This is a genomic window from Kitasatospora sp. NPDC048722 (assembly GCF_040650235.1).
In the GTDB taxonomy this organism is placed as follows: Bacteria; Actinomycetota; Actinomycetes; order Streptomycetales; family Streptomycetaceae; genus Kitasatospora.
Genome location: NZ_JBEZGX010000055.1, coordinates 1 through 55,636 on the forward strand (window position 1 = coordinate 1; position 55,636 = coordinate 55,636).

At 72.9% G+C, this 55,636-nt stretch carries 53 protein-coding genes and 3 pseudogenes; 27 read left to right on the forward strand and 29 right to left on the reverse strand.

The features are described from left to right. Positions 1-149: 149 nt before the first annotated feature. Both AB0C76_RS31580 and AB0C76_RS31585 read right to left on the reverse strand, forming a co-directional pair. Positions 150-776, reverse strand: coding sequence for a hypothetical protein (locus tag AB0C76_RS31580; RefSeq protein ID WP_359972157.1), 627 nt, complete (start codon positions 774-776; stop codon positions 150-152). Positions 777-986: 210 nt separating this feature from the next. Then, entirely contained in the window at positions 987-2,555 is a 1,569-nt protein-coding gene (locus AB0C76_RS31585; RefSeq protein WP_359972159.1) for an oleate hydratase, read from the reverse strand. Between AB0C76_RS31585 and AB0C76_RS31590 the strand changes: the two genes are divergently transcribed. The 5 genes and pseudogenes from AB0C76_RS31590 to AB0C76_RS31610 form a co-directional block, all read left to right on the forward strand. After that, positions 2,524-3,393 (forward strand): universal stress protein, encoded by an 870-nt coding sequence (locus tag AB0C76_RS31590; RefSeq protein WP_359972161.1) that lies wholly within the window; start codon positions 2,524-2,526, stop codon positions 3,391-3,393. The genes AB0C76_RS31585 and AB0C76_RS31590 overlap by 32 nt on opposite strands. Positions 3,394-4,061: 668 nt before the next feature. Continuing rightward, positions 4,062-4,412 (forward strand): hypothetical protein, encoded by a 351-nt coding sequence (locus AB0C76_RS31595; RefSeq protein ID WP_359972163.1) that lies wholly within the window; start codon positions 4,062-4,064, stop codon positions 4,410-4,412. A gap of 288 nt (positions 4,413-4,700) precedes the next feature. After that, positions 4,701-5,303 (forward strand): hypothetical protein, encoded by a 603-nt coding sequence (locus tag AB0C76_RS31600; RefSeq protein WP_359972165.1) that lies wholly within the window; start codon positions 4,701-4,703, stop codon positions 5,301-5,303. Between the two features lie 375 nt (positions 5,304-5,678). Further along, a pseudogene (locus tag AB0C76_RS31605) lies at positions 5,679-5,867 on the forward strand (transposase); the annotation flags it as partial. Positions 5,868-5,944: 77 nt separating this feature from the next. Beyond that, a pseudogene (locus tag AB0C76_RS31610) lies at positions 5,945-6,744 on the forward strand (transposase family protein); the annotation flags it as partial. Positions 6,745-6,826: 82 nt separating this feature from the next. On the opposite strand, the gene AB0C76_RS31615 reads toward AB0C76_RS31610, so the two are convergent. Further along, complete coding sequence (locus tag AB0C76_RS31615) at positions 6,827-7,168, reverse strand: Arm DNA-binding domain-containing protein (RefSeq protein ID WP_359972167.1); 342 nt, start codon at positions 7,166-7,168, stop codon at positions 6,827-6,829. Positions 7,169-7,511: 343 nt separating this feature from the next. Beyond that, positions 7,512-7,835, reverse strand: a complete 324-nt coding sequence (locus AB0C76_RS31620; protein WP_359972169.1) for a transposase — start codon at positions 7,833-7,835, stop codon at positions 7,512-7,514. Positions 7,836-8,299: 464 nt separating this feature from the next. Here AB0C76_RS31620 and AB0C76_RS31625 point away from each other — a divergent pair, with 464 nt between their 5' ends. Continuing rightward, on the forward strand, positions 8,300-8,509 hold the full coding sequence (locus AB0C76_RS31625) for a DUF6243 family protein (protein ID WP_063352004.1): 210 nt from the start codon (positions 8,300-8,302) through the stop codon (positions 8,507-8,509). A gap of 905 nt (positions 8,510-9,414) precedes the next feature. Here AB0C76_RS31625 and AB0C76_RS31630 read toward each other — a convergent pair. After that, positions 9,415-10,218, reverse strand: a complete 804-nt coding sequence (locus tag AB0C76_RS31630) for an exodeoxyribonuclease III (protein ID WP_359972171.1) — start codon at positions 10,216-10,218, stop codon at positions 9,415-9,417. Between the two features lie 291 nt (positions 10,219-10,509). On the opposite strand from AB0C76_RS31630, the gene AB0C76_RS31635 reads away from it, so the two are divergent. Beyond that, a complete protein-coding gene (locus tag AB0C76_RS31635) occupies positions 10,510-11,289 on the forward strand; it encodes a GntR family transcriptional regulator (RefSeq protein WP_359972173.1) in 780 nt (259 codons plus the stop codon). Between the two features lie 113 nt (positions 11,290-11,402). On the opposite strand, the gene AB0C76_RS31640 is transcribed toward AB0C76_RS31635, so the two are convergent. The 3 genes from AB0C76_RS31640 to AB0C76_RS31650 all read right to left on the reverse strand — a co-directional run bounded on the left by AB0C76_RS31640 (position 11,403) and on the right by AB0C76_RS31650 (position 14,815). Then, positions 11,403-12,569 (reverse strand): ROK family protein, encoded by a 1,167-nt coding sequence (locus AB0C76_RS31640; RefSeq protein WP_359972175.1) that lies wholly within the window; start codon positions 12,567-12,569, stop codon positions 11,403-11,405. Between the two features lie 290 nt (positions 12,570-12,859). Next, positions 12,860-13,240 carry a hypothetical protein gene (locus tag AB0C76_RS31645; protein WP_359972177.1) on the reverse strand — a complete coding sequence of 127 codons (381 nt, stop codon included), beginning with the start codon at positions 13,238-13,240 and terminating at the stop codon, positions 12,860-12,862. A gap of 21 nt (positions 13,241-13,261) precedes the next feature. After that, entirely contained in the window at positions 13,262-14,815 is a 1,554-nt protein-coding gene (locus AB0C76_RS31650) for a hypothetical protein (RefSeq protein ID WP_359972179.1), read from the reverse strand. 291 nt (positions 14,816-15,106) lie between these two features. Between AB0C76_RS31650 and paaK the strand changes: the two genes are divergently transcribed. Then, positions 15,107-16,456 carry a phenylacetate--CoA ligase PaaK gene (paaK, locus tag AB0C76_RS31655; protein ID WP_359972181.1) on the forward strand — a complete coding sequence of 450 codons (1,350 nt, stop codon included), beginning with the start codon at positions 15,107-15,109 and terminating at the stop codon, positions 16,454-16,456. 92 nt (positions 16,457-16,548) lie between these two features. Here the strand turns inward: paaK and AB0C76_RS31660 are convergent, their stop codons facing one another. Both AB0C76_RS31660 and AB0C76_RS31665 read right to left on the reverse strand, forming a co-directional pair. Next, positions 16,549-17,361, reverse strand: a complete 813-nt coding sequence (locus tag AB0C76_RS31660; RefSeq protein WP_359972183.1) for a hypothetical protein — start codon at positions 17,359-17,361, stop codon at positions 16,549-16,551. Between the two features lies 1 nt (position 17,362). Continuing rightward, positions 17,363-18,118, reverse strand: coding sequence for a hypothetical protein (locus tag AB0C76_RS31665; protein ID WP_359972184.1), 756 nt, complete (start codon positions 18,116-18,118; stop codon positions 17,363-17,365). Between the two features lie 136 nt (positions 18,119-18,254). On the opposite strand from AB0C76_RS31665, the gene AB0C76_RS31670 reads away from it, so the two are divergent. From AB0C76_RS31670 to AB0C76_RS31705, 8 genes are all read left to right on the forward strand, one after another. Next, positions 18,255-18,932 carry a response regulator transcription factor gene (locus AB0C76_RS31670; RefSeq protein ID WP_359972186.1) on the forward strand — a complete coding sequence of 226 codons (678 nt, stop codon included), beginning with the start codon at positions 18,255-18,257 and terminating at the stop codon, positions 18,930-18,932. 1 nt (position 18,933) lies between these two features. Beyond that, entirely contained in the window at positions 18,934-20,352 is a 1,419-nt protein-coding gene (locus AB0C76_RS31675; RefSeq protein ID WP_359972188.1) for a HAMP domain-containing sensor histidine kinase, read from the forward strand. A 283-nt stretch (positions 20,353-20,635) separates the two neighbouring features. Beyond that, a complete protein-coding gene (locus AB0C76_RS31680) occupies positions 20,636-21,760 on the forward strand; it encodes a substrate-binding domain-containing protein (RefSeq protein ID WP_359972189.1) in 1,125 nt (374 codons plus the stop codon). 65 nt (positions 21,761-21,825) lie between these two features. Then, positions 21,826-22,614: an ATP-binding cassette domain-containing protein gene (locus tag AB0C76_RS31685; RefSeq protein WP_359972191.1), complete on the forward strand. Its 789-nt coding sequence runs from the start codon at positions 21,826-21,828 to the stop codon at positions 22,612-22,614. A 71-nt stretch (positions 22,615-22,685) separates the two neighbouring features. Next, on the forward strand, positions 22,686-23,954 hold the full coding sequence (locus tag AB0C76_RS31690) for a sugar ABC transporter permease (RefSeq protein WP_359972255.1): 1,269 nt from the start codon (positions 22,686-22,688) through the stop codon (positions 23,952-23,954). 31 nt (positions 23,955-23,985) lie between these two features. Further along, positions 23,986-24,660 (forward strand): 50S ribosomal protein L11 methyltransferase, encoded by a 675-nt coding sequence (locus tag AB0C76_RS31695; protein WP_359972193.1) that lies wholly within the window; start codon positions 23,986-23,988, stop codon positions 24,658-24,660. Positions 24,661-24,729: 69 nt separating this feature from the next. Continuing rightward, a complete protein-coding gene (locus AB0C76_RS31700; protein WP_359972195.1) occupies positions 24,730-25,167 on the forward strand; it encodes a GNAT family N-acetyltransferase in 438 nt (145 codons plus the stop codon). Positions 25,168-25,201: 34 nt separating this feature from the next. Continuing rightward, a complete protein-coding gene (locus AB0C76_RS31705) occupies positions 25,202-25,927 on the forward strand; it encodes an SMI1/KNR4 family protein (RefSeq protein ID WP_359972197.1) in 726 nt (241 codons plus the stop codon). Positions 25,928-26,012: 85 nt separating this feature from the next. Here the strand turns inward: AB0C76_RS31705 and AB0C76_RS31710 are convergent, their stop codons facing one another. Further along, the gene (locus AB0C76_RS31710) at positions 26,013-27,461 is read right to left on the reverse strand and encodes an aminopeptidase P family protein (RefSeq protein WP_359972199.1); all 1,449 of its coding nucleotides are present in this window, start codon (positions 27,459-27,461) and stop codon (positions 26,013-26,015) included. A gap of 75 nt (positions 27,462-27,536) precedes the next feature. On the opposite strand from AB0C76_RS31710, the gene AB0C76_RS31715 reads away from it, so the two are divergent. Continuing rightward, a complete protein-coding gene (locus tag AB0C76_RS31715; protein WP_359972201.1) occupies positions 27,537-28,139 on the forward strand; it encodes an XRE family transcriptional regulator in 603 nt (200 codons plus the stop codon). 152 nt (positions 28,140-28,291) lie between these two features. Here AB0C76_RS31715 and AB0C76_RS31720 read toward each other — a convergent pair whose 3' ends face one another. The 9 genes from AB0C76_RS31720 to AB0C76_RS31760 all read right to left on the reverse strand — a co-directional run bounded on the left by AB0C76_RS31720 (position 28,292) and on the right by AB0C76_RS31760 (position 37,667). Then, on the reverse strand, positions 28,292-29,242 hold the full coding sequence (locus AB0C76_RS31720; protein ID WP_359972203.1) for a DMT family transporter: 951 nt from the start codon (positions 29,240-29,242) through the stop codon (positions 28,292-28,294). After that, positions 29,242-30,774 carry an acyl-CoA dehydrogenase family protein gene (locus AB0C76_RS31725; protein ID WP_359972205.1) on the reverse strand — a complete coding sequence of 511 codons (1,533 nt, stop codon included), beginning with the start codon at positions 30,772-30,774 and terminating at the stop codon, positions 29,242-29,244. Before AB0C76_RS31725 ends, AB0C76_RS31720 begins: the two co-directional genes overlap by 1 nt. Positions 30,775-30,817: 43 nt before the next feature. Then, complete coding sequence (locus tag AB0C76_RS31730) at positions 30,818-31,198, reverse strand: thioesterase family protein (protein WP_359972207.1); 381 nt, start codon at positions 31,196-31,198, stop codon at positions 30,818-30,820. Between the two features lie 177 nt (positions 31,199-31,375). Continuing rightward, complete coding sequence (locus AB0C76_RS31735) at positions 31,376-32,896, reverse strand: glycosyltransferase family 39 protein (protein ID WP_359972257.1); 1,521 nt, start codon at positions 32,894-32,896, stop codon at positions 31,376-31,378. 106 nt (positions 32,897-33,002) lie between these two features. Then, on the reverse strand, positions 33,003-34,319 hold the full coding sequence (locus AB0C76_RS31740; protein WP_359972259.1) for an MFS transporter: 1,317 nt from the start codon (positions 34,317-34,319) through the stop codon (positions 33,003-33,005). A 90-nt stretch (positions 34,320-34,409) separates the two neighbouring features. Beyond that, positions 34,410-35,198 (reverse strand): glycerophosphodiester phosphodiesterase, encoded by a 789-nt coding sequence (locus AB0C76_RS31745; protein WP_359972209.1) that lies wholly within the window; start codon positions 35,196-35,198, stop codon positions 34,410-34,412. A gap of 186 nt (positions 35,199-35,384) precedes the next feature. After that, positions 35,385-36,008, reverse strand: a complete 624-nt coding sequence (locus tag AB0C76_RS31750; protein WP_359972211.1) for an LURP-one-related family protein — start codon at positions 36,006-36,008, stop codon at positions 35,385-35,387. 177 nt (positions 36,009-36,185) lie between these two features. Beyond that, positions 36,186-36,875, reverse strand: a complete 690-nt coding sequence (locus tag AB0C76_RS31755; protein WP_359972213.1) for a phosphonatase-like hydrolase — start codon at positions 36,873-36,875, stop codon at positions 36,186-36,188. 6 nt (positions 36,876-36,881) lie between these two features. Then, positions 36,882-37,667, reverse strand: coding sequence for a GntR family transcriptional regulator (locus tag AB0C76_RS31760; RefSeq protein ID WP_359972215.1), 786 nt, complete (start codon positions 37,665-37,667; stop codon positions 36,882-36,884). Between the two features lie 163 nt (positions 37,668-37,830). Between AB0C76_RS31760 and AB0C76_RS31765 the strand changes: the two genes are divergently transcribed. Together AB0C76_RS31765 and AB0C76_RS31770 are read left to right on the forward strand one after the other, a co-directional pair. After that, on the forward strand, positions 37,831-39,015 hold the full coding sequence (locus tag AB0C76_RS31765; RefSeq protein ID WP_359972217.1) for a TIGR03364 family FAD-dependent oxidoreductase: 1,185 nt from the start codon (positions 37,831-37,833) through the stop codon (positions 39,013-39,015). A 103-nt stretch (positions 39,016-39,118) separates the two neighbouring features. Beyond that, positions 39,119-39,505: a hypothetical protein gene (locus AB0C76_RS31770; RefSeq protein WP_359972219.1), complete on the forward strand. Its 387-nt coding sequence runs from the start codon at positions 39,119-39,121 to the stop codon at positions 39,503-39,505. Between the two features lie 46 nt (positions 39,506-39,551). On the opposite strand, the gene AB0C76_RS31775 is transcribed toward AB0C76_RS31770, so the two are convergent. Then, positions 39,552-39,782: a hypothetical protein gene (locus AB0C76_RS31775; protein ID WP_359972221.1), complete on the reverse strand. Its 231-nt coding sequence runs from the start codon at positions 39,780-39,782 to the stop codon at positions 39,552-39,554. On the opposite strand from AB0C76_RS31775, the pseudogene AB0C76_RS31780 reads away from it, so the two are divergent. Further along, a pseudogene (locus tag AB0C76_RS31780) lies at positions 39,766-40,002 on the forward strand (RNA-guided endonuclease TnpB family protein); the annotation flags it as partial. The gene AB0C76_RS31775 and the pseudogene AB0C76_RS31780 overlap by 17 nt on opposite strands. Here the strand turns inward: AB0C76_RS31780 and AB0C76_RS31785 are convergent. Continuing rightward, positions 39,988-40,233: a hypothetical protein gene (locus AB0C76_RS31785; RefSeq protein WP_359972223.1), complete on the reverse strand. Its 246-nt coding sequence runs from the start codon at positions 40,231-40,233 to the stop codon at positions 39,988-39,990. The pseudogene AB0C76_RS31780 and the gene AB0C76_RS31785 overlap by 15 nt on opposite strands. A 535-nt stretch (positions 40,234-40,768) precedes the next feature. Here AB0C76_RS31785 and AB0C76_RS31790 point away from each other — a divergent pair. From AB0C76_RS31790 to AB0C76_RS31805, 4 genes are read left to right on the forward strand one after another with little or no spacing between them, the layout of a single operon-like run. After that, complete coding sequence (locus AB0C76_RS31790) at positions 40,769-40,882, forward strand: lasso RiPP family leader peptide-containing protein (protein WP_359972225.1); 114 nt, start codon at positions 40,769-40,771, stop codon at positions 40,880-40,882. Between the two features lie 11 nt (positions 40,883-40,893). Next, a complete protein-coding gene (locus AB0C76_RS31795; protein ID WP_359972227.1) occupies positions 40,894-42,711 on the forward strand; it encodes an asparagine synthase-related protein in 1,818 nt (605 codons plus the stop codon). Between the two features lie 29 nt (positions 42,712-42,740). Further along, positions 42,741-42,998, forward strand: a complete 258-nt coding sequence (locus tag AB0C76_RS31800; RefSeq protein ID WP_359972228.1) for a lasso peptide biosynthesis PqqD family chaperone — start codon at positions 42,741-42,743, stop codon at positions 42,996-42,998. 34 nt (positions 42,999-43,032) lie between these two features. Further along, positions 43,033-43,449: a lasso peptide biosynthesis B2 protein gene (locus tag AB0C76_RS31805; RefSeq protein ID WP_359972230.1), complete on the forward strand. Its 417-nt coding sequence runs from the start codon at positions 43,033-43,035 to the stop codon at positions 43,447-43,449. 252 nt (positions 43,450-43,701) lie between these two features. Here AB0C76_RS31805 and AB0C76_RS31810 read toward each other — a convergent pair whose 3' ends face one another. The 4 genes from AB0C76_RS31810 to AB0C76_RS31825 all read right to left on the reverse strand — a co-directional run bounded on the left by AB0C76_RS31810 (position 43,702) and on the right by AB0C76_RS31825 (position 46,945). Further along, positions 43,702-44,631: a DJ-1/PfpI family protein gene (locus AB0C76_RS31810; protein ID WP_359972232.1), complete on the reverse strand. Its 930-nt coding sequence runs from the start codon at positions 44,629-44,631 to the stop codon at positions 43,702-43,704. Continuing rightward, positions 44,628-45,212: an isochorismatase family protein gene (locus AB0C76_RS31815; protein ID WP_359972234.1), complete on the reverse strand. Its 585-nt coding sequence runs from the start codon at positions 45,210-45,212 to the stop codon at positions 44,628-44,630. Before AB0C76_RS31815 ends, AB0C76_RS31810 begins: the two co-directional genes overlap by 4 nt. Positions 45,213-45,344: 132 nt before the next feature. Next, on the reverse strand, positions 45,345-45,905 hold the full coding sequence (locus tag AB0C76_RS31820; protein WP_359972236.1) for a GNAT family N-acetyltransferase: 561 nt from the start codon (positions 45,903-45,905) through the stop codon (positions 45,345-45,347). Positions 45,906-45,997: 92 nt separating this feature from the next. Next, complete coding sequence (locus AB0C76_RS31825; protein WP_359972238.1) at positions 45,998-46,945, reverse strand: hypothetical protein; 948 nt, start codon at positions 46,943-46,945, stop codon at positions 45,998-46,000. 302 nt (positions 46,946-47,247) lie between these two features. Here AB0C76_RS31825 and AB0C76_RS31830 point away from each other — a divergent pair, with 302 nt between their 5' ends. Further along, on the forward strand, positions 47,248-47,775 hold the full coding sequence (locus tag AB0C76_RS31830; protein WP_359972261.1) for an NUDIX hydrolase family protein: 528 nt from the start codon (positions 47,248-47,250) through the stop codon (positions 47,773-47,775). Positions 47,776-48,002: 227 nt separating this feature from the next. Here the strand turns inward: AB0C76_RS31830 and AB0C76_RS31835 are convergent, their stop codons facing one another. Further along, positions 48,003-48,362: a DUF4937 domain-containing protein gene (locus tag AB0C76_RS31835; protein WP_359972239.1), complete on the reverse strand. Its 360-nt coding sequence runs from the start codon at positions 48,360-48,362 to the stop codon at positions 48,003-48,005. Between the two features lie 145 nt (positions 48,363-48,507). Between AB0C76_RS31835 and AB0C76_RS31840 the strand changes: the two genes are divergently transcribed. Next, entirely contained in the window at positions 48,508-50,358 is a 1,851-nt protein-coding gene (locus AB0C76_RS31840; protein WP_359972241.1) for a DUF1003 domain-containing protein, read from the forward strand. Here AB0C76_RS31840 and AB0C76_RS31845 read toward each other — a convergent pair. Further along, a complete protein-coding gene (locus AB0C76_RS31845; RefSeq protein ID WP_359972243.1) occupies positions 50,355-50,993 on the reverse strand; it encodes a TMEM175 family protein in 639 nt (212 codons plus the stop codon). The genes AB0C76_RS31840 and AB0C76_RS31845 overlap by 4 nt on opposite strands. Positions 50,994-51,208: 215 nt before the next feature. Between AB0C76_RS31845 and AB0C76_RS31850 the strand changes: the two genes are divergently transcribed. Beyond that, positions 51,209-54,199, forward strand: coding sequence for an acyltransferase domain-containing protein (locus tag AB0C76_RS31850; RefSeq protein ID WP_359972244.1), 2,991 nt, complete (start codon positions 51,209-51,211; stop codon positions 54,197-54,199). A gap of 15 nt (positions 54,200-54,214) precedes the next feature. Here AB0C76_RS31850 and AB0C76_RS31855 read toward each other — a convergent pair whose 3' ends face one another. Next, positions 54,215-55,531, reverse strand: a complete 1,317-nt coding sequence (locus AB0C76_RS31855) for a PQQ-binding-like beta-propeller repeat protein (RefSeq protein ID WP_359972246.1) — start codon at positions 55,529-55,531, stop codon at positions 54,215-54,217. Positions 55,532-55,636 lie beyond the last annotated feature (105 nt).

The following is a 55,636-nucleotide window of genomic DNA, read 5'->3' on the forward strand; positions in this document are numbered from 1 at the left end:
TCCGCCCCGTGGACGGCGCCGCGTTCGTCTCCGATGTTCAGATCGGGCAGCAGCCCGAGCGGCGGAGGCAGGTGAGGACGGGCGAGCATGAACGCCGACTCATGCAGCGAGGCCTTGGCGCACGGTGCTTCAGGGACAGCGGTGGTGTCTCAGCGGAGCCACGCGTGCTCGCGGACGACCGGGAGGGAGGCCCAGCGGCGCCCCAGCCCCCAGGCGTCGCCGGCGCCGACGGCGGCCAGCGCGAGGAGCAGCAGCGCGTAGACGACGTGGTAGTCGACGACGGGGTTACTGGAGCCGCTGGCGGCGCCGTTCGCCAAGTGCCGGGCGGGCGGCCACTCGGCGGCCCACATCAGGGCCAGGAGCAGGACGCCGCCACCGGCGGCGACGCGCATTCCGACGCCGCCGACGAAGGCGAGGCCGATGCCGAGCAGGCCGAGCATGAACAGCCAGTCGGCCCAGGCCTGGCCGGCCCACTGGTGGAAGGTGGACTGGAGCGGGCCGGCCGAGACGTGGCTGAGGAAGCCCTTTGTCGGGGAGCCGCCGTTGAGCCAGGATCCGGCCTCTCTGGTGGCGTAGCCGAGGCCGAACGTCTTGTCGAGGAAGGCCCAGAGGAAGACGAAGCCGACAGTGATCCTGGCGCCCGCGATTGCGAGCCGTGCCCCGCTGGTCAGGACGATGGCGTTCGGTGTCTCTTGGGTGTGCCGGGCCGCGACCGGTCGCCGGTGCGTGGCGAGACGGTGGGTGAACCGGGGGAGGTGCGGGTGGTGGACGGCCATGGCGAGCTCTCCTTGTCGATTTCGCGGTGGATCGGTCGTCTTGCGGCGCTGGGACAGGACGGTCGGCCGGCCTTTGAGGCGCCGGGCTCCGAGGCGCCGGGCTCCGAGGCGCCGGGCTCCGAGGCGCCGGGCTCCGAGGCGCCGGGCCGGGTCGTGCGGGTGGAGCGGGGAGGCGGGCGGTGCCCGCCTCCCGGGGGCGAGCCGGTCGGGCTACTTCCGGTGCATGGTGTGCAGCGCCTGGGCCAGGACGTGCGGGTCGTGGTGGCCCTTGTAGACGGCCGGGGGCTGCCGGTCGAGGTCGAGCAGTTGCGTGACGGCGGTCCAGGCGGTGCGCACGGAGTACTCGACGGTGAAGACGACGTCGTCGGGGACCTCGGCGTACTGGCCGATGAATGCGAGGTTGGTGGAGCCCTTCGGGACCACCTGCGGCCGGTCGCCGTGGCCGCGCGCCAGGAACTGGCTGGTGATGTACGGCATCAGACAGGGGACGACGGTCGAGGTCCCGGCGATCCGTTCGACGGTGCCGGGGTCAACGGCCAGGTGCTGGAGGACCTCCTGGAGGATCTCCGCGCCGCTGCACTCCCGCATCGGCTTCTTGACGAAGGTGCCGGGCTTGTCGGGGAAGAGGCCGTAGCCCCACCACACGGATACGTCCTCGGGCTGCTGTTGGTAGACCGGCTGGCGGTTGACGACGACGGTGAGCAGCCACGGGGAGTCGGTGAGGGTGAGCAGGCCGCCGCGGCCGGTCGGTCGGCCGGTGAACTTCTCCATCCAGTCGAGGAAGGCGGGGTCCTTCGCGGTGACGGTGAAGGACTCCCAGGTGGATTCGTCCGGGTGGTGGTCGAAGACGGCGGGGTTGCCGAAGTCGTCGCGGCCGCGGGCGAGCCGGTGCCACAGCAGGAAGGAGTCGGGGCTCAGGGAGGTGTCCGGGTTCGCCGGCGGGGCGGTGTGGGAGCCGAGGACGGAGTCGGCGGTCATCGATCCGTTGGTGACGAAGACGAGATCGTCCTCGTCGACCGGGATGTCGTCCTGCGCGCCGGTGAAGTGGATGCGTTCGACGCTCGTGCCGCGCCCGTGCCGGAAGGCCAGGTCAGCGACCCGGTGGCCGGTGTGGAGATGGACGCCCTGCTCCAGGAGCCAGGCGGTGAGCGGTCGGACGATCGAGTCGTACTGGTTGTAGCGGGTCCGGTGGATCCCGGACATCGTCTCGAACTCCGGGAAGAGGTGCACGAACCGCTTGAGGTAGCGCCGGAACTCGATGGCGCTGTGCCAGGGTTCGAAGGCGAAGGTCGTGCACCACATGTACCAGAAGTCGGTGGTGAAGAACCCTTGGTCGAAGCAGTCCGTGATGCGCTTGCCGTCCAGCAGCCGTTCGGGCGTGGCCAGGCACTTGACCAGTTCGAGCCGGTGGCGTTCGGAGAAGCCCATCGTGTGTCCGTCGCGGATCTCGCCGCCTGCGCCCACCAGGCGGGCGGTGTCATCCCAGGGGGACTCCTCGTGTGAGTCGAGGATGTCCTGGGTGGCCGACTTCGACGGGTCGTCCAGTGAGGGGATGCCGGACAGCAGGTCGTACGTGCAGCGGAACTGTGCCTCGAACATTCGGCCGCCGCGCATCGTGTACCCCGCCTCGGGCGTGCCGCCCGCGTCCAGGCTGCCGCCGATCTCGTCCTGGCCCTCGTAGAGGTGGATGTCGACGCCGGCGAAACCCGCGTCCCGGATGAGGAACGCTGCTGCGGACAGGGCGGCTATGCCGCCGCCGACCAGGTGGGCCTTACGCATCGGATGTCTCCTCAACTATCGTGCACCGAACCGTCATCGGCTGGATGACCAGCGATCCCGGCCGTTGGTGCCGGGCGATCGAGTCCATCGATCGGGGGTGTGGACGACAGCTTGCTGCCGGGCCGGCCGGCGGGTCGTTGGGCCGTTGGTCACCGGTGGCGGAACGACGGTCCCGGTGGCGTCCCGGGTGCGCGGGACCGGCGGACCGGGACCTTCGGGCCGTCGTGCCCGTGCCCGGGCCAGTGGTCGTCGGCGTCGGCCGCTCCGGGCCAGCCGCGAAGCCGTGAGCTGGGCGACGGACGAGGCCGTCCGCACCGGCCGGGCGCTGCGGCTGATCCACGTCCTGGCGTGGCCGCAGACCGATCCGGACGAGGACACCCCGCACCTGCTGGACGATCACGTGCGGATCGGGGGCGACATCGTCCTGGCACAGTCACGCAAGCTCGTCGAGGAGCGGCACCCCAGCCTGGAGACCGAGCCCCGTATGGCCGACGGGCCGCGGGCGCGCGGGCTGCTGGAGCAGGCCGCGGACGCCTCGCTCCTGGTCGTCGGAGCCAAGCGCAGGCCGGTTGTCGAGCAGGTGCTCACACTCCCGCCGATCGGCGTCCCGCTCAGCTCCCACGCCCCCTGCCCGGTGGCGGTCGTCCGCGAGACGGCGGACGCCGCCGCGAACGCCCAGGCTGCTGGTCGTCGTCGGAGTGGACGGATCGTCGGGCTCTTTGGAGGCTCTGGAACTCGCCTTCGCGCACGCCGGGGCACAGGGGGTCGTGCTGCGCGTGGTCCAGGCCCGCCGGTCCCGGCCGGGGTGGACCTCCGCCGCGCGCTGCGGAGGCTGTAGGCCGGGCTGAGGTCGAACTGCTGTTTGCAACTGGCGAGTTACGCAAGCGCGATCCGTGTGTCGAGGTCGAACACGAGGTGGTGTTCGGGCACCCGTGGGAGCGCTTCTGGGTGAGGCCGCCCGGGCCCTGTGCCTCGTCGTCGGCTCGCGAGGCCTCGGCGGCTTCCAGAGGCTGCTCCTCGGATCGGTGAGCCACGCCCCCTGCCAGCCGAACTCGAAGCACGAGTACCGAAGCTGGAGCGCGCTGGCAGCTCGGCGTAGATCGCGAAGCGGACGAGCAACTGGCGGCCGTCATCGACAGATTCGACGGGCCGCTTCCGTGCGGGGGATGGGCTACGGCGCTAGCCTCTACCGTCGGCTGCTGGTAGCACCGCCGTGGATGCCCTCGACCACGAGTGGGCCACCCTGACACTCCGGAGTGGCCACCCTCCGGGCCACCGGATTGGCTGCCTCCGATGCCGTCGACCACGTCCTCGGCTACAGCTCTCCCCAACAAGCCGAAGATAAGCAATAAGTTGGTCGAGCGTCGGGCACCGTAGTCATCGAGGAGTTGGCCACGATCAAGCCCGGATCTGCCGAATCATCCAACCGAGGAGTCCTGGGCTGGCAGGATGGCCGGACCGGTAGTTGACGCCGGTGCTGGACGAGGAGCATGTGTGGGACCGCATGTGATCAACGATCGCTTCCTGCTGGTGGGAGACAGCGCGCGCAGCGGCGGTCTGTCGACGGTTCGCAAGGCCGTCGACACGGCAAATAGCGACAGTGACAGGCAGTTCGCGGCGATCAAGTTACTCAAGCGGCGCGACGACGAAATCATCAAGGTCTTCCTGGAACGGGAGACCGCCGCACTCAAAGCTGTCGAGCACCCTCATATCGTGCGGATGCTGGAGTCGGGCTGGGACCCGGTTCTGGAGCGGTACTACATCGCCCTGGAGTGGGTGGAGCGCAGCCTGAAGGACGATCTACAGGCTCGTCGGCTGGGACGCCTACTTCGAGAAGATCGTGTCACCACCTTGTAACAGTCAGCGATGATCAAGGAGCGGCGCAGGATCGGGCCCACCGGCCGGGACCGCGCGGCGAAACCCCGGACGGGCATCGCTCCGGGTGAGAGGTTCGCCTGTTCGGCTCAGCGAGGATGACGGCCAGGAGACGGCGCCCGGAGACCTTCCTAGCGTTGGACCCCGGGAGGCTGCATCCCCGCGGAGCCCGGCCGAGGACCTCTCGCCCGTCGGCCACCGCTCACGCCGAACCCGGCAGTCGACTTCCACCGTGACCACGCAGGGTCCGGGTCGAAGGAGATGAAGGACATGAACACCACGCGCACCGCCCGCACGCCCGCGACACCCGCACTGAACGGGTGCCGGACATCACGCCGCCGCCTTCGGGCACGGATCGGGCTCGCCGCGACCGCCACGGCCCTGTCGCTGCTGCCGATCGCCCCGTCCACCGCCAGCGCGGCACCCCACCTCCCGCTCACACAGATCGTGCGGGAGGCCAAGGTGAAGGCGCAGCAGGAGCACCCCGGCTCGCAGTTCTACGACGCGGACGCCGTCCTGTTGACACCCACGACCAACCCCAATGACGTCCAGGCCTGGTGGATCCGCTTCCGAGCCATGGGCTCGGAGCCGTCCTTCGAGTACAAGTACTCGACCACCGGTCAGTACCAGAGCACGCAGCCGTGGAGCGTCCCGATCGGGATCCAGGCCATCTCCCCGTTCACCATGACGGAGGTCCAGGCCCACGATCTGGCCGTCAAGGCCGGGCACACCGGCGCGTTCAAGCCCCTGTACCTCAATGAGCCCGTCGTGCAGAACCCGCATCCCACCTACTACTTCTGCATTCCCAGCGAGGGCAGGACGGTGGCGGTGGACACCGTGACGGGCCACGTCACCACGCCGTGGTCGTGCTAGTGACCACGGTGTGAGCCCTGTTCGGTGGCCGTCACCCGGCGGGGGTGACGGCCACCGGCGGCTGGCGACCCTTGCCCTCCGCCCGCTCGGTGCCGCCGACCGGGCGGGCGATATGGGTCGCTAGCCTGGAGCGCGAAGGGCCGGCTGCCGCCGGTCAGCCGGGCCCGGGTACGAGCGGGGGCCGTGCCGGTTCGGCCGGTCGCCGCGGATCCGCGCTGGCCGTTGCGGCCAGCATGCTCTGTGTCGCCGGCATCGCCCCGGTGGCGCTGTCCGGGACCGCCCACGCGCAGGGCACCGGCACGGTCTCGGGCCCCACCACCACCTGTACGTTCGCCTTGACCGTCACCGTACCTGCGCCGCCGACAGATCCCCGCCCGCATCGCCCGCCGCGGGATCGAGACCTCCAGCCGTCTCGGCCGGCACCGCTGGGTGATCGAGCGCACCGTTGCGTGGCTCGGCGGCTTCCGCCGACTTCACCGTCGCTACGAGCGAAAGGCCGACCACTTCGCCGCCTTCGCCAGCATCGCAGCAGCCCTCATCTGCACCCGACGCCTCTCCAAATGAGATCTCCTCCTCCGACCTGGTGCGTGATCGCGGCGGCGATGTGACCAGCAGTGGTGCGGGCGGCATCATTTGACGATGTGACGATCAAGTTGAACCATGCGGTCCTTGGCCATCGGGTGCTGACTGGAATCTCGCGGCGGCACCTGGCGGATTTGGTCGTCGAACTGGCCACTCCGTGGCGGGTCGTTGTCGAGGGCCGGCGCGACGTTGCCCGTGGCGGAGCGCGGCAACGCGCGGCGGGCGCGGGTGCCAGGCATCAGCTCGTGTTCGTCGACCGGGTGACCGCCACGCTCATTCACCTGCGGCACGACCTGCCGCACGCCGTCCTGGGCCTGCTGTTCGGTGTCGACCGCTCCACGATCAGTCGTGCAATCGGCGAGGTCAGGGTCCTGCTCGCCAAGCGCGGTTTCGCGGTGCCCGACCGTCCCGGGGTCCGATTGCGAACCCTGGCGGACGGCTTCGCCTACGCCCAGGCCGAGGGCGTCGTACTGCGCTGGACGCCACCGAGGTCCAGGTCCGCCGCCCGACATCGCACCGCGGCGGACGTCGGGCCTTCGTGTCCGGCAAGAAGAAGCAGAACACGATGAAGGCCACCGTCGTCGCCGACGCGAAGGGCCGCACCCTGTGGGCCGGTAACCTCCGCCCCGGACGCATGCACGACGCCACAGCGATACGAAGCGAGGGCATCGACGACCTCTTCCGGCAGTTCCCGAGAGTTCAAGTACTGTTCGATGATGGCTACTTGGGTCTGCGGCGCGACCATCCGGGCAAGGCCGTCACGCCTCCGAGGAATCCGAACAAGATCGCCGCACCGGAAGTCCACGAGGCCCGTGAGCAAGCCCGCCACGAGCACTCGTCTCAACGCATTTCCGTCGAGCTCACAAGCGCTGCGCGACAAGCGGCCGGGACCTACATTAGCGCGGGCCGGCTCGTCGCCCAGGAAGAAGCGGACCGAGCCGTCACCGGGCTGCGCGCCCGAGATCACGGTTCCAAATCCCTTGCTGCGCAATTCCCCCCTCATCGCCGAGAAATGGCACCCGCACCTGAACGGGGAGCTGTCCCCGCAGCAGGTCACTGCCCGCTCGGGGAAAGATCCACTCCCGCAGGTATTCCGCCACAGTGGCACGACGCTCCTCGTACGCCCCGTTCAGCCCACCCTCCAGGACCGCCGCCAGCTCCTGCGCGGCCTCGGCCTCCGTCGCGAACCCGCCACGGTGCCGGGTGCGCCGTCTGCCGTCCTCCGGCGCCAGGTCGACGCAGTACGTCCACGACCCGTGCTCCGTATCCTTCAGCAACCGCACATACCAGGCACCCAACTGCTTCCCGTGCCTGTCCTTGTACCCGCACCGCCGGTACACCCTGCCCCGCTACGCACGCTGTCCCGTGTGCTTCTCCTTCTTGAACGTGGTGACCCTGGTCCAAGGCTTGCCGTTCGGCCGGGCGTGGCGGCAGAGCGTGCGGGGCTGTGCGCGAGGCACGTCAGAACCAGCCGGCGAGGACACGCTCAAGACGACACACCGTCCGGAAGATCACCAACCGTATCTGGTGGGTAGTCGACCCTGATCCGCCCGGGCTGGCGAGTGGCAGCGAAGGGTGTCCCGGCCGGCCACTGAAGTTGAATTCGTGATGTCGGTCTGAGGGTGGTCAGCCGTCCATGATCAGGCCGGTGGTGGCGAGGCACCCGTCGATGAGGTGGGGGCGGTACTGGATCTGCTTCAGGCTGCGCCTGACGGCTCGGGCCAGCTGGTCGAGGTTCGCGGCGGCGAGGTTGCCGATGGTGCGCTTGACCAGCGACCAGATGCCCTCCTGCGGGTTGAGGTCCGGTGCATACGAGGGGAGCTGGAAGACGGTCAGCCAGTCCTTGCTCGCCTGGACGAACTCCTGCATCGGCGGCATCAGGTGGGCACGCAGGTTGTCCCATTCAGCAGCAGGCGGTGTGGGATCCCAGATTCGGTGTCCTCTCCCCATGGGCGATATACACCGCGCGGCCAAGAGGACACGGGAACGGAAATCGGCAGGTGAATCGCCGCTGCCCGAGCCAAGGGTTGTCCCGCAACGGCGGGACGCAAGTGAGATGACCTCTCATGCCATCAGTGTGCTCGCGACCACTGGCAGCGCCCCCGCGGCCCGGCAACGCCCATCTGGACACGGCGGGCGGCGACGACCGGCGGGTGCTGGCGGTGCTGGGATTCCGAAGGAACCGGTCGGCCCCGGGCGCTCGCCGAAGGCCCGGCTGACGCGGGAGCGGCGAAGAGGTTGGTGTTCAGGGCCGACGGAACCGGGTAACGTCTTTGCCATGTTCTTCCAGACGCCGACTTACGAGTGAGCGCGTGATGGGCCCCTGCTGACGTCCTTCGACGTCGCCGCCCGTCCCCCACCGATGAATCCGTAGATCACTTCACTTCACTTCACCACCGGGAGAACCCACGACCGTGAGCAAGAACATCAACAACCCCGTGGGCATGGGCGGCGGCCAGCGCAAGAGGCAGTCCCGCGCCGAACGGCAGAACAACGGTCCGCACCGCAACCTCGACCGCCAGGGTGCAGCCGACCAGAAGGCGGAGCTGGTGCGCAAGATGCGCGAGAAGGCAGGAACGGCTGAGGGTGCCGGGCAGGCGGGCGGCGACACCGTACAGGGCTGACGCACCGCCGCCGCAGCGCGGCACCGCACGGGGCAGGGCTCGGACCGCGACGCGCGGTCCTAGCCCTGCTGCCGTACCGGGCGCGGCCGGTCCCGCTCAGCTCTTGGCCGACCACCCGCGTCTCAGCTCAGCTGACCACCCGGGGCAGCCGCAGAATCGGCAGCCCTGTCACTGCCACCACCCCGAGCTGCACCAGCAGCTCAGCACGTTCCCGTGCCCAGCCCGGGCAACACCGCAGCCGGCGGCGGCAGAGGATGTGGACACGGCCGCAGGACAATACTGGTGGACACCTCGGAGGGACAACCGCGAAACCCGCTGGCCAGAACGACTCCGGCGGACAGGCCGATGCGGAACCCACCGGCGGGCCCTGCTGAAGGGTCGACAGATTGTCGTCACCCGCAGTGACCGGGGCCCTGGGGACCATTTGGGGACCAGTTTGGGGCCACGACTGGTGAGCGCCCGTGGGCGATAACAGATATCTATGCACGAACTTGAACCCGGTTGGGCATCGAGCGGGTTCGAGCTCTGTCGACCGTGGATCTTCAGATGAGTCTTAACTTCCCTTGTTTTCAGTGCAGTTGAGATGCAAGAAAGCCGAGGCCTTGAGGTCTCGGCTGCCGAGAATAGTTGAACCCCTTGACTGGGGGGTCAAGGGGTTGCGGGCGGTGGCCGTATCTAGAGGGATGTTCGGGTCTGGATCGTCGGGGGAGCTGATCTGGGGCGGGCAGGTGCTTCGCTTGTGGAAGCAGGGTCACGTGAATCGCTTTGCTGAAAAATCCACTCCGGGAGTGCCGTGCGACTTCCTTCGCCGCTGGCGTATTTGCTACCGAGAGGAAGCCCCGACGTGTGGAATGCCCCGCGTCGGGGCCGCCTCTTGATTTTGTCGAACTACCAGTTTCTGCTGCCTAGTTGTCCAGATCGAACACTGCCGTGACCGGTGCGTGGTCGGACCACCGCTCGGCGTGGGTGGCGGCGCGTTCGACGTAGGCCTCGACGGCCTTGGCGGCGAGGGCGGGGGTAGCGACCTGGAGGTCGATCCTCCAGCCCGAGTCGTTGTCGAAGGCGCGGCCTCGGTAGGACCACCAGGAGTAGGGGCCTGTGCGGTCGGGGTGGAGGGCGCGGACGACGTCGACGTAGCCGGCCTCGTCGTAGACGCGGGAGAGCCAGGCGCGCTCCTCGGGGAGGAAGCCGGCGGACTTCTGGTTGGCCTTCCAGTTCTTGAGGTCCTCGGGCCGGTGCGCGATGTTCCAGTCGCCGCAGACGACGACCTCGCGGCCGTCGGCGGCGGCGCGGGTGCGCAGGGCGGTGAGGTGGACGAGGAATTCCGCCATGAAGCGTTCCTTTTCGTCCTGGCGCTCGGTGCCGACCTCACCGGAGGGGAGGTAGAGGCTCGCGACGGTGAGGCCCGGGAGGTCGATTTCCACATACCTGCCCGAATTGTCGAATTCCTCCGACCCGAATCCGATCGCCGTCCGCTGGGGCTCCGCACGGGACAGGATGGCGACGCCCGCCCGGCCCTTGGCGACGGACGGGGCCCAGACCGCGTGCCAGCCGTCCAGGTCCCGAAGTTCGACGGGCAGCTGGCCGGGCTCGGAGCGCACCTCCTGCAGGCAGATGACGTCCGCCTCGGTGGCGGCCAGCCACTCGATGAAGCCCTTCTTGGCGGCGGCCCGGATTCCGTTCACGTTCACACTCGTCACCACGATCACCCGGGCAGCCTACCGAGTGGATGCGCACGGCCCGCGCCGTGACGCGCGTCCGCGGGGGAATGACGTGAACGCGGCATGAAGTCCCGCGACAGTCGCACCAAGCCGTGCCATTGGTCTTGACCATCTCCGCGAGATGCCCCTAGGGTCGCTTACTGCAAGGACCTTTAATAAAGAAGGACGGATAAAGGCCCGCTCTCCCACCTGCCGCAACAGCGGACAGCGGGCCCGCGATCCGCCCCTCTTCTCAGCCCTCCACTCCGGCAGGGCGGACTCGACAGGGTGGAGGACACGGTGGGGACGACAGGGCAGCTCACGTCGGTACCGGAACCGAAGTACTGGCACCTGCGCACGGTGCTGCTCCGCGCCATCGACTCGGAGTTCTCCACCGGCCAGGTGCTGCCCAACGAGCGCGAGCTCGCCGCCCGCTTCGGCGTCGCCCGCGCGACGCTGCGCCAGGCGCTCGACCAGCTGGAGCTGGAGGGCCGCCTGGTCCGCCGCCGCGGCATCGGCACCCTGATCGCCGCTCCGCGCGTCGGCGTGCCGGTCAACCGGCAGGAGGAGGGGTGGCCCGGTGCCGGGCGCAGCCAGGCCTGGCGCACGGTGGACTGCACCACCGCCCCGGCCTCCCCGCAGCTCGCGAAGCACCTGGGCGTCGCCGAGGGCGCCACCGTGCACACCGTGCGCCGGGTCCGGCTGGTCGAGGGCCGGGCGGTGGCCACCGAGTCGCTGCACGTGCCCGCCTCCGCGCTGCCGCACCTGCCGGGCTTCCGCGCCGAGAGCGACCGCGCCCGTTCGGTGCTGCGCCAGCTGGAGCGCCTGGAGGTCGACGGGGAGTCCCGCGCGGTCGAGCTGGGGGTCGCCGAGGCCGACGAGGCCGTCCTGCTGGAGCGCCCGCCCGGTTCGCCGGTGCTGGTGATGACCACCCAGTACGCGTCGGCGGGGCGCCTGGTGGCGCTGGCCGTCGCGACCTACCGCGCCGACACCTGCAAGCTCACCTTCGGCGAGGCCGGTCTCGTCGAGGTCACCCCGGTCGCCGCCGCTCCCTCCTCCGAGGTGCGCACCGCCTCCTGAGCCGCCGCGGCTCCCTGGACCACATCGCACCCACCCTCAGACCGAGGCCCGGACGCCCGCAGGCGTCCGGGCCTCGGTCGTCCGTCCGCCCGCAGGTGCCGGAGCGGCGGGTGTCAGACCCGGGGCGGGTCGACGGCGAAGAGCTGCTCCTCGACGTGGTCCAGGGCCACGCGCAGGGCGCCCATCGCGACGACCTCCGAGCCGAGCGCTGCCAGGGCCACCTCGGGCGCGCGGAGTGTGAACTCGGCGAGCCGCTCGCGCAGCGGTTCCAGGACGCCGTCGAGCCCGGCGGCCCACCCGCCGACCACGACCAGGCGCGGGTCGATCGCGAGGACGAGGGCGGCGACGGACTGCACGAGGCGGGTCAGGAAGCGGTCCATGGCGACCTTGGCCACCTCGTCGCCCTCGCGCGCGAGCCGCAGGACGCGGGCGACGGCCGCCTCGTCGAGCGGGTTGAGGGGCTTGCCGGTGGTGGACAGGAGCCGCTCGGGAGTGACCTCCTGGCCCAGCAGGTGCAGCGCGCCGATCTCGCCGGCGGCGCCGCCGTACCCGCGGTGCAGGCGGCCGTTGATGAGCGAGCCGGCCCCGGGGCTGAGGCCGGCCATGACGAAGACGACGTCGTCGGCGCCGACCGCCGCGCCCTGCCAGTGCTCGGCGATCGCGGCGAGGTTGGCGTCGTTCTCGATCAGCACGGGGCAGCGGAAGGAGCGGCGCAGCCGCACGCCGAGGTCGAGGCCCGTCCAGCCGGGCATCGCGGTGCCGAGCCGGATGGTGCCCTCACGGTCGACGATGCCGGGGGTGCCGATGCCGACGGCCCACAGGTTGTCGCGTGAGATGCCGGCCTTGCGCAGCACCTCGGCGACGGCGGTGCGGACGGCGGCGAGCCGGTCCTCGGCCTCCAGGGTCTCGTCGACGGGCTTGAAGTGACTGCCCAGCACCTCACCGGTGAGGTCGGCGAGGATGACGCGGACGTCGTGCACGCCGATCTCGACGCCGAGGATGTGCCCGGCCTCGGCGCGGAAGCGGAACCAGCGGGCGGGTCGGCCGCGGCGGCCGGTGCCCGGCTGGCCGTCCTCCTTGGGCTGGTCGACCTCGGCGACGAGCCCGGTGTCGACGAGTCCCTCGATGACGCCCTCGACGGTGGGCCGGGAGAGCCCGGTCTCGCCGACGAGCTGAGTGAGGGTCACGGCGTGGCCGGCCCGCAACGCCCGGAGCGTGACCGCCGCGTTGATCCGCCGCAGCAGTGAGGAGTCCCCGCCGGTGAGCCGATCCGCCAACACGATGCCCTTCGCCGTTCGCGCGACTGCCCTGGCGCGCGGTGTCGAGTCCGCGGGGACCGCCAACGCCCCGCGGGGTTCCGCCGCCCGGATCCGAGCCGCCGACGGCGGGAGGAGCCGCCTGCATCACGGCCGGGAGGCCTGGGCCCGTCTCCGAACTCCCGCGTGCCGGGTGGTGACGAGCCCAGGCGGATGGTACCCGCGCCCGGTGTCGGCGAGCGAGGATCCCCGCAGCTCATCCCCGCTTCGGTATCGAAATGGTACGCATCGGGTGGCGGTGCGTGACCCGGGCTTCACCGCTCGGCCACGAAACGCTCACCGAGGGGCCGCCGGGGCCGCCGGGGCCGCCGGGGCCTTCGAGGTCCGTGGGCCCACGCGGTCCGGTCGTGGGCGCGGCCGAGCGAGCCGACGCTTCGCCAGGCGCCGATGGACAGGGCGGAGAACGCGGAGCCGATCGAGCCGGCGGAGGCGAACGAGCCGATCGAGCCGGCGGAGGCGAACGAGCCGACCGAGCCGATGGACAGGAAGGAGCCCACCGAGCCGATCGACAGGATCGACCCGACCGAGCCGATCGAGAGCAGCGAGCCGAGCGAGCCGAGAGAGGCGACCGAGGCGACCGAGGTGGTCGAGGCGATCGACACGAGCGAGTCCGTGTGCCGGGAGGACCGTGCCATGTCCTTGATCGTAGCGGCGGCTCAGGGCACGCGGGCGACGAACAGGTGCTGGCCGAGCAGGCCCATCGGGTGCCCGTCCTCGGGCAGGGCGAGGACGGTCGCGCAGCCCGCCGCCGACAGCGCCGCGCGCCACTCCTCGGCGGGCGCGGGCGCGGGCGCCGGAGCCGGAGCGGCGAGGGCGCCGGGCTCGGCGGTGACGAGGACGTCGAGCTGTTCGTCCGTCGCCGCGACGAGCAGCAGTCGGCCGCCGGGCGCCAGCAGGCGGACGAGCTCGGCGACGGTGGCGTCCGGGGCGCCGGCGCCGGTGGCGACGACGACGTCGAAGCGGCCGCCGTCGGGCAGCGGGTGGTGGTCGACGACCTGGCGGGGGCGGGCGGACAGGGCGCGGGCGATCGCGGTGTCGGTGCCGTCGCCGTCGCTGAGCTCCAGGACCCGCAGCGGAGCGGGCCCGTCGTGCGCCTCGGCCATGCCGCGGACGAGCGAGCCGAGCGCGGCGCCGAAGTACCCGCGGGCGGCGGTCCAGCGCAGCGGGGGGACGGCCGGGCGGGGCGGCTCCTGGCCGGTGATCCGGCGGGGCAGGCGCAGGGCGGCGCGCCGGACCCGGTCGAGGACGGCGGCCTGGCCGAGCCCGTCGGCCCAGGCGTCGGCGGCCGGGCGCCAGGTCTCGCGGACCTCGGCGGCGGCGAGCGGCGGCGCGCCGAAGTAGCGGTCGTCGTGCCGGGCTATCAGGCCGTGCCGGGCAAGGGCGTCGAGCCAGCACACGACCTGGGGGCGGTGGACGGGGGTGACGGCGACGGAGTCGAGGACCTCGGCCTCGGTGTGCCCGGTGGCGGGGTCGGTGAGGGCGCCGTACTGCTGGAGGGTCAGCAGGAGCGAGCCGAGGACGGCGTGGTCCAGGTGCGCTCCGAAGTCGCGGACCTGCTCGGCGGTGATGCCGATGGCGTGCTTCCAGGCGGCGGTCGCGGCGGTGGCGACGGCGGCGCGCAGCCGGTGCTCGGCGGTCTCGGCGTCGCTGTGCGGCTCGCGCAGGTGGGCGACGACGGCGCCGAGCGCGTCGACGGCGGCGTAGACGTCGTCCTGCCGGGGCTCGGGGCCGACGTGCAGGACGAGGCGCAGGGCGGAGAGGTCGTGGGCGGCGAGGCCGGGCACGCGGGCGAGGCGCCAGAGCAGGTCGGAGGGCAGCGTGAGGTGGGTGGTGCCGGTGGCGGCGAGGGCGGCGAGCTGCTCCTCGGGGCGCTGGTCGGAGTCGGCGCAGTGGACGGTGCCGCCGGCCACCAGGGTGGCGAGGGCGAGCTCGACGGCGAGGTCGGTCGCCGGGAGGAGCAGGGTGTGCCGGATGGGCGCCGGGCCGAGGACGCCCGCCCAGTGCCGAAGCCGCTGCTCGATGGCGCGGGCGGTGCTCGCAGGCAGCGCGGAGTGTGCGGCGACCTTCGCGGCGACGGCTCCGGGCAGTCCGCCCGGCGGCGAGACGCCGAGCAGCAGGCCGATGCCGCTGATCGAGCGGCCGCCGGCGACGACGGCGGGTCGGTCGCCGAGTTCGCGCAGCGCGCTGACCAGGGCGGGGGACGTGGGCAAGGTGATCACTCCGGGTGGCAGGGGAAGCCGGACCACTGAACCATGCGGGGGAGCCGGTCGTAGCCGCATCTGGGTAAAAATTCGTAATGATTGTCATATCGGCTCGTCAACTCGACCCCGGGAATCTCGCCGTGAGCGGGCCGGAACCGTGCAATCCGGATGGGCTCCCTGGAGTCGGCCCGATGTCTTGACACCCGCGGCGCGTCCTGGATTACTGGGCCTGGGGCCGCCCGGCCGAACGATCGGTCGGGGGGGCCGCGGGGGGGCCGGCCGACCTGCGAAGGAGCGACGATGACCAGCAGCGCGCCCGAAGAAGCCGGGGCCGGAGGGCCGAGGCGCCTCGGCGAGCCCGTCCCGCCCGGGCTGCTGGACGCCGGCGAGCGGATGACCGTCGGCGAACTGCGCGCCCACCAGCTCGACCGCCTCCGGGTCACCCTGCGGCACGCGTACGACAACGTCGAGCTGTACCGCCGGAAGTTCGACGCCGCCGGGGTCGGGCCCGGGGACTGCCGCAGCCTGGCGGACCTCGCCCGCTTCCCGTTCACCACCAAGGCCGACCTGCGCGAGGGGTACCCGTTCGGTCTGTTCGCCGTCCCGATGGAGCAGGTCCGCCGGATCCACGCCTCCAGCGGCACCACCGGGCGCCCGACCGTCGTCGGCTACACCGAGAACGACCTGTCGATGTGGGCGGACGTCGTCGCCCGCTCGATCCGCGCGGCCGGCGGCCGGGCCGGGCACAAGGTGCACATCGCGTACGGCTACGGGCTGTTCACCGGCGGGCTCGGCGCGCACTACGGCGCCGAGCGGGCGGGCTGCACGGTGATCCCGGCGTCCGGTGGCATGACGGCGCGCCAGGTGCAGATCATCCAGGACTTCCGGCCCGAGATCATCATGGTCACCCCTTCCTACATGCTCACGCTCCTCGACGAGTTCGAGAAGCAGGGGATCGACCCGCGCACCACGTCGCTGCGGATCGGGATCTTCGGGGCGGAGCCGTGGACGGAGGAGATGCGGCGCGAGATCGAGGACCGGCTCGACCTGCACGCCGTCGACGTCTACGGGCTGTCCGAGGTGATCGGGCCCGGCGTCGCGCAGGAGTGCGTGGAGACCAAGGACGGCCTGCACGTCTGGGAGGACCACTTCTACCCGGAGATCGTCGACCCGTTCACCGACGAGGTGCTGGGGGAGGGGGAGAGTGGCGAGCTGGTGTTCACCTCGCTCACCAAGGAGGCGCTGCCCGTCATCCGCTACCGCACCCGCGACCTCAGCCGGCTGCTGCCCGGCACCGCGCGGCCGGCGTTCCGGCGGATGGAGAAGGTCACCGGGCGCAGCGACGACATGATCATCCTGCGCGGGGTGAACGTCTTCCCGACCCAGATCGAGGAGATCCTGCTGCGCACCCCGGGCGTCGCGCCGCACTTCCAGCTGCGGCTGGGCCGGCAGGGGCGGCTGGACGTGATGGCGGTGCGGGTCGAGGCGCGGCCGGACGCGTCCGCCGAGGTGCGGGCCGCGGCGGAAGCGGCGATCGTCCGGGCGGTGAAGGACGGCGTGGGTGTGACGGTCACGGCCGAGGTGGTCGAGCCGTACACGCTGGAGCGCTCGGTCGGGAAGATCAGGAGAGTCGTCGACGAGCGCGGGTGAGACCCGCGGCCACCGGGCAGGACGCGGCGGAGGCGGACGGCAGTCCGGGGGGTGTGCCGTACGCCTCCGCGGCGTCTACAGCAATGTAGACGTCAGTCGGCGGGGCGTCCAGCCCGCGCCCGGCGCGTCCTCGCCCGCGTCGCGCGGGCGGACAGGGCGAGGGCCAGCGCCATCGCGACGGCCAGCGCCACGCTCACCTGACCGGTGCCCAGGTTCAGGCCGCCCCGCTCGTGGCTCACGCCCGCCCAGTCCGCGAACGAGGCGCCGAGCGGGCGGGTGAGCACGTACGCCCACCAGAAGCCCGCCACCGGGCCCACCCAGCGGGCCTTCGCGGCCACCGCGGGGACGGCGATCAGCACGGCGAAACCGACGCCCGCCACCAGGTAGCCGAGCTTCAGCGTCGCCGCCGTCAGGTCGCCCACGGCGGTGCCCAGGGCGAAGGTCAGCAGCACGGCCGCCCAGTAGAAGAGCTCCCGGCGCAGCCCGGTGACCCGGTCGATCGCCAGCGAGCCCTCCACCCGGTGCCACAGCACGAACAGCGCCGCCAGCGCCGCCGCCAGCGAGCCCGCCGACAGCGCGTACGGCACGCCGAGCGCGACGTGCGCCACGTCGGCGACCATCGTGCCGAAGACGCTCACCATGACCACGACGGCCCAGTACACGCCGGGCACGCAGCGGCGCAGCCGCAGCTGGACCACGATGGCCACCACGAACAGCAGGCCGGCGCCGCCCACGGCCGGGACCGGACCCGCGGTGCGGGCGAGGAAGTCGGACAGCACCTCGCCCAGGCCGGTGGTGAGGACCTTCACCAGCCAGAACCAGCCGTCCACCGGCGGGACCTTGTTCGCCCCGGCGGCCCGGCCGGACCGTTCCTCCGGCCGGGTCAGCGTCGAGTGCTGGGCCACGTCAGCGTCCCGGGGCCGCGACGACGGTGTTGCCGGTCAGCTCGCCGCTCGCGCCGTCCACCGTCACCCGGTGCCGGACGCCGTCCTGGCCGAGGACGACGACGCACCACGCGGTGGTGCCGCCCTGCGCGGTGACGCGCTGCAGCGACTCGGCCCGGCCGCCGGGGACGGCCCCCTGCGCCTTCTCCAGCGCGGCGGAGGCGGCGACCGACGGGAGCGGGGCCGGGGCGGCGCCGGCGCGGCCGTCCTGGCCCTCGCCGTCCTGGCCCTCGCCGTCCTGGCCCTCGCCGTTCCGGCCTTCGCCGTTCTGGCCGTCGGTGCCCTGCTCGCCGCCGTGGTGGCGGTGGCCCTGGGCACCGTGCCCGCCGTGGCCGCCCTTGCGGGCCTCGCCGCCGTGCCCGCCCTGGGGGCCCTGGCCACCGGAGCCGTCCTCCGACCAGTTCATCGCCCGCTCGTGATCACGGCCGTGCCCGCCGTGCCCGTCGTGCACGACGGTCAGCGCCACCCCGCCCGCGGCGCCGACCAGCGCGACCACGGCCACCCCGGCGGCTATCCGGCGCTCCTGCCCGGCCGCCCAGGCACGCACGCGCGCCACTCGGCGCCGCTTGGCCGGCAGCTGCGGGACCTCCTCGGCGCCGGTGTGCGGTCCCGGCTCGGGGCCGAACTTCGAACTCGCGGGGCCGAGCTCAGGACCGGAGTCCGGGCCGGAGTCCGGGCCCTGCGGGAACGGGGTGCTGGACGACGGGGAGTCGGTCATCGGGCGCTCTCCTTGCGTGGCGTGCTCCGCGCGCCCGGAACCGCCCGGGCCGCGCGGGGCGATCATGGCGGACCGTTCCTGAACCTGCGCTTAAGGCCGCCGAAGATCGCCACGGACCACCTGGCACCCTGAACGGATGCACATTCTCGTCGTCGAGGACGAACACCGGATGGCCACCGCCCTGCGCCGCGGCCTGGAGGCGGACGGCCACACCGTCGACACCGCCCACAACGGGCCCGAAGGCCTCGCCCTCGCCGACCGCCACCCCTACGACGTGATCCTGCTCGACATCATGCTGCCCGGCCTCAACGGCTACCGGGTCTGCGCCCGCCTCCGCGCGAACGGGTGCCGCGCCGGGATCCTCATGCTCACGGCCAAGGACGGCGAGTGGGACGAGGCCGAGGCCCTCGACACCGGCGCCGACGACTACCTGTCCAAGCCGTTCTCCTTCGTCGTGCTGCTCGCCCGCCTGCGCGCCCTGCACCGGCGCATCGACCAGCAGCGGCCCCGCCTTCACACGCTCGGCGACCTCGTCGTCGACGCCAACGCCCGCACCTGCACCCGGGCCGGCACCCCCACCCACCTCACCGCTCGCGAGTTCGCCATCCTGGAGCACCTCGCCGCCCGCGCCGGGACGGTCGTCTCCAAGCGCGAGATCCTCGACCACGTCTGGGACGCCGACCACGACGCCGACCCCAGCGTCGTCGAGGTCCACATCCACGCGCTGCGCCGCAAGATCGACGCCCCCTTCGGCCGTGCCGCCCTGCAGACCATGCGCGGCGCCGGCTACCGCCTCGACCCGGCCGGCGGCTGAAGTGCCCCGCCGGAAGCGGCCGTTCGTCCCGCGCTCCGTCCGCCGCCTCGTCCCGTGCTCCGTCCGCCGCCTCGTCCCGCGCACCGTCCGCGCCCGGGCCACCGCCGCGGCCGGCACGGTCCTCGGCGCGGCCCTCGCCGTCGCCAGCGCCGGGCTGCTCGCGGTCCTGCACGCCGACCTCGTCGCCTCCGCGGCCTCGGCCACCCGCCAGCAGGCCGAGACCGTCGCCCAGCTCGCCGCGCAGGGTCGGCTCACCCCCGTCCTGCACACCGGCCACGGCACCGACTTCCTCCAGGTCGTCGACGCCCGCGGCACCGTCCTCGCCGCCAGCCCCAACCTGGCCGGCCGCCCCGCGATCACCGCCGGCGGACGCACCGGCTCGCACACCACCGACGACGTCGACCCGCTCCTCGACCACCACCGCCAGCGTGTCACCGCCGTCACCGGCGACACCCCCGCCGGGCCCGTCACCGTCTACGCGGGCGCCTCGCTGCGCGCCGCCGACGAGGCCCTCGACATCACCCAGGCCGGGCTCGCCGTCGCCGGCCCGCTGCTGCTGCTCACCGGCGTCGTCGTCACCTGGAAGGTCACCGGGAACGCACTGCGCCCGGTCGAGGCGATCCGCGCCGAGGTCGACGCCATCACCGGGCAGGACCTGCACCGCCGGGTGCCCGAGCCCGGCACCGCCGACGAGATCGCCCGGCTCGCCGCCACCATGAACGCGATGCTCGACCGGCTGGAGGCCTCCGGACGGCGCCAGCGCCAGTTCATCGCCGACGCCTCGCACGAACTGCGCAGCCCGCTCGCCGTGCTGCGCACCCAGCTGGAGGTCGCCGACACCCACCCGGACCCGGCAGTGCGGGCCGAGCTGGTGCACGGCGCGCTCCAGGACACCGACCGGCTGCAGAGCCTCGCCACCGACCTGCTGCTCCTCGCGCGCCTGGACGCGGGCGGCGCCGACGACCGGCCCCGTCAGCGCGTCGACCTCACCGCGCTGGTCGCCGACACCGTGCTCGGCCGCCGGCCCGGCCCGCACCGGCGCACCACCGACCTCACCCCGGGCATCGCCGTGGACGGCATCCCGCTGTGGCTCGGACGGCTGCTCACCAACCTGCTCGACAACGCCGAGCGGCACGCGGGCGGCGTCGTCCACGTGCGGCTGGGTGCGGACCGCGCCCGCGGGGTGGCCGTCCTGGACGTCGAGGACGACGGCCCGGGCATCCCGGCCGCCGACCGCGAGCGGGTCTTCGAGCGCTTCACCCGCCTCGACGACGCCCGCAGCCGCGACGAGGGCGGCAGCGGCCTCGGCCTGCCGATCGCCCGCGACATCGCCCGCCACCACGGCGGCACGCTGGCCGTCGCCCCGACCGCCGCGGGCACCCGTCTGACGGCGGAGCTGCCGCTGACCGGGGAACGCTAGGGCGTCTCCTTCGGGGCAGGCCGGGTGAGTCGACGCCAGGGCACGCACCTCGCCGCGTTGTCGTCGGTCGCCGACGTCCGCCTCCGGCCGGCAGGCGCCCCCCTCCTCCGCCCTTCTATGCACGCCGACGTCCTGCGATGCAGGCACCCCGACGTCGCAGTCCTCCGACCCGACCCGAAAGACATACCCCGGGCACCCGTTCGGCGCACCTGCGGTCGTGGGGACGGCCCGAGCTTCCCAGACTCGGAGAACAGGGGGTGGACTCAACCGGAGAGGCAACCCCATGAGCATCAGGCTTCGCCGCGTCCTCGCGGTGACCGCAGTGGTATCCCTCGGCCTCGGCGCGGCGTCCTGCGGCAGCGCCAAGCAGTCGTCGTCCGGGGGCGGTTCCTCCGGCGGCGCCAGTGCGAGCGGCACCGCAGCGGTCGGCGCGGTGAAGATCGGCCTGCTGCTGCCGGAGAGCAAGACCACCCGCTACGAGCAGTTCGACCGCCCCATGATCGAGGCGAAGATCAAGCAGCTGGCGCCGGACGCCCAGATCGACTACTACAACGCCAACCAGGACGCGACGCTCCAGCAGACCCAGGTGGACACCGCCCTCACCAAGGGCGACAAGGTGCTGATCCTGGACGCGGTGGACGCCAAGTCGATCCAGTCCTCCGTCCAGAAGGCCCACGACGCGGGCGTCAAGGTGCTCGCGTACGACCGCCTCGCCCAGGGGCCCGTCGACGCGTACGTGTCGTTCGACAACCACAAGGTCGGCGAACTCCAGGGTCAGGCCCTGGTGGCGGCGGTCGGCAGCAAGGCGAACGCCGGCTCGATCATCATGATCAACGGATCGCCCACCGACCCCAACGCCGCCGACTTCAAGGCGGGCGCGCACAGCGCGATCGACGGCAAGCTGAAGATCGGCAAGGAGTACGACACGCCCCAGTGGGACCCGAACACCGCCAACCAGGAGGCGGCCGCCGGGATCACCGCGATCGGCGCGAACAACGTCGTCGGCGTCTACTCCGCCAACGACGGCATGGCCGCAGGCATCGCGACCGCGCTCAAGGCGGCCGGCCTGAGCGTCCCCCTCACCGGCCAGGACGCCCAGCTCGACGCCATCCAGCGGATCCTGGTCGGCACCCAGACCATGACGATCTACAAGCCGTTCAAGCCGGAGACCGACATCGCCGGCCAGATGGCGGTCGCGCTCGCCGGCGGCGGGACGCCGGAGCCCAGCATCGCGCCGACCACCGCCACCAACGGCAGCGGCCACAAGACCCTGGCCAACCTGATCACTCCGGTCGTGGTCAACAAGGACAACGTCAAGACCACGGTCGTCCAGGACGGTCTCTACACCGTCGCCCAGATCTGCACGCCGGACTACGCCGCCGCCTGCCAGTCGGCCGGCCTGGAGTAGACCGGCTCCCGAGCGGTCCCGACACGAATACGCCCCGCCCCCGGACCGGGGGCGGGGCAAGGGAGTTGGTCACTGTGGCAGGTGAGACCGTACTGGCCCTGCGCGGGGTCTCCAAGCGGTTCGGCGCCGTCCAGGCGCTCACCGACATCGAACTGGAGGTGCATGCCGGCGAGGTGCTCGCGCTGGTCGGCGACAACGGCGCCGGCAAGTCCACCCTGGTCAAGTCGATCGCCGGGGTCCACCAGCCGGACGACGGCGCCATCGAGTGGCAGGGCCGGCCGGTGAGCATCCACCGCCCGCAGGACGCCCAGCAACTGGGCATCGCCACGGTCTACCAGGACCTCGCGCTGTGCGACAACCTCGACGTGGTCGGCAACCTCTTCCTCGGCCGCGAGATCCGGCGGTTCACCGTCCTCGACGAGGTCGCGATGGAGAAGCGCTCGCGGACGCTGCTCGACACCCTCTCCATCCGCATCCCGAGCGTACGGATCCCGGTCGCCTCCCTCTCCGGCGGTCAGCGCCAGGTCGTCGCGATCGCCCGCGCGCTGATCGGCTCGCCCAGGGTCGTCATGCTCGACGAACCCACCGCCGCCCTCGGCGTCGAGCAGACCGCGCAGGTCCTCGACCTGGTCGAGCGGCTGCGCGACCAAGGCCTCGGGGTGATCCTCATCAGCCACAACATGGCCGACGTGATGGCCGTCGCGGACACCGTCGCGGTGCTGCGCCTGGGCCGCAACAACGGCGTCTTCGACAAGCGCTACACCAATCAGGAACAGATCATCTCGGCCATCACCGGTGCCACGGACAACGCCGTGACGCGCCGGAGGGCCCGTGGCGAGGAGGGTTCCCAGTGAGCGAGAACATTCCCGGGAGTCCGCAGGGCGGTGAGCCCGCACACCACCACGCCCCGCTGCCCGAGGAGAGCATGCCCAAGGGCGGCGTCAACGCGCCCGTTCCGGTGGCCCCCGAGGCGATCCCGGCCGTCGACCCGCGGCTGATCGTGCGCCAGGAGGGCATCAAGGGCTACTTCAGCGAGTTCCGCCGCCGGCTGAGCAGCGGCGAACTCGGCTCGCTGCCCGTGGTACTGGCGCTGATCGTGATCTGGGCGGTGTTCGGCAGCCTCAACAGCAGCTTCCTGTCCGCCCAGAACCTCTCCAACCTCTCGCAGCAGATCGTCGGCACCGGCATGATCGCGATCGGCGTGGTCTTCGTGCTGCTGCTCGGCGAGATCGACCTGTCGGTCGGCTCGGTCAGCGGCCTGTGCGCGGCGATCTACGCGGTCCTCAGCGTCACCGACGGCGTCAACCAGTGGGTCGCGCTGTTCACCGCGATCGCCGGTGGCGCGGTCGTCGGCGCGATCCAGGGCATCTTCTTCGCCAAGGTCGGCGTCCCGGCCTTCGTCGTCACCCTGGCCGGCAACCTCGGCTGGAACGGCCTGATGCTCCAGGTGCTGGGCGCCACCGGAACCGTCAACCTGCCGGGCACGGACATCGTCTCCCGGCTCTACAGCACCATCTTCAGCCAGCAGGTCGTCGCCTACGGCGTCGCGACGGTCGGCGTCGTGCTCTTCCTGGGCGCCTCGCTGGTCGACGCACGCCGGCGCCAGGCCGCGGGCGTGCCGTCCCGGCCGGTCGCCGACATCGTGCTGCGCACCGTCCTGCTGGCAATCATCTCCTTCGTCGCCGCCTACACCCTCAACCAGTACAAGGGCCTGCCGCTCGCGCTGCTGATCTTCCTGATCTTCATCGTGGTGCTGGACTTCGTGCTGCGCCGCACCTCCTACGGCCGCCAGGTGTTCGCGCTCGGCGGCAACATCGAGGGAGCCCGGCGGGCCGGCATCAACGTGTCCTGGATCCGGATCAGCGTCTTCACCATCTGCTCCACCATGGCGGCCGTCGGCGGCCTCTTCCTGGCCGCGCAGATCCAGTCGGCCAGCCAGACCTCCGGCGGCGGCAACCTGCTGATGAACGCGATCGCGGCGGCCGTCATCGGCGGCACCAGCCTCTTCGGCGGACGCGGCACGACCTGGTCGGCACTGCTGGGTGCGCTGGTGATCGCCTCGATCCAGTCCGGGATGAACATCGAGGGCCTCAGCAACGCGATCCAGTTCATGATCACCGGCGCGGTGCTGCTCGCCGCCGTCGTGGTCGACTCGCTCGCGCGGCGCACCCAGAAGGCCGCCGGACGCGCATGACGGGTCCCTCGCGGGCCCTATGCTGCGGGACATGCCGAGTGAGCTGCGCCTCCACCGACCGAACACCGACCTCGCGTTCATCCTCCGTGAGACGGAGCTGACGCCCGTCCCGTTCGTCCCCGAGATCCGCCTGCACATGGCGGACGACGCGATCGCGCTCTGGGAGACCACCGAGGAGGCGCGCGGCAAGGCGGGGCTGCCGCCGCCGTTCTGGGCGTTCGCGTGGGCGGGCGGCGTCGCCGTCACCCGGTACGTGCTCGACCACCCCGAACTCGTCGCCGGGTGCAGCGTGCTCGACGTCGCCGCCGGGTCGGGCGTGGTGGGCGTCGCCGCCGCGCTGAGCGGGGCCGCGTCGGTGCGGGCCGCCGAGATCGACGCCTACGCGGTCGCCGCGATCGGGCTCAACGCCGAGGCCAACGGCGTCCGGGTCGAGGGCGCCCTGGTGGACCTGGTCGACGGCGACGGCGCCCCGGCGGACGTCGTCCTCGCCGGGGACGTCTTCTACGAACGGGCCATGGCCGCCCGGTTCCTCCCCTTCCTGGAACGGGCCGCCGCGCGCGGCGCCACCGTCATCGTCGGCGACCCGGGCCGCGCCTACCTGCCCCGCGAGCGGTTCACCGCGCTGGCCGCGTACGAGGTGCCGGTCGTCGCCGACCTGGAGGACACGTCCGTCAAGACGACGACGGTGTGGCGGCTCGAGCGGTAGCGGGCGCCGGCTCTCCCACGTCGTGGAATTCCCGGTGGCGGGGCGATCGGTCCTGCTAGACACGGTCGCATGACCGACGACATCGCCCTGCGCACCGCCACCCCCGCCGAGATACCCGCGCTGCTCGCGCTCTGGGCCGCCGCGGCCAAGGGCACCAGCATCTCGGACGACGAGGCCGGCGTGGCCGCCCTGCTCGCGCGCGACCCGCACTGCCTCGTCGTCGCCACCCCGGCCGACGACCCGGGCACCCTGCTCGGCACCGTCATCGCCGGCTGGGACGGCTGGCGCGCCCACCTGTACCGCCTCGCCGTCGACCCCGCCCACCGCCGCCGGGGCATCGGCGCCGCCCTGCTGGCCGCCGCCGAGGAGCGCCTGGCCGCGCTCGGCGCCCGCCGGATCGACGCGATGGTCCTGGACGAGAACGAGCTCGGCCACCGCACCTGGAAGGCCGCCGGCTACGCCCCCGAACCGCAGTGGAGCCGCTGGGTCAAGCCCCTGGCCGGCTGACGTCGCTGTTCAGCGGCTCGGTTAGGGTGCGCTCATGGACGACACGGCCCGCTGGGACTGGGACGGGATCCGCGAGCGCACCCTCGCGTTGCGCGCGCGGCGGGGAAGGGCGCATCTGGCGCCGCCGCTGAGCGAGGAACAGGTGGCGGAGGCGGAAGAGCAGTTCGGCATCACGTTCCCGGCGGACTACCGCGCGTTCCTGACGACCGTCAGCGCCGGGACGGACCGGCCGCGACAGCTGTGCAGGGGCGAGAGCGGGTGGCACTGGGCGGGGGACCGGCAGACCAGGCCGGCCCTGCTGGCCGAGCCCTTCCCGGACCACGACGCCGCGCTGGCGGCCTCCGACGACTTCTGGGACAACCCGCTGCGCGAGGAGGACTTCGAGGATCCGGCCGCGTTCCGGGCCGCACTCGCCGCGTGGAACGACGAGGCCGAAGCGATCGAGGACGCCCGCACCGCCGGGGCCGTCTGCCTGACGGAGCACGGCTGCGGCTTCGCGACCTGGCTCGTCGTCACCGGACCGCACCGCGGCACCATGTGGTTCGACGGCCGCGCCACGTGTGACCGGCTCAACCCGCTCCTCACCGACGCGGGTCGCCCGGCGACCTTCGCCGAGTGGTACGTCGACTACCTGGCGCACGAGGAGCCCCACGCCACCCACGAGGAGTGGTCGGCCGCCCTCGACCGCTGGAACCGGGGCGAGGACACCCCGATCTGGCTCCGTTGGTTCGACGACTGGCGGGAGCATGTGCGCCGATGAGGTGGCGGGTGTTCGGGCGGGAGCTCGGGGACGGCCGCTGCGAGGACCGGAGTCGGCCGGTCGGCTCCGGTCCTCGGATGGCGGGTCAGGCGCGCAGGGTGGCGAGCCACGCCTCGACGGCGGCGGCCTCGCGGGGGAGCGCGGCGGAGAGGTTCTCGTTGCCGTCCTCGGTGACGAGGATGTCGTCCTCGATGCGCACGCCGATGCCGCGGTACTCGGCGGGGACGGTCAGGTCGTCCTCCTGGAAGTAGATACCCGGCTCGACGGTGAGCACCATGCCCGGCTTGAGCGGGCCGTCGACGTGGTCCTCGGTGCGGGAGTGGGCGCAGTCGTGGACGTCCATGCCGAGCATGTGGCCGGTGCCGGCCAGGGTGAAGCGGCGGTGCAGGCCCAGCTCGTAGACCTTGTCGGCGGTGAGGTCGCCGAACAGGCCCCAGGAGGTGAGGTGTTCGGCGAGCACCCGCTGGGCGGCGTGGTGGAAGTCGCGGAACATGCCGCCGGGCCGCACCGCGGCGATGCCGGCCTCCTGCGCCGCGTACACGGCGTCGTAGACCTTCCGCTGGAGTGCGTCGAAGCGGCCGTTGACGGGGAGGGTGCGGGTGATGTCGGCGGTGTAGAGCTCGTCGGTCTCCACGCCCGCGTCGAGGAGCAGGAGTTCGCCCGGCTTCGCGCGGCCGTCGTTGCGCACCCAGTGCATGGTGGTGGCGTGCGGGCCGGCGGCGGCGATGGTGCCGTAGCCGACGTCGTTGCCCTCGACCCGGGCGCGGACGAAGAACGTGCCCTCGATCAGGCGCTCGGCGGTCTCGGTGTCGGTGCCGAGCACCCGGACGACGTCCTCGAAGCCGCGCGCGGTGGCCGCGCACGCGAAGCGCAGCTCGGCGATCTCGAACTCGTCCTTCACCAGGCGCAGTCCGGACAGGAAGACCCGGAACTCCTCGTCCCGCTCGGCGGTGGCGCCGTCGCGCAGCGCCTCCTCCACCCCGGCGTCGTGGCCGCGCAGGACGCGGACCGGGCCGGTGACGGCGCTCAGGTCGGCCCGGACGGCGCGCACGTCGCGGCAGGGCAGGCCCAGCAGGCGCTCGTTCTCGGTGAGGCTGTTGCGGCGGCCGTCCCACAGCTCGCCGTGGTTGTCGAGCCAGAACTCGCCGTTGCCGCGGTCGGAGCGGTCGCGGACGTAGAGCGTGGCGTCGCCGGCGGGGGAGAGGACGAGCACGCCGTCCTGGGACTGGTCGCCGGTGAGGTAGACGTAGTCGGAGGACGGGCGGAACGGGTAGTCCGTGTCGTTGGCGCGGACCTTGGGGTTGCCGGCCGGCACGACCAGCGTCTCGCCGGGGAAGGCGGCGGCCAGTTCGGCGCGGCGGCGGGCGGTGTGCGCGGCCTGCGCGATCGGCGCGAGGTCGCCGCGCTCGGTGTCGGCCCAGCCGTGGCGCATGTTCTCGGCGAGTTCGTCCGTGACGCCGCGGGTCAGGCCGTTCTTGCGGTACTTGATGGTGTCGGCCGGCCGGGACTCGGTGGGCTGGGCGGGCTCGGTCATGTGCCGTCTCCAGGGCTGGGTAAGGGTGCGGGCGCGTCCCGTACGGTATACCGAACGAAGTGCGGAGAGAAGAGGATGAGAGTGGCCGACTCCGAGGGATCCGTCCGGGGCGTGCTCGCCGCCAACCTGAAGCGCGTGCGCGCGGCGCGCGGCCTCTCCCTGTCCGAACTGTCGCGGCGGGCGGGGATCGGCAAGGCGACGCTCTCCCAGCTGGAGTCCGGCACCGGCAACCCGACCCTGGAGACGGTGTTCGGGCTGGCCCGGGTGCTGGGCGTGCCGATCTCCGACCTCGTCGACGGCGCGCCGGGCGGCGGCGTCACGGTGGTCCGCGCGGCCGACGTCGAGCCGCTCAGCGGGGTCGGCGTCGACCTGCGGCCGCTGCGCCGGATCGAGGCCGGGGACTCGGTGTTCGAGGTGTACGACCAGCGGGTCAGGCCCGGCGGCACGCAGGACTCGGCCGGGCACGCGGGCACCGAGCACACCGTCGTCCAGACGGGTCGGCTCGGGGTCCGGGTCAACGGGTGCGAGGTCGAGCTGGGGCCGGGGGACTACGTCGGCTTCGACGCCTCGCTGCCGCACGCGTACACCGCGTTGGACGGGGAGGCGGTGCGCTCGGTGCTGCTCCTGCACTTCCGGGCGGACCAGCGGCTGCACGTGGCGGACGCGCTGGAGCACTGATCCGACCAGCTTGATCGGTTCGTTCGGTGAAGCGAACGCCCGGGCCGGTGAAGCGGCCCGGGCGGCCCAGGCTCCCCGGAGGTGGGGCAGGAAACGCGGCGGGCCGGGGGCGTCCCACGGCCGTACGACCGTCGGACGCCCCCGGCCCGCGCTCAGGAGCGGTCCGCCGCCGCCACCTCGGTGCCGACCGGTGCCCCCGGAGCGGGGGCCGGGGCAGGGGCCCGGCTGCTCCGGTTGAACAGGACGATCGAGGCCACGATGACCGCGAACCCGACGACCTCCGAGAGGGTCGGCCGCTGGCCGAGCATCGGCCAGGCGATCAGCCCCGCGGCGATCGGCACCCCGTAGAAGTACGACGCCACCCGGTCCGCGCTCTCCGAGCGCATCAGCACGAACAGCAGGCTGAGCGCGCCGATCGAGACGCCGACCGACATCCACAGTTCCGACAGGACCAGGTCCCTGGTCCAGTGGACGACACCGGTCTCGAAGACCAGCGCGCCGACGAGCATGACGACGGCCGACGAGCCGGACTGGAGGAAGCCGTTGACCAGCGGATGCGTGCCGGGGTTCTTCATCTGGTAGTAGAACTGCCCGGTGGACAGCCCCACCAGCCCGAGGAAGTCGAAGGCGACATTGGTCAGGGTGAGCCCGGACGACGACGCCAGTCCCTGGTAGACGGTCAGGGCCACCCCGGCCAGTCCTCCGGCGAGTGCCAGTACCGACAGCGGTCTGACCTTCCGGGCGGTCGCGACGGAGACCATCAGCCAGACCAGGATCGGCTGGAGCGCGATGATCAGCGCGGACACCGCGGGGGTCATGCCGTAGTACAGCGCGTAGAAGACGCCGGTGGAGAACACCCCTTGCAGCAGGATGCCGCTGAGGACGAGGTGGACGTAGGCCGAGCGCGTGCGCGGCCACGGGATTCTCAGGCACAGGATGAGGGCGAACAAGACGACCGCGGTTCCGCCGAACCGGATGGCCAGGTAGGCGAAGGGCTCCGCGTAGGGCAGACCGAACCGGCCGCCCACGAAACCCGATCCGTAGATGGTGACGAACACCAGCGCGATCAGCGAAACCTTGAGGCTCTTGTTCTTCCCGGACACTAGCGCATGCCTGCCTTGGAGCCGGCCGCGAGCGCGGCGGTCTGCGGATGGATCACGTCCGACGCCTTGTCGGTGCCGGTGAGCCGGTCGGTCAGCTCGTACTCGTTGACCAGGGCGAGGATCTCGTTCTTCAGCACCGCGATCGCCCTCGGGTAGTCGGCGTCGGCCACCGCGAGCCGCTCGCTGGGCGCGGCCGAGCGCGAGGCCTTCTCCAGCGCGCCGATCCCGTACATCCGCGACAGGATGCGGCCCAGGATCACGATCTTGTCCTGGGACGGGGCGTCGGTGATGTGGCTGAAGTTGATGTCGGTCAGGTGGAAGAACGCGTCCTCCAGGTACCCGAACCGGCCGACGAACTCCAGCGGCGAGCGCAGCCCGGAGTCCTGGAACTCGCGCAGGAACAGGTTGGCCAGGTGCTGGCAGAGCAGGTCGTTGGTGCCGTCGAAGATGGTGTAGACCCGCGCGTCGAGCAGGGCGTACGCGGCTATGTTGTCCGGCGCGCCCATGCGGTAGCCCTCGCCGCCGCACAGTTGCTGGTAGTCGAGGGCCGACTCCAGCATGAGCTCGGAGGAGAGCACCTTGGTGGCCAGGGAGGCGAACATGCTGCCTTCCATGTCCGTCCGGTAGTCCTCGTCGAGCATCAGGTGCCGGTACAGCGCGTTGCACACGACGGAGTTCTGCTTGATCCGGCTGACCTTGTACTTCACGTAGTCGATGTCGTGCAGCGTGCCGTCGCCGATCTGTCGGCTCTCGACGTGGCGCAGCGTCTCGGCGGTGAGCCGGCGCAGGAAGCCGCTGGACATGGCGGCCTTGCTGAACCGCGACGCGCAGAGGATCTCGGCGGCGTCGCCCAGGCTCGGCCGGGTCTTGGCGAGGCGGTAGTGTCCGGGCACCCGGATGTCGAGGGTGTTCAGCCCGTAGCCCAGGTTCTTCAGGCCGAGGCTGTCGTAGACCTCGGTGGTCTCGAAGCCGCCGTCGGAGCGCTTGTGGGCGAAGTAGGCGAACTCCTTGCGCTCGGGGTGCTTGGCGCAGACGATCCACCAGTCGGCCTGCTCGCTGAAGGCCTGCCAGTGCTTGACCCCCGTGATGCGGTACCCGTCGCCGTCGGGCTCGTACGTGGTCCGCATGCGCGCGAGGTTCGACCCGCTGCTCGGCTCGGTGAAGGCGAGGCCGCCGATGACGGGGTTGTCGGCGAAGTCCTCGAAGACCTCCTTCTTGAGCGCCTCGTCGCCGCTGGAGGCGACGTTGCGGAGGAAGAGGACCGTGACGATCATCGTGTACATGCCCATGGGCAGGTTGCGCTCGGACATGATCTCGATGATTTCGCACATCTCCCGGTGGCTCTCCCGGCCGCCGTACGCCCGGGGGATGGCCGGCAGGTAGATGCCGAGGTCGATCAGTTCCCGGAGCCTGTCCTTGGAGAGCGGCTCCTGCGGCAGGACGGCGCTGTCGAATTCGCCGATGCCGCGCTGGAAGTTGTCGAGGAAGGCGGTGGAGTCGAGGTCGATTAACCGGTTCCGTGGAATGCTCAAGGTGATATCCCCGTTTCTTCGGTAGCCCTGCTGATGCGGCTCGTCAGAGCGCCGCGAGTTCCTCGCGAATGTGGTCCGGAATGCGCGCGGTGGCATTGGCCTGGTAATCGAAGTGGATCATTACGGTCGTGCCGCGGGCCACCTCGGCGTCGTTCTGCCGGGCGACCTGGTCGATGGTGATCGACGTGTTGCCGATCTTCGCCACCTTCGTCTCGATGACGACGTCGACGGACGCGAGGATCTGCTTGGTGAAGTCGATCTCGTAGCGGCGGAGGATGAGCGCGAGGTCGCGCATGTTCTCCTCCTTGCTGAACAGCCGGAAGATCGGCAGGCGACCGTGCTCGAACCAGACCGGGACGGCGGAGTTGGTCACGTGGCCGAGGACGTCGACCTCGGAGAAACGCGGTGAGATTGTGACGTTCACATCCAACTCCTAGGACGTCCGACTGTTCGGTGGTCAACAGTCTGCCACTGCTGATCATCCGTCAATCGGTACACCAGTCGGTGAGTTGATGTGAACTCGACCACAAGTGCCCTGCCGGACCGTCTTCTTGGGATGAACTATCCGGATTGATCGGGCGATGTCCGGCCCTGGGCCGTTCTAGTAGTAATGACGCAGCCGGGGCCAGAGCACCGACCAGGGGGCGGCGGTGCCGGTGCAGAGGACGACGGGGGTGTGCTGCTCGCCGTTGGCGAGACCGTGGCCGTTGTCGACCCGGGCCACCACGTGGCAGCCGGTGAAGGCGCGTTCCACCTCGGGGTAGGGGGCGGGGTGGAGCAGGAGGACGGGCCCGTCGGCGGAGTCCGGCGGCGGGCCCCAGTCGGCGAAGGACATATGGCCCGAGTAGGGGGTCGGGAGGCCGTAGCGGGCGCCGTAGCGGTCGAGGGCGCCCGCCTCGCCGTAGTTGCTGGTGAAGACGACGGCCCGGGAGCGGAGTTCGGGCGGGATGGCGGACCAGCCGGCGCCGCCGGCGGCGGCGAGTTCGGGCCAGCCGACCTGCTCGGCCTGCTCGGGGTAGATCCAGCTCACCAGCGGCAGCTGCCGGGCGGGCAGCACGGGCAGCGTGATCACCACGTTCACCAGGGCGCCGAGGGCCAGCCAGACCGCGAACCTCACCGGCCGGCCGGAGCGCAGGCGCCGCACCGTCGGTTCGCAGCCGGCGGCGGTCAGGACGAGGAGCGGCGGCATCGCGTAGTAGGGCTTGCCACCGCTGAGCACGACGAGGAGGCAGACGGCGGGATAGGCCACCGCGAAGGGCTTGGCCCAGACGAGGGCGGTGTCGTGCCGCAGGCGGCGGAAGCCGGCGACCCAGACGGGGATCAGCACGGGGGAGAGGTACAGCAGTTGCATCGGGACGAAGGCGAGGCAGTTGGCCGTACCGTCCTCGTCGCTGATGCCGCCCGCGACGGTCAGCTGGGGCCAGCCGTGGACGGCCTGCCACCACAGGTCGGGCAGGGCGACGGCCGCCGCGAGCAGCGCGCCCGCCGGGGCCCACCAGCCGCGCAGCACCCGGCGGGGGCCGCCCCACCGGATGGCCGGGAGGAGGGCGGCGGCGAGGAGCAGCACGAGGTCCTTGTTGAGCAGCGCGATTCCGGTGGCGGCGCCGACGGCGAGCCACCAGCGGCGGTCCCCGGTGCGCAGCAGCCGCAGCGTGAGCAGGCTGACGGCCAGCCAGGCGGCGAGGTCGAAGGTGACGGTGGAGAGCATGTGCCCGACGCCGAGCACGACCGCCGAGCAGGCCGCCGCGCACGCGGCGAGCCGTTGGGCGGGTCGGCCGCCGCCCAGTTCCCGGGCGAGCAGTGCCACCAGGACGACGGTGGCGGCGCACAGCAGCGCCGCGACGGCCCGCAGGCCGGTCGGGCTGTCGCCGAAGAGGGCCGTCGAGGCGCGGCCCAGCAGGGGGGTGAGCGGCGGCTGGTCGGTGTAGCCCCAGGCGGGGTGGCGTCCGGCGACGAGGAAGTAGAGCTCGTCGCGGTGGAAGCCGTAGCGCCCGGAGAGCAGGACCTGGAATCCGCCGACCGCGCCCGCGACGGCGAGCACCGGTGCGGCGGCGAAGCGCGGCAGTGCGCGCGCGAGCGTGTCGTCGTCCCCGGCCGTGCGGGCCGGGACATCCCCCCGCATGTCCACGGCGCGAGTGTCGCAGGTCGAGGCGCCGCGCGGGAAGGGCGGGGACCGCGCCGGTGCCCCGGGCCGTGGAAGCGGTCCCGGCCCGGGGACGGGCGGTGCGTCAGAGGCGCTCGGGGACGGGGTTGCCGACCTCTTCGATGGCGCGGCGCACCGGGACCTTCGCCAGCACGGCGAAGCCGATCACGAAGAAGACCAGCAGCGAGATGATGGCCAGCCGGTAGCTGCCGGTGACCTGGTAGGCGAGGCCGAAGACCAGCGGGCCCATCCAGCTGGTGCCGCGGTCGCTGACCTTGTAGACGCTGAAGTACTCGGCCTCCCGGCCGGCCGGGATCATGTGCGAGAACAGCGAGCGGGACAGCGCCTGGCTGCCGCCGAGGACGAGGCCGATCATGCACGCGAGGGCGTAGAACCACGCGGGCTGGTGGGCCGGCATGAAGTAGCCGAGGGCGAGGGTGATCACCCAGCCGACCAGCGAGCCGAGGACGGTCTTCTTGGCGCCGTACCGGCGGGCGATGCGGCCGAGCAGCAGCGCGCCGCCGATCGCGACGACCTGGACCATCAGGACGGCGGCGACCAGCGAGGTCTGGTCCATGCCCAGCTCCTCGCTGCCGTACAGCGAGGCCTGCGAGACGACGGTCTGGATGCCGTCGTTGTAGCAGAGGAACGCTCCGAGGAAGAGCAGGGTCTTCGGGTAGCGGCGCATGCCGCGCAGGGTGTTGGCGAGCTCGCGCAGGCTGCCGGCGGTGGGCTTGCCGTCGGCCGTGGCACCGGTGCGCGCGGGGGCGACGCCGGCCCGGGAGGGCAGCCGGAACAGCGGGACGAGGGTGAACAGGGCCCACCAGAGCCCGGCCGAGGCGAGGCAGATCCGCACCGCGGTGCCGGAGGAGAGGCCGAGCGCGTCGGCGTTCTCGAACAGCGCCAGGTTGGCGACCAGCAGGAGGCCGCCGCCTGCGTAGCCGTACGCCCACCCCTTGGACGAGACGGCGTCGCGCTCGTCGGGCTTGGCGAGGCCCGGCAGGTAGGCGTAGGAGAGGGCGACCGACACCGCGTACGCGATGTTGGCGACCACCAGCAGTCCGCCGCCGAGGAGGTAGTGGTCGCCGTCGAGGAAGAACATGCCCATGGTGGCGAGCGCGCCCAGGTAGGCGAAGCCGCACATGAGCTCCTTGTGCCGCCCGGTGCGGTCGGCGACGGTGCCGGCCAGCAGCATCGCCGCGACCGATATCAGCACCGAGAAGGAGACCGTGTACGGGAAGAAGGAGCCCGCGCGGATGGCGAGGCCCAGCGGGTGGACGTCACCGTCGGCGTCGGCGGCCTTGTTGGCCACCGTCGTCAGGTACGGACCCAGAAAGACCGTCAGGACGGTCGCCGAGAACGCGGCGTTGGCCCAGTCGTTGATGTACCAGCCGAAGCGCATGCGGTTCAGCGCACGGCCGTCGGTGGCCGTGGCCGGGGTGTCCGGCGCCGGGTGGTCCGGCAGGTCGGTCGCGGTGTTCATGGGTTCCAATCACCGTGCTCTGGCCGCGCCGCCGTCCATCCAGCAGCCGCGTTCGCTGAGGACGTCCCGCAGGACGTCTATGCGATCCGCCATGATGCCATCCACACCCAGGTCGAGTAGAGCCCTGATCCGTGTGGGATCGTCCACAGTCCAGACGTGAACGTGCAGGCCGAGGCGGTGCGCGGCCCGGACGAAGGCCCGGTCGACGACCCGGACGCCGCGGTGCCGCTCGGGCACCTGGGCGCAGATCCCGGCGTACGGCGCCCCGCGTCCGGCCGCCAGCGGGCCGGCCAGCGAGCGCAGCCGCAGCCGGGCCACCTCGCGGGGGCCGAGCGAGGTGGCCAGACGCGGACCGGCGGCGGCGCGGACGGCGGCGAGGCGGGCGTCGGAGAAGCCGCCGACGCAGACGCGGTCCCACGCGTCGGTGCGGCGGACCGCCTCGACCAGCGGCCCGACGGCCGGGGCGGCCTTGACGTCGATGTTGAAGCGGGCGTCGGGGAACGCGCCGAGCAGGTCCTCCAGCAGCGGGATCGGCTCGGTGCCGCCGATCCTGGCCTGCCGCACGGCGCTCCAGGGCTGGTCGGCGACGGCGCCCGTGCGGTCGGTGACGCGATCGAGCCGGCTGTCGTGGAAGGCGACCAGGACGCCGTCGGAGGTCGCGTGGACGTCCGTCTCCAGGTAGCGGTAGCCCAGCGCGACGGCGGCCTCGAACGCGGCGAGCGAGTTCTCCGGGCGGCCGAGGTCGCCGCCGCGGTGGGCGAAGGCGAGGGGTCCTCGCTGGTCGAGGAAGGGGTGCAACTCGGCCTCCGGCTGTCGTTCAGGTGCGCGCGCGTTACAGTATTACGCATCCTGTCAAGCAGTAATGAGGGTTCGGCTCCTCGGGCCCGGCGGGGCGCGAACGCCGCAGGGGCCGTCCCGACGGCGGTCGGGACGGCCCCTGCGGGGGTGCGTCGTTCAGGCGTTCAGGGTACGGGCGGTCGGGACTCAGTCGTCCAGGACCATCGCCTCGGCGCAGGCGGCGATGGTGAGGATGAGGGCGTCGTCCTGGCCGGGGACGATCTTGACGGAGTAGTGCTCGCTCAGCAGCGACCACTCGCGGGAGATGTGCGCGATCTCCTGCTCGCCGTAGGTGATGGCGTACTGGTGGTCGGTGATGTTGCCGGTGACGTGGATCTCCGCGCCGTTCTCGAAGGTCACCGTGAACTTGTAGAGCAGCGGCGAGAAGAGCGCCTTCTTCACCGTCGCGATGGTCTGCTCGCCGCGCTTGATGTAGCGGATGTCGCGCAGCGTCATGATCTTCTCGGAGATCCGGTAGAGCTCGTTGCCCTCGGAGTCCTGCATCGCGATCGCGCCGCTGAAGCTGAACATCTTCTCGTCGACCTGGAAGACGCGCTCGCCGCCGCGCTTGATCCAGAAGTCGTGGGTGGGCGAGAAGAACTTCTCGTCGATGTCGTAGACGACGCCCTCGGGCACCGGCTGGTGGCCGTTCATGAGCTTCTGCCCGAGGTCCATCAGGAAGTTGTCGTGGTGCTCGCCCTGGCCCTGGCGCTGCTCGTCGCCGAACAGCTCCTGTGCGATGCCGAGCAGGCCGCCGAACTCGTTGCTCATGTGTCTTTCGTCCCCATCTGATGGTGCGTTGGCGGGCACGATCCTAGGGACGGGAAACGGGTGCGGGACAGCTTTCCGGGCCTCTGTTGCACAATCCGCACAGAACGTGCGAACGGCTGTTGCGGAGGCGAAATCCCTGGTCAGAGGGGGTGTGTGCGAACGGCCCTTGGCGCGGCGTCAGGCGGCGGGGAGCGTCTCCGGGAGGGTCGGCAGTTCGGCGGCGCTGGCGAGGACGCGGGCGTGCGGGTGGCCGGCGAAGGCGGCGCGCGGGAGCTCGCCGGTGAGGACCCCGACGACGACCCCGGCCCCGGCGTTGGTGCCCGCCTCGACGTCGACGATGGTGTCGCCGGCGGCCAGGACGCGGCGGGTGTCGATGACGCCGGTCTTCTCCATCGCCCGGTGGATCATGTGCGGGGCCGGGCGGCCGCGCGGGACCTCGTCCGAGGTGACGACGGCGTCCAGGTTGCCGCCCTCGCCGGTGGACCAGCCGAGCGACTCCAGCAGCGGGTAGGCCACGTCGGCGCTGAAGCCGGTGGTGAGGGCGACCTTGATGCCGCGGCGGCGCAGCTCGGCCAGCGCGTCCTCGACGCCCTCGATGGCCTGCGGCGGCGTGGCCCGGTAGGCATCGCGCAGGAACGCGGCGAAGGCCTCGTAGCCGTCCTCGACGAGCTCCGGCGTGGGGGTGCCGCCGCCGAGGCGGACCAGGGCGGCGATGGCCTCGCGCTTGTCGGTGCCCATCCACGTCTGCAGGTCCTCGTCGGAGACCGGCACGCCGGTGCGCTCGACGGCGGTGCGCAGCGCCCGGTACACGGCGCCCGACTCGTTGACGGTGGTGCCGGCCATGTCCAGGGCGGCGAGCTCGATCACGGTGAATCAGTCCTCTTCGGTGCGGTAGCGGCCGATGGTGGTGCGGCCTTCGACGGTGTTCTCGACGGTGAAGGTGGCCATGGCGGGGAGGTAGCGGTCGTCGGCGTCCTCCAGCGGCTCGCCCCGGCTCGACGTGGTCAGCCGGCGCACGCGCAGCAGCGGGTCGCCGACGGCGACGTCCAGGTGCTCGGCGTCCTCGGGGGAGGCCGCGACCGCGTCGATGGTGTGCCGGGCGTGGTGCAGGTCGACCTCGCGGCGCAGCAGCTCCTCGTAGACGGAGCCGGTGTCCGGGTCGAAGTCGAACAGGGCGCGGCCGACCTCGTGGACGAAGGTCGAGCGTTCCAGCATGGCCGGGACGCCGTCCAGCAGTCGCAGCCGGACGAGTTCGACGACCGGCGCGCCCTCCGCGATGCCGAGCCGGGCCGCCGAGTCGGGGGAGGCCCGGCGGCGGGCCACCTCGATCGTCGCCTGCCCGGGCTCGCGGCCGATGCCGCGGGCCCACTGGGTGAACGACAGGAAGGTGGCGAACGGCTGGGAGGGGGCCGCGCGGCGGGCGACCGGCGGCTTGCCGCGGCCGCCGACCAGGCTGCCCTCGCGGCGCAGCAGTGCCAGGGCCTGGCGGACCGGGCCCCGGGAGGTGCCGAACTCGGTGCAGAGCTGCGACTCGCTGGGCACCGGGCGGCCCTCGGGCCACTCGCCGGAGTCGATGCGGCGCCGGAACTCGACGCCGAGCCGCTGGTGCAGCGGGACGTCCTCGGGAACGCGGTCCAGCGGACGGTCACTTGTCTTCACAAGCTGACTATGACACTTCCGGGTGTGGCTTCTCAAGGCCCGTTCCACCTGGTGGTTTCCTCGGACGGCCTTGCTGTTCCGGTGGTCGTCGAGCAGGTGAACAGACGGTAACTTGTACAGACATCTCTTGACGTGCGCGCCGACGGACCCGGAACCTGGAGCCATGAGCAGCACTGCACCCGCCACCGCCCCCGCCGTCACCCGCTCGCTCGCGCCCGGGCACAGCGACCTCGTGATCGTCGGCGCCGGCATCGTCGGCCTCGCCCACGCCTTCGAGGCGCTCGCCAACGGGCTGTCCGTCACCGTCGTCGAGCGCGACCGGCAGCCCGTCGGGGCCTCGGTCCGCAACTTCGGCCACTGCTGCATCAGTGCCCAGGAGGGCGACCTGCTCGGCCTCGCCCGGCGCTCCCGGGCCGGCTGGCTGCGCGCAGCCCGGGCCGCCGGGTTCTGGGCCGCCGAGGCCGGCGCCCTCGTGGTCGCCCGCTCGGCCACCGAGGCGGCCGTGCTGGAGGAACTGCACGCCGAGCGCGGCGGGCGGGGCGTCGTGCTGCGCACCGCCGCCGAGACGGCGCAGGCGCTCGGGCGGGCGTCCGACGCGGCCGGGGACCTCGTGGGCGGCGCGTTCCTGCCCGACGACCTGCGGGTCAACCCGCGCGAGGCGACGCCCGCGCTCGCCCGCTGGATCGAGCGGCAGCCGGGCGCCCGCATCCTGTGGGGCACCGCCGTCACCGGAGTCGAGTCCGGCACGGTGCACACCACGCGCGGCCCGGTCCACGGCGAGCGGATCCTGGTGTGCGTCGGCCACGACGTGGACTACCTGTTCCCCGACCTCGCCGAGGAGCACGAGGTCCGGCGCTGCCGGCTGACCATGGCGAGGGCCGTCGCCCCGGAGGGGTTCCGCACCGACTCGGCGGTGCTGACCGCCACCTCGATGCTGCGCTACGACGCGTTCACCGCCCAGCCGTCCGCGGCCCGGCTTCGCGAGGAGGTCGTCGGCCACAGCCCGGAGCTGCTGGGGATCGGCGCCAACGTGATGTTCACGCGGCTGCCCGACGGCTCGGTGCTCGTCGGCGACTCGCACCACTACGACACCACGACGCCGCCGTTCATCGACGAGCGCACCTTCGAGCTGCTGACCGGCGCGGTCGCCGGCGTCCTCGGGGTCGAGCGGCTGCGGATCCTGGAGCGCTGGCAGGGCGTCTACGCCAGCAGCGACCGCGGCCCGCTGCTGGTGCGCGACCTCGCGCCGGGCGTGCGGGTGCTGTCCGTCACCTCGGGCATCGGCATGACGCTCTCCTTCGGCCTCGCCGCCGCCACCTTCGACGGCGCGCTCGCCGTCACGCGCTGACCCGGCGCCCGCGCCGCGGGACTTGTCGGGACCGGTCCTGCGGAGCAATTTTGGTCCTGCTCGATCCCTGGTGCGGCCCGGGGGCCGGCGTCACAATGCGGGCATGCGGAGATGGTTCGCGGTCGTGATGGTCGAACTGGCGGGGCTGGCCGCGGTGGTGGCGTGCGGGGGGCCGAGCGCGGCGCCGGCGCCGCCGCCGTCCGACGTGCCGACGACGCCCCCCGGTGGCCCGTTGCAGGACTGCGTCCTGAGCATCACGCCCTGGCTCCAGATGGCCGTTGACGGGGGCAAGGACCTGGGCGACTACCAGGAGATGGGTCTCTCCAACGCCCAGGGCAGCGCGCTCCGGGAGCTCCAGCGGCAGGCGGCCGCGCTGCGGGCACAGGGGCCGCTGCCGTCCGGCTGGGTCGCGACGGAGGTCCGGCGGGCCTGCGAGTCGATCGTCGCGGCCAGGGCCACCGAGACGTCGCGGCCGCCCGGCTGGCCGTGACGCGCGCGGGTGCGGGGCCCGGCGACGCGGGCCCCGCACGGTGGCGTCAGGAGACCGTGACGTCGTCGAAGGAGGTGTACACGGGGTCGCCGGCGGCCCCGTCTCCCTGGTCGGCGAGCGTCAGGGTGTAGCTGTCGCCGGGCGTCACCGGGGCCGTGGCGTTCCGCCGACCCGGGCTGCCGGTGCGGATGTCGGCCGGCACGGTGGCGATCGTGCCGGTGGTGCGGAGCGCGTGGCTCGCCGTGTTGTCAGTGGGCCGGGTGATCCGTGCGCACACGTTCCTGCTGCGGCCTGCCGTGAGGCAACAGCAGGCGCTGTCCGAGACGCTGCGGGACCACTGCTCGCTGTACGACGGGGCGTTGCGGGAACGCTGTGACGCCTACCGGCATCCGTCGAAGTCGACTGTCCGATACGGGGATCAGCCGGCGCAGCCCGAGGAGATCCGGGCGTTCGATCCGGAGTGTCGGGGCCGGCGCGCCCGGTCAGCGCGCGGGGCGCCAGGCGGCTTCGAGGCGGGTCGTCCCCTCGGCCGTGGTGACGGGGTGCCACTGGGCGCGCAATGCGGCCCGCCGCGCCGACGCGGGCTCCTTGCCCATGGCTTGCAGGACGGTGCTGTCGAGCGGGCTCGCGGCCAGGCGCTCGACCGCCGCGGCGAGCGCGGCGCGCAGCCCGCGCCCCCGTCGGCCGGCGGCGGGGACCGCGGAGTGGAACGCAGCGATGACGGACATGCGGATCACCTCCGGAACGACCTGCGGACCTGCAGGTACGGGACAGCCTCGCACCGCCGCAGGGGCCCGCGACCCGGGCTTGACGCCTTGCTGGCGCCGCCCTGATGCGTTGCTGACGCGGGGTCGGCGGTCGTGACCGGGGACCGTCGGGCCGTACCGACCGTGCGTGCGCCGGAGGAGGTGCGTCGGGTGGTGCGCGGGTTCCGCGCCCCCGTTCGCTCCGGCACGGCCGAATCCCGCCGTGGAACAGGGGTCGCGGCCGGGAACGGGAGCAGGGGCACGTCCACGGTCCGTGTGCGGAGGCTCGTCAGTGCCGGGACGGATGGGGCCCGACGAATAGTCCCCTGGCACGTGCGCTCACAGGCGTCCCAGCGCGGAAACGTTCCTGAGAAACCGAATCATCACCCACCGTGACCACATTTCGGTCGAAGGGGACGGAACCGGTTGCCCGGGGCCGGGCCGGACCGGAAGAGTGGTCACCGCCGGCAAGCACTCCCGTCCAAGTCCCCGTGAAGTTGAACGAGAGGAAACCGTCATGTCCGATGTCTACGAGACCCCGATGCTGATCGAGCTCGGCGAGTTCGCCGCCCTCACCCAGGGCTTTCTGATCGGCGACCTCGTCGACGGCCACGGCTTCTTCCTCATCTGAGGGGCCGTCCAGTGAGCGGTCACCGGCGGACCTGGTTCGTGGTCCTGCCGGACAGCGAAGCCGCGTCCCCGGTGGCCGCGGGGCGGGGCACGGCCGAGCGCCGTGCCCTGCTCCACCCCGGCGGACGCCCCTGGATCATCGGCGCGTGGCCGGCCGGCGAGGAACCGCTGGTCGCGCAGGCCGGGCCGGTGGGCCTGGCCGTGTTCGGCACCGCCGACACCGACGAGGACGGGCTGCTCCGCAGTGCCGGGCGGATCCGCGACCCCTACGACGTGCTCGCCCTCGCACGGGAGCTCGCGGGCAGCTTCCACCTCGTCGCCACCGTGCGCGGTACGGTCGTCGCCCGCGGCTCGCTGTCCGGGCTGCGCCGGCTGCACCTCGCCGAAGTCGACGGGGTGCCCGTCCTGGCCGACCGGGCCGACACCCTCGCGGCGCTGACCCGCAGCACGCCCTCCCTCGACCGACTCGCCCTGCGGCTCGCCCACCCGTTGCCGCACCCACTCGACGGGCTGCCCCTGTGGCCCGGCGTCACCCCCGTGCCCCCGCACCACGCGGCGTTGCTCGCCCCCGACCTCGCCGCCCGCACGCTCGCCCACTGGCAGCCGCCCGCCCCGGACCGGCCGCAGGAGAAAGCCGCGACCGCGCTCGGTGACGCGCTGCGCCGCGCCGTCGCCGCCCGCACGCGCGCCGGCGGCCTCGTCGCCGCCGACCTGTCCGGCGGGCTCGACTCCACCCCGCTGTGCTTCCTCGCCGCCCGCGGGCCCGCCGAACTGCTCACCGTCACCCTCGGCTCGACCGACCCGCACCACGACGACGCCGCGTGGGCCGACCGCGCCGCCCGCCACCTCCCCGGCGAGCGGCTCGTCCTGCCACCCGACGGCCTGCCCGCGATGTTCGCCGCCGTCGACGCCCCCGGGCCGCAGGGCGACGAGCCGTTCCCCTGGACCCGAACCAGGGCCCGCGACGAGGCCGTCGCCCGGCTGCTCGCCGCGCGCGGCGCCCGGACCCGGATCAGCGGGGAGGGCGGCGACGAGGTCCTCCAGGCGCTGCCCTCCTACCTGCGCCTCCTGGCCGCCCGCCGACCCGCCACCGCCGCAAGGCACTTGCGCGGTCACCGGGCCCGGCTGCGCTGGGGCCTGCCGGCGGCGCTGCGCGCCCTCGCCGACCCCCGCCCGTACCCGGCATGGCTCGCCCACGCCGCCGACCGGCTCACCCACCCCGGGCCGCCGACCACCCAACTCCTCGGCTGGGGACCGGAAGTACGGCTCGCGCCCTGGATCACGCCGCAGGCCGCCGACCTCGTGCGCGAGCAGCTGAGGGCCGTCCCCGCCGCCGACGCCGTACCGCTCGCGCCCGAACACGCTCAGCACCAGGTGCTGTACATGGTCCGCCACAGCGCCTCCGCCATGCGGCAGCTGATCGAGGTCACCGCGGCCGAGGGCACACCGTACACCGTTCCGTTCCTGGACGACCAGGTGCTCGACGCCTGCCTGGCCGCCGAACCCGCCCTGCGCGGAACGCCGTTCGGCTACAAGCCGCTGCTCACCGCGGCCGTCGCCCCCGACGTCCCGGAGGAGCTGCTGCGCCGCACCGGCAAGGGCGACTTCAGCCCCGACGCCCACCGGGGCCTCGCCCGCCACCGCCCCGAACTCGCCGCCCTCGCCGAGGACAGCGCGCTCGCCCGCGCCGGCCTCGTCCATCCGGAGGCCCTGCGCCGGGCGTGCCTCGGGCTCTACCCGCCCGGCACGTCGTACGCGGCGCTCGACGCCACGCTCGCGTGCGAGCACTGGCTGCGCGCGCACGAGTCGGCCCGCGTTTCCGTTCCCTGACCCGTCGTCAGATCCATCAAGGAGTCGGCATGGCAGTGGAGTTGAGCCCCGATGTGACCCTCACCCCGACCGGGAGCGGCGCCGTCGTGCTGGACGAGCGCTCCGGCCGCTACTTCCAGCTGAACCGCACCGGGCTGCACATCCTGCGGTCCCTGCTCGACGGGCGGACCGCGGAGGAGATCGCCACCGACCTCAGCGAGCGCTACCCCGTCACCGCCGCCCAGGTCCACACCGACATCGACACGCTGCGGGACAGCCTGCGCACCGCCGGGTTGGTCACAGGATGAGCGAGCGGAGCGAGCTCGCCGTCGGGAGGCGCGCATGAGCCTGCACACCCACGCCTCGCGGGCCGGCCGGCCGCCCTGGCGCCGACGGCCGGCGGCGCTCGCGGCGATCGGGGCGGCCCGGCTGATCGAGCGGATGCCGCCGGCCCGGATCCGTCGCCTCCTGCTGCGGCTGCGCGGCGGCGCCCGCCCGGCCACCGCCGACGAGGCGCTGGCCGCCCGGCAGGCCGTGGTCGCCCTCAGCATGCGCTGCGCGGGCCAGGGCTGCCTGCAACGGTCCATCGCCGCCGCCCTGTTGTGCCGCGCCCGGGGCACCTGGCCGACCTGGCGCACGGGCGTGCGCACCGAGCCGTTCCGCGCGCACGCCTGGATCGAGGCCGAGGGTGTGCCGGTGGACGAGCCCGCCGAACTCGCCCACTTCCACCCGATGATGACGGTGGCGCCGCAGAACTGACCTACGATCCCTCTCTGTTGACCTGCCCGGAGGCCGTCCCACCTGGTGGTGGGGCGGCCTCCGGGCAGGTGGGTGTGGCGGGTCCGTGTCGAGCTGCACCGCCCCCGGCCTGCGTCTTCAGGTTCACCATGCACCCCGACGAGGCGGGCCTGGTCCGCACCTGGGCCTCCGAGCGCACCAGCGACCTGAGTCGTCCGGATGCGGGCCGTCAAGGAACGGATCGTGGCCGCCGCCGGAGCGTGACCCGGGCTCTCAGGCGCCCGCACCGGCACCCGGGCCGGTGCGGGCGCGCAGGCGGCGGAGCATCCGGGCGTCCTGGAAGCCGACCGCGCGGGCGGCCGTCTCGGCGGTCGCGCCGTGGGCGATGAGGTGTTCCGCGCGCTCGACGCGCAGCTCCTGCTGGTAGCGCAGCGGGGTGAGGCCGGTGGCCTCGGTGAAGTGCCGGGTGAGGGTGCGTTCGCTGACGCCCGACGCGGCGGCGAGGTCGGTGAGGCCGAGCCGGGTGTCGAAGCGGGCGTCGATGAGGTCCTGGGCGCGGTGGACGGCGTCGACGAGGTGGCCGCGGTGCCGCAGCATCGCGCTCGCCTGACGCTCGTCGCCGTTGCGCCGGGCGTAGACGACCATCTCGCGGGCGATCCGGGCGGCCGCCGCCGGACCGTTGCGCACGGCCACGAGGTGCAGCGCGAGGTCGATGCCGCTGGCGATGCCGGCCGACGTGACGACCCGGTCGTCGACGACGTAGAGCACGTCGCGCACCACGCTCGCCCGCCGGTAGCGCTGGGCGAGCTCCTCCTGGAGGTCGTGGTGGGTGGTGCAGCGCCGGCCGTCCAACAGCCCGGCGCGGCCGAGCGCGTCGGCGCCGGCGCACACGCTGGCCACCGTCCCGCCGGCGGCGTGGTGCGCGGCCAGCCGCTCCAGCGTGGCCGCGCCCAGCGCGCCGTTCTGCCGCAGCGTGACCGACCGCCAGCCGGGGACCAGCAGGAGGTCCTCGGGCGCCAGCTCCGGCCACGCGGTGGCGGCCCGCAGTGCGACGCCCTGCGCCGTCGGGACGTCCTCCTGCTCGGCCACGTACGCGCTCTCGTAGCCGAGGCCGTGGTCGGCCGCGGTGGAGAACACCTGGGCCGGCCCGGCGAGGTCCAGCAGGTGCACGTGCGGGACGAGCAGGAAGACGACGCGGGTCACGATCCGGTCAGCTCCTTCACGGTGGTGACGGTGGCGAAGCGGCCGGCGAGAGCGTACTCGGTGCGGGCGATGATGTCGTCCGTGGAGAGGGTGCGCGGGTCGGCGAGGACCTCGGCGAGGCTGCGCCCGGCGGGGGCGTCGCGGTGCTCGATCGGGTGGGTGGCGGTGGCGTCGGTGACGAAGACGACCTCGTAGCCGAGGTCGCTGGCGACCCGCGTGGTGGTCTCGCAGCACTGCTCGGTGCGGATGCCGCTGACGACGACGCCGCCGACGCCGTGCTGGGTGAGCACCTGCTGGAGGTTGGTCGTGGTGAACGCGTTGTGCGAGGTCTTGGTGACGACGGGCTCGCCCTCGGCGGGCGCCAGGCCCTCGATGAGGCGGACGAAGCCGCGGGCCGGGTCGAAGACCGTGCCGCTGCCGGGCTCGGAGTGCAGGACCCAGACGACGAGGTCGCCGCGGCCACGGGCGTGCTCGACGAGCTCGTTGACCCGCTCGACGATCGCGGGGTTGGACACGGCGGCCCAGTTCTCGCGCTGCCGGAAGGATTCCTGGACGTCGATGACGAGGAGTGCGTTCTTCATGCCTCGATCATGGTGCCCGGCGGGGGCCCGGGCGTAGACACCATCGGGCCCCGATGCGGAACGATCCGGTCACGCGTCACGCGTCACGCGTCACGCGTCACGCGTCACGCGTCACGCGTCACGCGTCACGCGTCACGCGCCGCCGGGCCGCTCCGGACGGGTCAGGCGCCAGAACAGGTCCTCGCCGGTCTCGGCCGGGGCGACGCGTTCGGCGGGCAGGCGGCGGTGCTCGGTGAAGCCGAGCCGGGCCGGGATCGCGCCGCTGGCCGCGTTGGCCGGGTCGTGGCAGACCTCGACGTACTCGACGCCGGGCAGCCGGAACGCCTGGTCGACCAGGGCGCGCGCGGCCCGGGTGGCGATGCCGCGGCCGGTCGCGGCCGGGTGCAGCCAGTAGCCGATCTCGCGCCCCTCGTCCGGGAGGCCCTCGCGCCGGAACAGCGAGCAGGCGCCGACGATGGACCCGTCCTGCACGATCGCGTAGGTGTGGTTGGCGTTCGCCCACTGCTCCTCGCGGCGGGCCAGGAAGTCGGTGGTGGACTCCAGGCTGTGCCCGGCCACCCACGGCATGAACGGGCGCAGGTGCTCCAGGGACTCCTCGATGACGCGGAAGAGTTCGGGGAGGTCGGCCTGGCCGCGGAAGGTGCGCAGCATCAGGCCGTCGTTCAGGTCGATCACCGGTTCGGGCAGGTTCATCTCCGGAGGATGCCACGGCCCTCCCGGGCCGCGCACCCCGATTGCGGGGCGCGGGTGCGGTCCGGGAGGGCCGTGGCGAGGGGGTGGGGGTGTCAGCCGTGCGTCACGCACTTGTTGGCGCTGTTCGACCACAGGCCCTGGAGGTCGAAGGTGCCGGTGCTCAGCGTCACGTACGCGTCGAGCTGGACGCACGCGTCGCCGATCTCGCCGCCGCCGCCGTTCCAGCCGATGCTGGGCCAGAAGTCGGTGACGGTCTCGGCGTACTCGTGGGTCTCGGTGGACTCGATGCCCGAGAGCAGGCGGCCGTCGGTGAAGGTCGTGCAGGCGCCCGCGCCGTTGTCCGGGATGTACGGCAGGTTGGTGTAGGCGAGCTTGCCGTACGACGTGGAGGTGAAGTCGTGCCAGGCGCAGAAGCCGGAGTTGGGGAAGCCGTCCGGGTGCGTTCCGGTGGGGGAGAGCACGACGTACTGGGCGTTGAGGTTCGGCGCCTGGGTGGTGTTGCCGAAGTGCGCGGCGGCCTTGCCGGCCTCGGCGGCGATCTGCGCGGCCGTCGCGCTGGCCGGCGCGGCGGCGGACTTGTCGAACCAGACCCCGGCCAACGGCGAGGTGGTCGGGTGGTTGACGTGGATGCCCTTGGTGCCGCAGGTCACCGTGCCCTTGGGGACGCCCTCGCAGTACTGGTCGAGGATGGTGCCCCAGGTGTCCTTGGCGCCGTAGAGGCCCTTGAACATGTTCTGCATGTCGGTCGCCACCCCGGCGGGGTCGGACGACCACTGGGTGCCCCAGAAGACCAGGTAGACCTTGGGCGTGGGGGAGACCACGCCCTGGCTCGCGCTGGACCCGACCGACAGGGTGTCGGACGCGGCCGTGACCGCGCGCGGCGAGGCGGCCGCGGCGGGGTCGAGCGGTTTGAGGCCGAAGTGGGCGGCGGCGGTGGCGGGTTGCGCCGCCTGGGCGCCGGTGGCCAGCGAAGTGGTCCCGAAGGCCGCCAGGGCCAGCGCCGCGAGGGTGTGGGCGGCGGCCTTGAAGGTTGTGCGCATGCGTCTGCTCCCGGATGTCAGGGTGTGGGGGGAGGGGCGAACTGCCTGCGTGTGGAAGGGCGTTCGGATGGAGCCCCGACACCTCACCAGTTCGGGCGGCGTCCGTCCAGACGTGCGGATGCGGCGACGCCAAGGCTTTGCCGTGCCTATGCCAAACTCTCGTGCGGTTCTAGCCGTCGGGCGGGTTTGGACGGCGCTCGGGCGGGCCGCCCGCGCTGCACGACCGGTGACGGTCGGTCATCTCCGGGCGGGGCAGCCGTCGTCCCGCCGCCCGGGGATCGTACGATCAAGCAATGTCTGACATCACGGAAACCACGCCGGGCTGGCTCGCGCCCGAGGAGCTCGAAACGACCCGGGCGCAGATGCCGATCCTGTACGTCGAGGCCGTGCCGGTGCGGGTCGACGAGTCCGGGGAGGTCACGCAGATCGGGCTGCTGCTGCGGATCGGGCCGGACGGGACGGTCAGCCGCACACTGGTGTCCGGGCGCGTGCTGCACCACGAGCGGATCCGCGACGCGCTGCTGCGGCACCTGGAGAAGGACCTCGGACCGGTGGCGCTGCCGCGGATCCCGGCCTCGCTGCAGCCGTTCACCGTCGCCGAGTACTTCCCGACGCTCGGCATCACCGAGTTCCACGACCCCCGCCAGCACGCCGTTTCGCTCGCCTACATCGTTCCCGTCTCCGGTGACTGCCGGCCGCGGCAGGACGCGCTCGACCTGGTCTGGTTCAGCCCGGCGGAGGCCGCGTCGCCGCTGGTGCAGCAGGACATGCCGGGCGGTCAGGGGGTGCTGCTCAAGCGGGCGCTGGCGCACGTCGGTTGCCTGGCCTGACGGCGGAACCGAGCTTTCCGCGGGTGGAACGCGCTGCCGGGCTCGTGAGGCAGGCGGAGCCGGGGCATCAGGACCAGACGCGGGGCAGGGCCTGCCGGCCGGACTCGACCGGCAGGACCGGTTCGGTCGGCTCCTGGACGTCGGCGGTCCGGTCGACCCGGGCACCCGGGGGTCGACCAAGTCGCCGTCCGCGTACCGCCGGTGGGCGTCCGGATCGGACCGGAGCGTCACGACGAGGTGGCGTTCGGGGGGCGGGCGACCGTGCCCGCGAGCATGCCACCGGCCGCGGCCGGCGCCGGGCCGCAGGTCGAGCGCAGGGCGGCGAGGAAGTGCTCCGCGCGGCCGGGGTGGAGGTGGCAGTCGGCGACGCGCAGGGCGGTGCCGCGGGCGACCTCCATGAAGGCGGTGCAGGCCTCCTCGTCGGCCCAGACGCCGAGCACGTGCGCCCCTTCGCCGCCGGGCTCCCAGCCCCCGACCTGCCCGACCGGCCCCGGCTGGTCCGCGATCGCCGTCCACCGACACTGCGCTTTTGCGAAGTCCGCCCGTCCGCCGGGCAGTACGCGGCAGTTGATCCACTTGATCCACACGGCGCCGTCATCGGCGTTCGGGCCGGACCGGCGCCAGCCTCCGGGGGGCCGGGCCGACACGGAATCACGTTCCGTAGAAAGGACGTTGACAGAGCGTCCGGAAAGCGGTTCAGTGCGTCCTCGGCGATCTGCGTGAGGAGTGGACGTGAGTGCGGTCGGTGCGGGGCCGGAGGCGCCGCGGCAGCAGCCGGTGGCGATGGCGTACGAACAGGTCGGCTTCAACGGGGCGTTCGCGGCCGCGCTGACCCGAGTGGTGGGCTCGATGCCCGCGCTGTACGTGACGCTGGCGATCGTCGGCGGATGGATGGCGCTCGCGACGTGGGGGCCGCTGCACACCCTCGACCCGTACCCGTTCGCGTTCCTGCTGTTCCTCGACAACGTCGTCCAACTGGTGCTCTGCCTGGTGATCCTGGTCGGCCAGCGGGTGCTCGGCATGGCGGCGGACCGGCGGGCGGTGCAGACCTACGAGAGTGCCGAGGCGATCTTCGAGCGGGTCGCCGACCTCCAGGCGCACCTGGACCGCCACGACCTCGCGCTCGGGCGCGGCGTCAGCCTGCTGGAGACCAGCCGCCACCCCTGGATCGAGCGCCACCGCGTGCAGCACCCGCCGCAGGCGATCGACCAGGCGACCACGGTCAACGGGCGGATCGCCGCGTGGCTGACCGGACGGCTGGGCAGCATGTGGGCGTTCTACGTCGCCGCGGGCACCCAGGTGGTGTGGATCGGGATGGCCGAGTCCGGCCTCCAGGACTTCGATCCCTACCCGTTCGCCTTCATGAGCTTCCTGTCCACCCTCGCCCAGCTGGTCTTCATGATCGTCATCATGGTCGGACAGGACGTCATCGGCCGGGCCGGCGACCGCCGCGCCGAGCAGACGCTGCTGGACGCCGAGGCCGTCCTGCACGAGTGCCGCCGGATGAAGGCGCGCCTGGAGGCGCAGGACCGCGTCATCGACAGCCTCGCCGACTACACCAGCGCCCAGGTCACCAAGCACCTGGCACGGGCCATCCACCAGAGCCGCCTGGAGGCCGCCGTCGAGGACGGCCGGGAGCCCGGCAGCCGACCGGGCCTGCTGCCCTGGGACGAACTGCCGGAGGAGCTCCGGCAGGCCAACCGCCGCCAGGCGCGGCGGCTCGGCGACCGGCTGGCCGCCGTCGGCTGCCTGATGGTGCCGACCTCCGAGCACCCGCCGGGCGCCGACGGCCCGCCGCCCGTCGACTTCACCGAGGCGGAGGCGGAGGTCCTCGCCCGGCTGGAGCACGAGCACGGGCTGAGCGCGCCCGCCGTCCTCGGCCCGGGCGCGCTGCCGGGCCAGCGGGACGGCCGGGGGGACGGCCGGTGGGACGGCCGGTGGGACGGCCGGGACGCGGAGCAGGTGCCGTGGGCGGAGCTGTCCCCGAACACCCGGGCGCGGACGGTCGCGTCGGTGCGCCGCCTGCCCGCCGTCCTCGCCGACGTCGGCTTCCAGGTGCTGCGCACCGGTCACGGCGCCGTCGGGCCGGGCGAGTCGGACTTCACGCCCGAGGAGTGGGCGACGCTGGGCCGGTCCCTGATGGCCTCCGGCGTGCTGGTGGCGCTCGCCGAGGGCGTCGCCGACGCGGAGGAGATCATCGCGCTGGTCAAGCTGCTGCGCGAGGCCGGCGTGACCCACCCGCGCCGCTTCGTGCGGGAGCTGGCCGCGTCGTCGACCTTCGACACCGGGCTCCGGCCCGCGACGCGCTACGCCGACTACGAGCGGCCCGCGCTGGCGGTGATCCACGAGGCGACCGGGATCGTCGCGAGGGTCGCCCCCGAGGAGGTCGACGGGTTCCGGGAGTTCCTGCTGGAGATCGCCGCGGTCGTCGCCGACGCCAACAGCGAGGGCGGCTTCTTCGGCCTCGGCGCGCGGCCCCGGGTCCCCACCGAGGTGCGGGCGATGGAGGCCGTGCGTGCGGCCACCGAACTCGACCGGCCGCAGCCGCCGGTGTCGCTGGTGCGGCGGAAACGGAAGTCCTAAGCCCGCGTCGGCACCTTGACCTGGTTGAACGCGTAGTAGACGGCCAGCAGTCCGTGGACGGCGAGGGCCGCGGGGGCGGACAGGAACGCCAGGCCGACGGTGAGCGGGTAGACGACCACGCCCACCTCGAACCGCCACCGGGCGGCCCGGGCCGCCGCGATGTCGACGCTCTCGTCGAAGCAGTGGCCGATGCGCGTCGCGTGGTTCCAGAACAGCGAGAACAGCACGGCGTGCCCGACCATCACCCCGCCGTACACGGCTGCGGCGACGTTCGCGGCCGAGCCGTTGCGCAGGTTCTGCGCGACCAGTGCGGTCGGGAACGGCAGCGCCGAGACCAGCATGAGCAGGAGCAGGTTGACGAACACCAGCGTGCGGTCCACCCGGGCCAGGTGCACGAACAGCGTGTGGTGGTTGACCCAGATGACGCCGATCACCAGGAAGCTCACCGCGTACGCGAAGTAGGACGGCCACTGCGCGCCGAGCGCCCGCCACAGCTCGGCCGCGTCGTCGCCCTGCGGGACCTTGATCTCCAGGATCAGCAGCGTGATCGCGATCGCGAACACCCCGTCGCTGAACGCCTCGACCCGGCCCGTGTCCGTCGTCGCCACCGGCCGCGCCGGCCCCACCGTCTCCACCGGGCGAGGATCCCAGCCGGACGCCGACACCCGGCGGCGCAACGCCGTGGCGCCCGGCGCGATGCGGCGGAGCGAGGTGCACGCTCTTCGTACCTTTTCCCGCTCTGCATACTTTTCCGGTGGCGGTGGTCACGGTGAGTCACATCTGATAGAGATCGCACACCCGACCACGGTGCGTGCGCCCGACCGCGCCCCGCACCACAGGAGGACGAGCCATGCACCTGGAGATCACCCCGATCGACGCGTTGCGCCGAGCGGCCGGCCGCCCCCTCGGCGGCCCCGCCCTGCACTACGAGGAATCCGCGATCGGCTATCCGGAGCTGCTGGACCGCGCGGGCCGCCTCGCCGAGGTGCTCGCCGCGGGCGGGGTGACGGCCGGGCGGCAGGTCGCCTACCTCGGGCTCAACAGCCCGACGCTGCTCACCACCTACCTGGCCTGCGGCTGGCTGGGCGCCGTCTTCGTCCCGCTGGACCACCGGCTCGGCGCGGTGGAGACCGGGGAGGTGCTGCGGGACTGCGAGGCGCACACCGTGGTCGCCGAGCCGGGGCACGCGCCACTGGTCGACCCCGCGCCGGGAACGCGCCTGCTGCTCATCGACGACGACCCCGCCGCACCCCCGACGGGCGCGCCCGGCCCGCACTGGACGCCGCTCGCCGCCGCGCTCGCCGCCGCCCCGCAGCCGCCGCGCGAACCGGCGCCGCTGGACGCCGACGACCTCGCCGTCCTGCTCCACACCTCGGGCACCACGGGCCGTCCGAAGGCCGTCCGGATCACCCACGGCAACATCTGGTGGAGCGGTGCCAACGTCGACGCGGCGATGGTCACGCGCGAGGAGGACGTCAACCTGGTCGTCACCCCGCTGTCCCGCGTCGGCGGGCTCGCCGGCTTCACCCTGCGCAGCCTCGGCCACGGCGGCACCACCGTCGTCCGGCGCCGCTTCGACCCGGAGCGGACCCTGCGCGACCTCGTCGAGCTGAGGGTCAACACGTTCTTCGCCGCGCCGTCGGTGTTCGCGGCCCTCGCCCGCCTGCCCGGCTTCGCCGACGCCGACCTGTCCGCGCTTCGGGGCGCCGTCGTGGCGGGCGCCCCGGTGCCCGCGCGGCTGGTGCTCGACTACGCGGCGCGCGGGGTGATGCTGCAACAGGCGTGGGGGCTCACGGAGACGGCGTCCTTCGCTTCGTACCTGCCGCCGGAGCTCACCGTCGCGAAGGCGGGCTCGGCGGGCCGCCCGATGCCGTTCACCCGGCTGCGGATCGTCGACCCGGACTCGGGCACGGACGTGTCGGGGCCGGACGAGCCAGGCGAGGTGTGGGTGAGCGGGAAGCACGTCTCGCCGGGCTACTGGCGCGGCGAGGCGGCGTTGCGGGACGGCGACGGCTGGTTCCGCACCGGGGACCTCGGCCGGCTGGACGCCGACGGCTGCCTGTACCTGGTCGACCGGCTGGCGAACGCGCTCGTCCGGGACGGCAGGACCGTCCACCCGGCCGAGGTCGAGCGCGCGCTCACCGGCTGCCCCGGCCTGCGGGAGCTCGCCGCCGTCGGCGCGCCGCACGACGGACGGGGCGAGGCCGTCGCCCTGGTGGCCGTGGCGGAGCCGGGGAGCGCCCCGACGCTCGACGCGGTGCGGGAGTTCGGCGCCGGGCGCCTCGCGCCGCACGCGCTCCCGGTCCGGCTGCACCTCGTCGACGCGATCCCGCGCACCGGCGCCGGGACGGCGGACCCGGCCGCCCTGCGGCGGCTGCTGGCGGCCGCGCCCCGGGCCGTCCCGCGACGGGCGGTTCGGGACGGCCTCCCGGACCTCGTCGCCGGCGCGCACGTGATCCTGGAGCAGGTGCCGCAGGAGTTCCACGCGGCAGCCGAGTCGGCAGGCTTCGCCCCGCTCGTGGTGTCCGCGCGGACGCCGGATGCCCTGGCGGCGCAGGCCGGGCGGCTGGCCGATGCGCTGGACGGCGGCGTGCGCCCGCAGGACGCGGCGCTGTCGGTGCTCGCCGGACGGGCCCTGTTCGAGCACCGGGCCGTCGTGGCGGCGGCCGACGCGGACGCCGTCCGCGCGGCGCTGCGGGCGCTGGCCGAGGGCGGCGCGGCGCCCGGTCTCGTCACCGGCGTCGTGGCCCCGGGTCGCCCGGACGGCGGCCTGGTCTTCGTCTTCCCCGGTCAGGGTAGCCAATGGGCGGGCATGGGACGGGAGTTGTGGCACGACGAGCCGGTGTTCGCGGAGCGCATGGCGCAGTGCGGGCGGGCGCTGGCCCCGCACGTGGACTGGTCGCTCGTGGACGTCGTGCACGGTGTCGGCGGCGCCCCGCCGGTGGAGCGCGTGGACGTCGCCCAGCCGTTGACGTTCGCGGTGATGGTCTCGCTCGCAGCGCTGTGGGAGGCGTACGGCGTCCGCCCGGCGGCCGTACTGGGCCACTCGCAGGGCGAGATCGCGGCGGCCTGCGTCGCGGGCGCGCTGTCGCTGGAGGACGCCGCCCGGACGGTCGCGCTGCGCAGCCGCGCCATCGCCGACCGGTTGGCCGGCCGGGGCGGCATGGTGTCCGTGCCGCTGCCCGAAGGCCGGGTACGGGACTGGATCCGCGCGTGCGGGGACGGCGTCGAGATCGGCGCGGTCAACGGGCCGGAGCGCACCGTGGTGGGCGGGGAGAGCGCGGCGCTCGGCGCCTTCCACGCCGAGCTGGTGGGGCGCGGCATCGACGTGCGGATGGTCCCGGTCGACTACGCGTCGCACACCGCGCAGGTGGCGGGGGTCGAGCGCGACCTCTTCCGACTCCTCGGCGAAGTGCGGGCGTTGACGCCGACGGTGCCGTGGTTCTCGACCGTCGACGGGGCGTGGGTGGCCGGTCCGGTCGACGCCGGGTACTGGTACCGCAACCTGCGCGAACCGGTGCTGCTCGACCCGGCCGTGCGCGCGCTGGCGGCCCAGGGGCTCACCGGGTTCGTGGAGGTCAGCGCGCACCCGGTGATGACGACGGCGATCGGGGCGACGCTGGCCGACGCGGGCGTGGCCGCCGGGATGTCCGTGGTGTGCGGCACGTTGGCGCGCGGCGAGGGCGGCCGGGAGCGGTTCGCCCGCTCGCTCGCGGAGGCGTTCGTCCGGGGCGTCCCGGTGGACTGGACGCCGATGCTCCCGCCCGGCGCACGGCGGGTCGACCTGCCGACGTACCCGTTCCGGCGGCTGCGGTGCCGGCCGGCGGAGTCCGTCGAGTAGCGTGCCCGCCGGGCTTCACTTGCGTGGGCAGGGCCCCGTCGTGGTGCCCGTCCGGCCGTCGACCAGCCGTAGGTGGTCGTGCTCGCCGCAGCCGTCGAGCAGGAGCACCCGGTCGCCGAGCGGGACGGGCGGTGCGGCCCGCGAGCCGCGCCGCCAGAGCACCCGGCCGCCCCGGACGGCGACGACGGCCCACGCCGCGCGGTGGATGAGCAGCGCGTAGAGCAGTCCGGGGGCCGGCACGAGGTGGGCGTGGAAGTTCCGGCGCTCGCGCCGCGGGACCTTCAGCGGCCAGCGGAGCCCCGTGAGCCACGGGGGCCGGCCGAGGCCGCCGAGCCGGGCCGAGACGATCCGTTCCCCGCGGATCGTGGCCGGGTCGTCGTGCGTCCCGTCCAGCCGGACGGTCGTGTAGATCCTGCGGTTCGCTTCGACGAGCTGAGGCTCCGAGGCGCGCAGGGGGCGCCTGGGCGAGAGGAAGGTCCGCACCCGTCCGTCCCCGAGCGGCCGGAGGTGTGCCACCCGGCGCTCGTCGACCTGGGCCCAGACCGCCGAGGGCACCCCGCCGTCCGTCCCGGCGCCGTGCCAGTGGGTGGAGCGGTACTCCGTGGTGAGGGAGCCGAGCGCGGTGCCGGTGGCGGGGTCGAACCACTGCACGGTGTCCCTGCGCGGGTGCGCGGTGAAGACGACCGGCCCGGGCAGGTGATCGGCGGTGACGAGGTGCAGACGGGCCGGGTAGCGGTTCATGGTGGTGCGCCACAGCCGTGTGCCGCTGCGGGCGTCGTAGGCGCGGGTGTAGTGCCGCCGTTGGGTCCCGACGGTGACGATCACCCGGCCCTGGGTCAGCAGGACGCTCCCGAAGTCCACGTGGTCGTGCCGCCACAGGCGGTGGCCGTCCACGAGGTCGACGGCGGTGACGTGGCGCGGCGCGTCGGGGTGGCTCTGCCAGAGGATGAGCGTGCGGTCGTCCGCGAGGTAGCCGGAGAGCGGGGCGGCGTCCCGGACCCAGGCGAGCGCGCCGTCCGTCCGGCGGAGGCAGGTGAGGGCGATCGGCTCGGTGCCGTGCGGGCTCGGGTTGCGGCTCGGCACGACGACGTGCTGCCCGGTCGGGGTGAAGGCCGTCGCGAGCCGGAACCCGATCCCGACGAGCGGGTGCGGGCTCCGCCAGAGCATCCCGCCGTCGCGGGCGTCGAACGCGGTCATCCGCCCGTCGAACGGGACGAGCACCTGCCCGTCGGCGACGGCGATCGGGCCGAGGCTGTCCTTGGGCGCGGTGACGGTCCACAGCCCTGACGCCGCGTCGTGGTCGACGGACAGCGGGACGGCATCGTTGATCATCGGCTTCCCCCCGGAACGCCTCGAACCTGACGGTCACGTATCGGCCCGGTCCTCCCCCCGGTCGTCGGCGCCCCCGGCCGGGCGGTCGGTAGCCGGCCCGGCCGG

Bases quoted from the DNA above. Each gene is read 5' to 3' on its own strand.
- AB0C76_RS31580 (WP_359972157.1), bottom strand. From the start codon at position 776: ATGGCCGTCCACCACCCGCACCTCCCCCGGTTCACCCACCGTCTCGCC.
- AB0C76_RS31590 (WP_359972161.1), top strand. From the start codon at position 2,524: ATGCCGCCGCCGACCAGGTGGGCCTTACGCATCGGATGTCTCCTCAAC.
- AB0C76_RS31585 (WP_359972159.1), bottom strand. From the start codon at position 2,555: ATGCGTAAGGCCCACCTGGTCGGCGGCGGCATAGCCGCCCTGTCCGCA.
- AB0C76_RS31600 (WP_359972165.1), top strand. From the start codon at position 4,701: ATGAACACCACGCGCACCGCCCGCACGCCCGCGACACCCGCACTGAAC.
- AB0C76_RS31620 (WP_359972169.1), bottom strand. From the start codon at position 7,835: ATGGGGAGAGGACACCGAATCTGGGATCCCACACCGCCTGCTGCTGAA.
- AB0C76_RS31645 (WP_359972177.1), bottom strand. From the start codon at position 13,240: ATGGCACGGTCCTCCCGGCACACGGACTCGCTCGTGTCGATCGCCTCG.
- paaK (WP_359972181.1), top strand. From the start codon at position 15,107: ATGACCAGCAGCGCGCCCGAAGAAGCCGGGGCCGGAGGGCCGAGGCGC.
- AB0C76_RS31665 (WP_359972184.1), bottom strand. From the start codon at position 18,118: ATGACCGACTCCCCGTCGTCCAGCACCCCGTTCCCGCAGGGCCCGGAC.
- AB0C76_RS31670 (WP_359972186.1), top strand. From the start codon at position 18,255: ATGCACATTCTCGTCGTCGAGGACGAACACCGGATGGCCACCGCCCTG.
- AB0C76_RS31680 (WP_359972189.1), top strand. From the start codon at position 20,636: ATGAGCATCAGGCTTCGCCGCGTCCTCGCGGTGACCGCAGTGGTATCC.
- AB0C76_RS31690 (WP_359972255.1), top strand. From the start codon at position 22,686: ATGCCCAAGGGCGGCGTCAACGCGCCCGTTCCGGTGGCCCCCGAGGCG.
- AB0C76_RS31695 (WP_359972193.1), top strand. From the start codon at position 23,986: ATGCCGAGTGAGCTGCGCCTCCACCGACCGAACACCGACCTCGCGTTC.
- AB0C76_RS31700 (WP_359972195.1), top strand. From the start codon at position 24,730: ATGACCGACGACATCGCCCTGCGCACCGCCACCCCCGCCGAGATACCC.
- AB0C76_RS31705 (WP_359972197.1), top strand. From the start codon at position 25,202: ATGGACGACACGGCCCGCTGGGACTGGGACGGGATCCGCGAGCGCACC.
- AB0C76_RS31710 (WP_359972199.1), bottom strand. From the start codon at position 27,461: ATGACCGAGCCCGCCCAGCCCACCGAGTCCCGGCCGGCCGACACCATC.
- AB0C76_RS31715 (WP_359972201.1), top strand. From the start codon at position 27,537: ATGAGAGTGGCCGACTCCGAGGGATCCGTCCGGGGCGTGCTCGCCGCC.
- AB0C76_RS31735 (WP_359972257.1), bottom strand. From the start codon at position 32,896: ATGCGGGGGGATGTCCCGGCCCGCACGGCCGGGGACGACGACACGCTC.
- AB0C76_RS31740 (WP_359972259.1), bottom strand. From the start codon at position 34,319: ATGCGCTTCGGCTGGTACATCAACGACTGGGCCAACGCCGCGTTCTCG.
- AB0C76_RS31750 (WP_359972211.1), bottom strand. From the start codon at position 36,008: ATGAGCAACGAGTTCGGCGGCCTGCTCGGCATCGCACAGGAGCTGTTC.
- AB0C76_RS31765 (WP_359972217.1), top strand. From the start codon at position 37,831: ATGAGCAGCACTGCACCCGCCACCGCCCCCGCCGTCACCCGCTCGCTC.
- AB0C76_RS31770 (WP_359972219.1), top strand. From the start codon at position 39,119: ATGCGGAGATGGTTCGCGGTCGTGATGGTCGAACTGGCGGGGCTGGCC.
- AB0C76_RS31785 (WP_359972223.1), bottom strand. From the start codon at position 40,233: ATGTCCGTCATCGCTGCGTTCCACTCCGCGGTCCCCGCCGCCGGCCGA.
- AB0C76_RS31790 (WP_359972225.1), top strand. From the start codon at position 40,769: ATGTCCGATGTCTACGAGACCCCGATGCTGATCGAGCTCGGCGAGTTC.
- AB0C76_RS31800 (WP_359972228.1), top strand. From the start codon at position 42,741: ATGGCAGTGGAGTTGAGCCCCGATGTGACCCTCACCCCGACCGGGAGC.
- AB0C76_RS31805 (WP_359972230.1), top strand. From the start codon at position 43,033: ATGAGCCTGCACACCCACGCCTCGCGGGCCGGCCGGCCGCCCTGGCGC.
- AB0C76_RS31815 (WP_359972234.1), bottom strand. From the start codon at position 45,212: ATGAAGAACGCACTCCTCGTCATCGACGTCCAGGAATCCTTCCGGCAG.
- AB0C76_RS31820 (WP_359972236.1), bottom strand. From the start codon at position 45,905: ATGAACCTGCCCGAACCGGTGATCGACCTGAACGACGGCCTGATGCTG.
- AB0C76_RS31825 (WP_359972238.1), bottom strand. From the start codon at position 46,945: ATGCGCACAACCTTCAAGGCCGCCGCCCACACCCTCGCGGCGCTGGCC.
- AB0C76_RS31850 (WP_359972244.1), top strand. From the start codon at position 51,209: ATGCACCTGGAGATCACCCCGATCGACGCGTTGCGCCGAGCGGCCGGC.
- AB0C76_RS31855 (WP_359972246.1), bottom strand. From the start codon at position 55,531: ATGATCAACGATGCCGTCCCGCTGTCCGTCGACCACGACGCGGCGTCA.